The organism is Lysinibacillus fusiformis (genome assembly GCF_016925635.1).
GTDB lineage: Bacteria > Bacillota > Bacilli > Bacillales_A > Planococcaceae > Lysinibacillus > Lysinibacillus fusiformis_F.
Window position 1 is genome coordinate 57,672 of record NZ_CP070490.1, and the last position, 57,671, is coordinate 115,342.

Annotated in this window: 56 protein-coding genes and 1 riboswitch (2 of these 57 cut by a window edge); of the genes, 10 read left to right on the top strand and 46 right to left on the bottom strand. The window is 38.2% G+C overall.

Going from position 1 to position 57,671, the window contains the following annotated elements; translation table 11 throughout:
• Positions 1-565: the 3' portion of a 4-hydroxy-3-methylbut-2-enyl diphosphate reductase gene (locus JTI58_RS00260; RefSeq protein ID WP_004227216.1), read on the top strand. 404 nt of this gene lie to the left of the window's left edge; the window shows 565 of its 969 coding nt (coding positions 405-969); the start codon falls outside the window, past its left edge; its stop codon occupies positions 563-565.
• A gap of 46 nt (positions 566-611) precedes the next feature.
• On the opposite strand, the gene JTI58_RS00265 is transcribed toward JTI58_RS00260, so the two are convergent.
• Positions 612-1,313, bottom strand: a complete 702-nt coding sequence (locus JTI58_RS00265) for a response regulator (protein ID WP_205444423.1) — start codon at positions 1,311-1,313, stop codon at positions 612-614.
• 18 nt (positions 1,314-1,331) lie between these two features.
• A complete protein-coding gene (locus JTI58_RS00270) occupies positions 1,332-2,933 on the bottom strand; it encodes an ATP-binding protein (RefSeq protein WP_205444424.1) in 1,602 nt (533 codons plus the stop codon).
• A 90-nt stretch (positions 2,934-3,023) separates the two neighbouring features.
• Between JTI58_RS00270 and JTI58_RS00275 the strand changes: the two genes are divergently transcribed.
• The 3 genes from JTI58_RS00275 to JTI58_RS00285 all read left to right on the top strand — a co-directional run bounded on the left by JTI58_RS00275 (position 3,024) and on the right by JTI58_RS00285 (position 6,286).
• The gene (locus tag JTI58_RS00275; RefSeq protein WP_205444426.1) at positions 3,024-4,073 is read left to right on the top strand and encodes a TRAP transporter substrate-binding protein; all 1,050 of its coding nucleotides are present in this window, start codon (positions 3,024-3,026) and stop codon (positions 4,071-4,073) included.
• Positions 4,074-4,336: 263 nt separating this feature from the next.
• The gene (locus JTI58_RS00280; protein WP_205444427.1) at positions 4,337-5,596 is read left to right on the top strand and encodes a dicarboxylate/amino acid:cation symporter; all 1,260 of its coding nucleotides are present in this window, start codon (positions 4,337-4,339) and stop codon (positions 5,594-5,596) included.
• 153 nt (positions 5,597-5,749) lie between these two features.
• On the top strand, positions 5,750-6,286 hold the full coding sequence (locus JTI58_RS00285) for a tubby C-terminal domain-like protein (protein WP_205444429.1): 537 nt from the start codon (positions 5,750-5,752) through the stop codon (positions 6,284-6,286).
• A gap of 75 nt (positions 6,287-6,361) precedes the next feature.
• On the opposite strand, the gene JTI58_RS00290 is transcribed toward JTI58_RS00285, so the two are convergent.
• Complete coding sequence (locus JTI58_RS00290; protein WP_205444431.1) at positions 6,362-6,988, bottom strand: hypothetical protein; 627 nt, start codon at positions 6,986-6,988, stop codon at positions 6,362-6,364.
• A 297-nt stretch (positions 6,989-7,285) separates the two neighbouring features.
• Here JTI58_RS00290 and JTI58_RS00295 point away from each other — a divergent pair, with 297 nt between their 5' ends.
• The gene (locus JTI58_RS00295) at positions 7,286-7,465 is read left to right on the top strand and encodes a hypothetical protein (protein ID WP_205444432.1); all 180 of its coding nucleotides are present in this window, start codon (positions 7,286-7,288) and stop codon (positions 7,463-7,465) included.
• A gap of 66 nt (positions 7,466-7,531) precedes the next feature.
• On the opposite strand, the gene JTI58_RS00300 is transcribed toward JTI58_RS00295, so the two are convergent.
• The 11 genes from JTI58_RS00300 to JTI58_RS00350 all read right to left on the bottom strand — a co-directional run bounded on the left by JTI58_RS00300 (position 7,532) and on the right by JTI58_RS00350 (position 17,166).
• Positions 7,532-8,071 (bottom strand): NADPH-dependent FMN reductase, encoded by a 540-nt coding sequence (locus JTI58_RS00300; protein WP_205444434.1) that lies wholly within the window; start codon positions 8,069-8,071, stop codon positions 7,532-7,534.
• 214 nt (positions 8,072-8,285) lie between these two features.
• A complete protein-coding gene (locus JTI58_RS00305; RefSeq protein WP_205444435.1) occupies positions 8,286-8,534 on the bottom strand; it encodes a DUF2164 domain-containing protein in 249 nt (82 codons plus the stop codon).
• 113 nt (positions 8,535-8,647) lie between these two features.
• On the bottom strand, positions 8,648-8,872 hold the full coding sequence (locus JTI58_RS00310) for a hypothetical protein (protein WP_205444437.1): 225 nt from the start codon (positions 8,870-8,872) through the stop codon (positions 8,648-8,650).
• 14 nt (positions 8,873-8,886) lie between these two features.
• Positions 8,887-10,008: a Nif3-like dinuclear metal center hexameric protein gene (locus JTI58_RS00315; protein ID WP_205444439.1), complete on the bottom strand. Its 1,122-nt coding sequence runs from the start codon at positions 10,006-10,008 to the stop codon at positions 8,887-8,889.
• Entirely contained in the window at positions 10,009-10,701 is a 693-nt protein-coding gene (locus JTI58_RS00320; RefSeq protein ID WP_205444441.1) for a tRNA (adenine(22)-N(1))-methyltransferase, read from the bottom strand.
• Between the two features lie 165 nt (positions 10,702-10,866).
• The gene (cccA, locus tag JTI58_RS00325; RefSeq protein ID WP_205444443.1) at positions 10,867-11,229 is read right to left on the bottom strand and encodes a cytochrome c550; all 363 of its coding nucleotides are present in this window, start codon (positions 11,227-11,229) and stop codon (positions 10,867-10,869) included.
• A 464-nt stretch (positions 11,230-11,693) separates the two neighbouring features.
• Positions 11,694-12,260 carry a hypothetical protein gene (locus JTI58_RS00330; protein WP_205444445.1) on the bottom strand — a complete coding sequence of 189 codons (567 nt, stop codon included), beginning with the start codon at positions 12,258-12,260 and terminating at the stop codon, positions 11,694-11,696.
• A 245-nt stretch (positions 12,261-12,505) separates the two neighbouring features.
• Complete coding sequence (gene rpoD, locus JTI58_RS00335; protein WP_004227165.1) at positions 12,506-13,633, bottom strand: RNA polymerase sigma factor RpoD; 1,128 nt, start codon at positions 13,631-13,633, stop codon at positions 12,506-12,508.
• Between the two features lie 32 nt (positions 13,634-13,665).
• Complete coding sequence (gene dnaG / locus JTI58_RS00340) at positions 13,666-15,498, bottom strand: DNA primase (RefSeq protein WP_205446999.1); 1,833 nt, start codon at positions 15,496-15,498, stop codon at positions 13,666-13,668.
• Positions 15,499-15,704: 206 nt separating this feature from the next.
• The gene (locus JTI58_RS00345) at positions 15,705-16,517 is read right to left on the bottom strand and encodes a pyruvate, water dikinase regulatory protein (RefSeq protein ID WP_205444447.1); all 813 of its coding nucleotides are present in this window, start codon (positions 16,515-16,517) and stop codon (positions 15,705-15,707) included.
• A 16-nt stretch (positions 16,518-16,533) separates the two neighbouring features.
• On the bottom strand, positions 16,534-17,166 hold the full coding sequence (locus JTI58_RS00350) for a transcriptional regulator CcpN (RefSeq protein ID WP_205444449.1): 633 nt from the start codon (positions 17,164-17,166) through the stop codon (positions 16,534-16,536).
• 427 nt (positions 17,167-17,593) lie between these two features.
• On the opposite strand from JTI58_RS00350, the gene JTI58_RS00355 reads away from it, so the two are divergent.
• A complete protein-coding gene (locus JTI58_RS00355; RefSeq protein ID WP_205444451.1) occupies positions 17,594-18,979 on the top strand; it encodes a glycine--tRNA ligase in 1,386 nt (461 codons plus the stop codon).
• A gap of 39 nt (positions 18,980-19,018) precedes the next feature.
• On the opposite strand, the gene JTI58_RS00360 is transcribed toward JTI58_RS00355, so the two are convergent.
• Entirely contained in the window at positions 19,019-20,737 is a 1,719-nt protein-coding gene (locus JTI58_RS00360; RefSeq protein WP_205444452.1) for an HD-GYP domain-containing protein, read from the bottom strand.
• Between the two features lie 838 nt (positions 20,738-21,575).
• On the opposite strand from JTI58_RS00360, the gene JTI58_RS00365 reads away from it, so the two are divergent.
• Positions 21,576-22,976 carry an S-layer homology domain-containing protein gene (locus JTI58_RS00365; RefSeq protein WP_205444454.1) on the top strand — a complete coding sequence of 467 codons (1,401 nt, stop codon included), beginning with the start codon at positions 21,576-21,578 and terminating at the stop codon, positions 22,974-22,976.
• 250 nt (positions 22,977-23,226) lie between these two features.
• Here the strand turns inward: JTI58_RS00365 and JTI58_RS00370 are convergent, their stop codons facing one another.
• The 14 genes from JTI58_RS00370 to rpsU form a co-directional block, all read right to left on the bottom strand.
• Positions 23,227-23,499: a hypothetical protein gene (locus JTI58_RS00370; protein ID WP_205444456.1), complete on the bottom strand. Its 273-nt coding sequence runs from the start codon at positions 23,497-23,499 to the stop codon at positions 23,227-23,229.
• Entirely contained in the window at positions 23,499-24,284 is a 786-nt protein-coding gene (recO, locus tag JTI58_RS00375) for a DNA repair protein RecO (RefSeq protein WP_205444457.1), read from the bottom strand. The genes JTI58_RS00370 and recO overlap by 1 nt, the downstream gene beginning before the upstream one ends.
• A gap of 267 nt (positions 24,285-24,551) precedes the next feature.
• On the bottom strand, positions 24,552-25,469 hold the full coding sequence (gene era / locus JTI58_RS00380) for a GTPase Era (RefSeq protein WP_205444459.1): 918 nt from the start codon (positions 25,467-25,469) through the stop codon (positions 24,552-24,554).
• Entirely contained in the window at positions 25,456-25,869 is a 414-nt protein-coding gene (locus tag JTI58_RS00385) for a cytidine deaminase (RefSeq protein ID WP_205444461.1), read from the bottom strand. The genes era and JTI58_RS00385 overlap by 14 nt, the downstream gene beginning before the upstream one ends.
• A gap of 59 nt (positions 25,870-25,928) precedes the next feature.
• The gene (locus JTI58_RS00390) at positions 25,929-26,279 is read right to left on the bottom strand and encodes a diacylglycerol kinase family protein (protein ID WP_205444462.1); all 351 of its coding nucleotides are present in this window, start codon (positions 26,277-26,279) and stop codon (positions 25,929-25,931) included.
• Positions 26,280-26,753 (bottom strand): rRNA maturation RNase YbeY, encoded by a 474-nt coding sequence (ybeY, locus tag JTI58_RS00395; protein ID WP_205444463.1) that lies wholly within the window; start codon positions 26,751-26,753, stop codon positions 26,280-26,282.
• Between the two features lie 8 nt (positions 26,754-26,761).
• Positions 26,762-28,882, bottom strand: coding sequence for an HD family phosphohydrolase (locus JTI58_RS00400; protein WP_205444465.1), 2,121 nt, complete (start codon positions 28,880-28,882; stop codon positions 26,762-26,764).
• 613 nt (positions 28,883-29,495) lie between these two features.
• Positions 29,496-30,452, bottom strand: coding sequence for a PhoH family protein (locus tag JTI58_RS00405; RefSeq protein WP_205444466.1), 957 nt, complete (start codon positions 30,450-30,452; stop codon positions 29,496-29,498).
• 2 nt (positions 30,453-30,454) lie between these two features.
• Entirely contained in the window at positions 30,455-31,567 is a 1,113-nt protein-coding gene (locus JTI58_RS00410) for a sporulation protein YqfD (protein ID WP_205444467.1), read from the bottom strand.
• 1 nt (position 31,568) lies between these two features.
• The gene (locus tag JTI58_RS00415; RefSeq protein WP_205444468.1) at positions 31,569-31,817 is read right to left on the bottom strand and encodes a hypothetical protein; all 249 of its coding nucleotides are present in this window, start codon (positions 31,815-31,817) and stop codon (positions 31,569-31,571) included.
• A gap of 54 nt (positions 31,818-31,871) precedes the next feature.
• Positions 31,872-32,348, bottom strand: coding sequence for a YqfB family membrane protein (locus JTI58_RS00420; RefSeq protein WP_205444470.1), 477 nt, complete (start codon positions 32,346-32,348; stop codon positions 31,872-31,874).
• Positions 32,349-32,373: 25 nt separating this feature from the next.
• A complete protein-coding gene (gene floA / locus JTI58_RS00425; protein WP_205444471.1) occupies positions 32,374-33,378 on the bottom strand; it encodes a flotillin-like protein FloA in 1,005 nt (334 codons plus the stop codon).
• A 3-nt stretch (positions 33,379-33,381) separates the two neighbouring features.
• Entirely contained in the window at positions 33,382-34,710 is a 1,329-nt protein-coding gene (locus JTI58_RS00430; protein WP_205444473.1) for an NfeD family protein, read from the bottom strand.
• A 314-nt stretch (positions 34,711-35,024) separates the two neighbouring features.
• Positions 35,025-35,198, bottom strand: a complete 174-nt coding sequence (gene rpsU / locus JTI58_RS00435; protein WP_004227078.1) for a 30S ribosomal protein S21 — start codon at positions 35,196-35,198, stop codon at positions 35,025-35,027.
• Between the two features lie 252 nt (positions 35,199-35,450).
• A riboswitch (cyclic di-AMP (ydaO/yuaA leader) is annotated at positions 35,451-35,592 on the top strand.
• A gap of 115 nt (positions 35,593-35,707) precedes the next feature.
• Between rpsU and JTI58_RS00440 the strand changes: the two genes are divergently transcribed.
• Both JTI58_RS00440 and JTI58_RS00445 read left to right on the top strand, forming a co-directional pair.
• Entirely contained in the window at positions 35,708-37,045 is a 1,338-nt protein-coding gene (locus tag JTI58_RS00440; RefSeq protein ID WP_205444475.1) for a TrkH family potassium uptake protein, read from the top strand.
• A 26-nt stretch (positions 37,046-37,071) separates the two neighbouring features.
• A complete protein-coding gene (locus tag JTI58_RS00445; RefSeq protein ID WP_205444477.1) occupies positions 37,072-37,728 on the top strand; it encodes a potassium channel family protein in 657 nt (218 codons plus the stop codon).
• A 48-nt stretch (positions 37,729-37,776) separates the two neighbouring features.
• Here the strand turns inward: JTI58_RS00445 and JTI58_RS00450 are convergent, their stop codons facing one another.
• From JTI58_RS00450 to JTI58_RS00530, 17 genes are all read right to left on the bottom strand, one after another.
• Positions 37,777-38,346 carry a manganese catalase family protein gene (locus JTI58_RS00450; RefSeq protein WP_004227065.1) on the bottom strand — a complete coding sequence of 190 codons (570 nt, stop codon included), beginning with the start codon at positions 38,344-38,346 and terminating at the stop codon, positions 37,777-37,779.
• A 24-nt stretch (positions 38,347-38,370) separates the two neighbouring features.
• On the bottom strand, positions 38,371-38,634 hold the full coding sequence (locus JTI58_RS00455) for a spore coat protein CotJB (RefSeq protein WP_016994107.1): 264 nt from the start codon (positions 38,632-38,634) through the stop codon (positions 38,371-38,373).
• Positions 38,631-38,855, bottom strand: coding sequence for a spore coat associated protein CotJA (locus JTI58_RS00460; RefSeq protein WP_205444478.1), 225 nt, complete (start codon positions 38,853-38,855; stop codon positions 38,631-38,633). The genes JTI58_RS00455 and JTI58_RS00460 overlap by 4 nt, the downstream gene beginning before the upstream one ends.
• A 137-nt stretch (positions 38,856-38,992) precedes the next feature.
• On the bottom strand, positions 38,993-39,664 hold the full coding sequence (gene deoC / locus JTI58_RS00465) for a deoxyribose-phosphate aldolase (RefSeq protein ID WP_205444479.1): 672 nt from the start codon (positions 39,662-39,664) through the stop codon (positions 38,993-38,995).
• 198 nt (positions 39,665-39,862) lie between these two features.
• Positions 39,863-41,197 carry a tRNA (N(6)-L-threonylcarbamoyladenosine(37)-C(2))-methylthiotransferase MtaB gene (mtaB, locus tag JTI58_RS00470; RefSeq protein WP_205444481.1) on the bottom strand — a complete coding sequence of 445 codons (1,335 nt, stop codon included), beginning with the start codon at positions 41,195-41,197 and terminating at the stop codon, positions 39,863-39,865.
• A 15-nt stretch (positions 41,198-41,212) separates the two neighbouring features.
• Positions 41,213-41,950, bottom strand: a complete 738-nt coding sequence (locus JTI58_RS00475) for a 16S rRNA (uracil(1498)-N(3))-methyltransferase (protein WP_205444482.1) — start codon at positions 41,948-41,950, stop codon at positions 41,213-41,215.
• 81 nt (positions 41,951-42,031) lie between these two features.
• The gene (gene prmA, locus JTI58_RS00480) at positions 42,032-42,973 is read right to left on the bottom strand and encodes a 50S ribosomal protein L11 methyltransferase (protein ID WP_205444483.1); all 942 of its coding nucleotides are present in this window, start codon (positions 42,971-42,973) and stop codon (positions 42,032-42,034) included.
• Between the two features lie 21 nt (positions 42,974-42,994).
• On the bottom strand, positions 42,995-44,113 hold the full coding sequence (dnaJ, locus tag JTI58_RS00485) for a molecular chaperone DnaJ (protein WP_205444485.1): 1,119 nt from the start codon (positions 44,111-44,113) through the stop codon (positions 42,995-42,997).
• 236 nt (positions 44,114-44,349) lie between these two features.
• Positions 44,350-46,191, bottom strand: a complete 1,842-nt coding sequence (gene dnaK / locus JTI58_RS00490; RefSeq protein ID WP_205444486.1) for a molecular chaperone DnaK — start codon at positions 46,189-46,191, stop codon at positions 44,350-44,352.
• Between the two features lie 75 nt (positions 46,192-46,266).
• On the bottom strand, positions 46,267-46,839 hold the full coding sequence (grpE, locus tag JTI58_RS00495; protein ID WP_205444487.1) for a nucleotide exchange factor GrpE: 573 nt from the start codon (positions 46,837-46,839) through the stop codon (positions 46,267-46,269).
• A 17-nt stretch (positions 46,840-46,856) separates the two neighbouring features.
• Complete coding sequence (gene hrcA, locus JTI58_RS00500) at positions 46,857-47,885, bottom strand: heat-inducible transcriptional repressor HrcA (protein ID WP_205444489.1); 1,029 nt, start codon at positions 47,883-47,885, stop codon at positions 46,857-46,859.
• 89 nt (positions 47,886-47,974) lie between these two features.
• On the bottom strand, positions 47,975-49,120 hold the full coding sequence (gene hemW / locus JTI58_RS00505; protein WP_205444490.1) for a radical SAM family heme chaperone HemW: 1,146 nt from the start codon (positions 49,118-49,120) through the stop codon (positions 47,975-47,977).
• A 203-nt stretch (positions 49,121-49,323) separates the two neighbouring features.
• On the bottom strand, positions 49,324-49,884 hold the full coding sequence (locus tag JTI58_RS00510; protein WP_205444491.1) for a TetR/AcrR family transcriptional regulator: 561 nt from the start codon (positions 49,882-49,884) through the stop codon (positions 49,324-49,326).
• A gap of 181 nt (positions 49,885-50,065) precedes the next feature.
• A complete protein-coding gene (locus tag JTI58_RS00515; RefSeq protein ID WP_205447006.1) occupies positions 50,066-53,257 on the bottom strand; it encodes a bifunctional cytochrome P450/NADPH--P450 reductase in 3,192 nt (1,063 codons plus the stop codon).
• Positions 53,258-53,482: 225 nt separating this feature from the next.
• Positions 53,483-54,679 carry a chromate efflux transporter gene (gene chrA / locus JTI58_RS00520; RefSeq protein WP_205444492.1) on the bottom strand — a complete coding sequence of 399 codons (1,197 nt, stop codon included), beginning with the start codon at positions 54,677-54,679 and terminating at the stop codon, positions 53,483-53,485.
• 55 nt (positions 54,680-54,734) lie between these two features.
• A complete protein-coding gene (locus JTI58_RS00525) occupies positions 54,735-55,580 on the bottom strand; it encodes a DUF4179 domain-containing protein (RefSeq protein WP_205444494.1) in 846 nt (281 codons plus the stop codon).
• Between the two features lie 112 nt (positions 55,581-55,692).
• Positions 55,693-56,892, bottom strand: a complete 1,200-nt coding sequence (locus JTI58_RS00530; protein ID WP_205444495.1) for a DHH family phosphoesterase — start codon at positions 56,890-56,892, stop codon at positions 55,693-55,695.
• A gap of 141 nt (positions 56,893-57,033) precedes the next feature.
• Between JTI58_RS00530 and JTI58_RS00535 the strand changes: the two genes are divergently transcribed.
• Positions 57,034-57,671, top strand: the 5' portion of a protein-coding gene (locus JTI58_RS00535) for a polysaccharide deacetylase family protein (RefSeq protein ID WP_205444497.1). Its footprint extends 67 nt past the window's final position; 638 of the gene's 705 nt are visible here — the first part of the coding sequence; its start codon is at positions 57,034-57,036; the stop codon falls past the right edge of the window.

Genomic DNA, 57,671 nt, shown 5'->3' on the forward strand with positions numbered 1-57,671 from the left:
GGGTGCTATTGGCGTTGCCCCGGATCATGTCCACTTAGTTCAGTCTTCTAACGATATTGATGCTTTACAATTAACGAATGATAAATTACTTGTCACAAATCAAACGACAATGAGCCAATGGGATGTCGCCCATTTAATGGATAGTTTAAAAGAAAAATTCCCACATATTGAGGTACACAAAGAAATTTGCTTAGCTACACAAGTCCGTCAAGAGGCTGTTGCTCAGCAAGCAGGTGAAGCAGATTTACTTATTGTTGTTGGTGATCCTAAATCCAATAACTCGAACCGCTTAACACAAGTTTCTGTAGAAATTGCAGGAACACCATCCTATCGCATTGCAGATGTTTCAGAGCTAAAAGTAGAATGGTTAAAAGGTATCAACATCGTTGCTGTAACAGCAGGTGCTTCTACGCCAACGCCAATTGTAAAAGAGGTTATTAACTTCCTTGATCAATTTGATGAAAATGATCCATCTACACACGAGATTAAGCGTACAGTGACACTAGATAAAATTCTGCCAAAGATTAAGACAGCAACACCTGTTGATAAAATCATGCCTTATTAATTACTCGCAAAAAATCCTGATTGCATAATGACAATCAGGATTTTCTTTATTTACTAAAGTAATAGTTTATAGGACGCCCAATGCCACCATAATGGACATCCATTGTAATTTCCTCTTGTTTTTCAAGATAATCTAAATATCTTCTAGCTGTTACGCGGGCAATGCCAATTCCACTGGCTACTTCTTCTGCTGAAGCACCATCCACCGATTGTAAAAAGTGCACAACCTTTTCAAGTGTTGTACGATTAAAACCTTTTGGGAGATTTTTCTCGGATTTCAATGTAACAGATTGATCCAATATGGTTTGTCCATCACGATAATGAAATAACTGATCTAATTCTCCCTGTGTGAGCTCACGTTCTGTTTGAGTTTGCTTGTTAAAGCGTAAATAATTGTCAAGTGTCCCTTTAACACGTTCAAAAGAAAAGGGTTTCATAATATAATCAAAAACACCTAGATGTAGTATCTGTTTCACTGTCTCCATATCATTTGCAGCCGTCACGGTAATAACATCTACTGGTAGATCGAGCTCACGTATTTTGCGTAAGCTTGTAATACCATCTTGCTCTGGCATAAAAATATCCATAAAAACTAAATCAGGCTCAAGATGACGAATTTGTGTAATGCCTTCTAAGCCATTAGGTGCCTGTCCAATCACTTGAAAATGTTCTACTTTTTCAATAAATTGACGATTTACCTCTCGTACCATTGGATCATCCTCAATTAATAATACCTTGATCTGTACCACTGCTAGCCCTCCATCCCATTATGCATAATAAAAGGTGATTAAAAAACTTGTGCCTTTGTTTGGCTCACTGATGACTTCAATATCACCCTGTCCTTTTTCGACGATTTCTTTTATTAAAAATAACCCTATTCCACGGTAGTTTTTCTCTTTTGTAGAATAACCATTGTCAAAAATGTGCAACTTGACCTCTTCCGTCATGCCAACACCGTTATCGGTTACTAAAATAGCTAGTACATCATCATCTTCATCCACAGAAACATGAATCACTTTCTCCTCGACCTGTACATCCTTTAATGCATCAAACGCGTTTTCTATTAAATTACCAAAGAGAATGACGAAATCATGATGATCCAAATTAGGTGGAAAGGATGTTAGTCGGCTTTCACGATCAATTTCCAGCCGAATTCCTTGTTCTTTCGCATAGGAAATTTTACTGAGCAGTAGTCCAGATATATTTTCATTTTTTATTCGTTCATTTAAAAAGTTAGTGATTTCATCATGCTCTTCCTTCACCTGTGTTAAGTAAGAAAGTGCCTGGTCATGATGACCTAGCTGTAAAAGACCTGCTATTGTATGCAGTTTATTTTTATGCTCATGTGTTTGCACGCGAAGTGCTTGGACAAATGCCCTCACTCCTGTTAATTCTTCGGCAAGTTTTTTCACTTCCGTACGGTCCTTAAACATGGCCACTGCCCCAACAGTTTCGCCATTAACCTGTATCGGAATTCGATTACTCATAATACTATGATTATTAATATACAGCTCACGATTAAATAACGGCTGATCCAGCTCTAAAATTTCAGGAAGTCGTGTATCTGGCAGGACATGAAAGATTTTCTGTCCTATCAATGTAGAGGGGTTTTCATTGACCCCTAAGATATCACAGGCTTTTTCATTAAAAATCGTAATGGTCAAATCATTATTGATAGCAATGATACCTTCATGCATGGCATTAAACGTTTCTGTACGTTCTACATACATTTTGGCAATTTCATGCGGCTCTAACCCAAACATTTGCTTTTTCATATGCAGCCCCAATGTTCGTGCTCCCCATGCACTAAAAATCAACGATAATAGAATAGTAATCATTAGTTCGGTTTGCATTGATTGCAGTAACTCCACTACTGTAAGAACACTGTACCCCACTACTGTGACACCTATTTGTCGTCCTTCATGGTTCATAATTGGGACAAACGCACGAACCATATTACCATGTTCCCCACGTGCAATCGAGGTATAGTAATGCTCTGAAAAAGCAGCGTTTAAATCTCCAGAATGTGATATTCGACCAAGTTCCTGACTGTTAGGATGAGAATATTTCCGTCGTTGCATATCAAGAACAACAATATATTTTGCCCCATTGATATCACGGATTTCTTCTACGACAGGGTTAATATGCTGTATAGCCTCAGCGCGATTTTCACTCGCAATATATGTTTTGATTTCAGGGAGCTGTGAGACGGTTTTTGCTACAAGAAATGCCTGATCACTTAGTTTGGTCTTTTGCTCATTCATGACAAAACCTAACAAAAAAGTACCACCAATACTAAAGGAAAGCATCAGAATAAAAAAAGTCAGAGACATAATTTTTCTCTGCATGGATAACTTGTGAAATTTCATATGACCGCCTCCCTCCTACTATATTTTAGCTTACTCCATATGTTAGAATAACAAAAACATCAGAAAATACGAATAAATTGGGTGTATTCAATGAAAAAATTTATTATTGGAACGATTATAACTGTGTTTGTATTAATCGTCTCTATCAGTGTTCAGCAAGGATTACTATTCGCCAAGCCATTACCCTATGATGATGAACAAAAGGGCTTAGACACACAGATAACGATTCATTTAAGTCATGTCGTCGCTGAAAATACGCCTAAAGGACAAGCTGCCAATAAATTTGCTGAGCTAGTAGAAGAAAAAACAAACGGGAAAGTCAAAGTACATGTCTACTCCAACTCCTCTTTATTTAATGATGAAAATGAATTTCAGGCATTGCAAAAGGGTGACGTAGAAATGATCATCCCTACTTTTTCGAAGATGACAGCCTATGTTCCTAATTGGCAGGTGCTTGATTTACCCTATCTATTTAATACCAATGAGGAAGTAAAGGAAGTCCTAACGGGTTCTATTGGTGAACAATTAGTCAATGAGCTAGAGCAAATCCATATTAAAGGACTTGGCTTTTGGTACAATGGGTTTAAGCATCTAACCTCTGTCGATCACCCTATTCATACATTTGAAGATTTACAGGGCTTACGCGTGCGTACGATGCCAAGCAAAACATTAGAAAAGCAATTTGAAGTGGTCAAAGCAACACCTATACCCATTTCTTTTAGTGAGGTTTTTTCAGATTTAGAGAAACATGCGATAGATGCACAAGAAAATACCGCTTCTAATATCTATTCAAAGGGTTTTTACAAAGTACAAAAACATATGTCGATCACCCAACATGGTATTTTGGGCTATGCTGTGTTAATGAATGAAACCTTTTGGAATTCTCTACCTGTCAAAATTCAGCATCAGTTGTTGGATGCTATGAAGGAAACAACCGATTGGCAATTTGAGCAGGCTACGCTGATGAATGAACAAGATATGGTAAAACTGAAACAGCTAGATGATTTTGATGTGTATACAATGAGTCCACAAGAGAGACAGCGCTTTAAGGAACAACTCGCCTCTGTCTATGATTTTTATCGAGCGCATATTCAAAACGATCAAATCTTAGTAGAGATTGAAAAAATCGTTGCTCCCTAATACTTTTGTTCATTAATGAAAGATCCTTACAAAACGTAAGGATTTTTTCTTTTGTATTATAATAGATTCAATAAATTCAAATCTACTATAAAACAGCTCAAAATCCTTGATATTACTAGCTTCAACTCCCCCCACCATGAAAATGACCAAAATGAACAATACAACCATTACGGTCATAAGCACTATTGTCGGAAAATTTCAGCTATGATAACCACATGAAAGCGTTCACACAATATTCAAAGATGTTGTAGGGGGAGAACTATATGCGGATAAATTTAAAAAACTTAACAGTACAAGTATTGATCGCCATTGTACTAGGGATTATCGTCGGAGCAACATTCCCAGAATTCGGGGCAAAGCTCAAAATCTTGGCAGATATATTTATTAAACTAATTAAAATGTTGATAGCACCAATTATCTTCTTAACAGTCGTAATCGGCATTGGTAGTATGGGGGATGTTAAAAAGGTTGGGAAAATTGGTGGCAAGGCTTTAATTTATTTTGAAATTGTTTCGACCTTTGCTCTTGCAATTGGTTTAATCGTTGTCAATATTGTACAACCAGGTAAAGGTTTTAATACAGATGCGGCAAGTGGTGCTGATGTTTCACAATATACAGAAGCTGCTGCTGCAGAACATGGTTTAGGTGCATTTATTATGCAAATAATTCCTGAAAATGTAGTAGGTGCTTTAGCAAACGGTGAATTATTACCAGTCTTATTCTCGGCTGTTTTATTTGGATTAGCCGCTGCAGCAATCGGAGAACCAGCTAAACCTGTTATTAAATTTTTCGAGCAAGTAGCAGATATTTTCTTTAAAATCGTTAACATGGTGATGAAACTATCTCCTATTGGTGCATTCGGTGCCATGAGTTATACAATTGGAAACTTTGGACTTAAATCACTTGGAAACTTAGGATTTTTAATGTTATCTGTTTATCTTACAATGTTTATTTTTATTGTTGTGATTATTGGATTGATTACCCATTACTTCGGCTTTAGTATTTTTAAATTTATTAAGTACATTAAAGATGAGATTTTTATCGTTATCGGAACATCTTCATCCGAATCTGCACTACCTTCCATGATGCGTAAGCTTGAAAACTATGGCTGTTCGAAGCAAGTGGTAGGACTAGTTATTCCAACAGGCTATTCATTTAACTTAGATGGAACATCCATTTACTTATCAATGGCGGCTATCTTTATTGCACAAGCCTATGGTGTGGATTTAGATATTTGGCATCAAATTACGCTATTAGCCATCTTAATGCTTACTTCTAAAGGAGCAGCTGGTGTAACAGGCTCTGGTTTTATTACACTTGCAGCAACATTAGCAGCATTCCCGATGATTCCTGTAGAGGGGATTGCCCTTTTAATCGGCGTAGACCGCTTTATGTCAGAAGCACGTGCTGTCACAAATCTAATTGGGAATGGTGTGGCAACAGTGGTCGTGTCAAAAATGGAAAAAGAATTTGATACAGAGCAGGAAAAACGTGCTCTGTCAGGGCATACCCAGATGCCATAAAATGAAAAAGGCTGCTGAAAGAGAAATAATTCGCTATTTCAGCAGCCTATTCATTTATAGTAGATAGGCATGTTGATAAAAAAGATCGTAGAGCTCATTTCTTGAAACCTCCTCGACTGCTTACTCGTATAGATAATGACTGGAGGTTTCTTTATGGCAACATTTACACTTACCTATCCGAAAGGCTTTAAAAGCTTTACCGATATTCCGATCGTGAATGAACACAACGAAACAGTATGTGTGCTTCAAAAAATGGAACGATCCTCTACTGGTAAAGTACTGAATGCTGTCTTGCTGGTAGCGGCACAGCAAACATTGCCTTATCGTTATGAAACACGCACTACATTAGGTGCACCACTTTTTCAAGTACAATCGACCCTGTTAACAAAAGGAGTCAGCCATCAAATTGTCATGCCTAATGGTAGCTTGATACCGATTCAACGGAAAACAGTGCAATTATTAGAATCCTCTTATTCATTCAAGATGGACGATTTAGAATTTCGTTTTGAAAAGGATTTTACCTCTATTGCTTATTTATATTGCAATGATGAAAAGATTGCTAGTGCAAGCTCTATGGAAACTGAACTAGTACTTACAGGTATACAGTTTAAGCTTTTCCATACGGACGATATGCACTTTGTTGCACTCCTCGCAACCCTTTATCAAGCACTCTTTGCAATAACTACATAGTCTAGATATAAACATGACAAAGGCATCGAGCGTCTAATTCTCGATGCCTTTATCATGGGTCATCTTTCTACAAGGCTAATTTATTTTTTCTCGCTGTACATTTAATATGTTAATGACATAGGAATCATTTTGTGATGCTTTTGCTTGTACAATCTTCTTGATGGCTTCTTCCATCCTCAATGCTAACTCAAGTGCCTCATGAGTGGCACCCTTTATCGTTGTTTGAATTGTAATGGTCGTTCGATTTTCAATGACTAAATATTCGTATACATCAAAAGCTTCTAAACCTGCGATTAAATCTTCCATCAATAGGTTTATATCATCCCCCATCATCTTGTTGTTATCGAGCAAGGAGGTAAACTCCCACCTTTCAAAGACTATGGGATAGTCCTTTAATGGAGACGTTTGAATAGCCTTTTTTGCAATGGATTCCATATCTTTTTTGACTGATTGAAAATAGTCTTCCCCGCCTACAACTTGAATCACTAATTCCTTTTCTTCAGTCGTTTTGACGTCAATGCCGACATACTTTTCAAGGAGCTTATCCTTCAACCGAGATAGACTCAACTCTTCATTTGTAATAAGCGAGTGAGCCTTTTTATTTGCTTCTGACCTTTTCTCTCCTACTAATTTATCAACTAGGATTAACATAGATATAATGACTACTAACAGTCCGATCACAAGCCCAAACCGTTTAACCATTGAATCTCCCTCCTGATAGGAAGGTATGTCCCCTTTTACTACAATATTCGCTTTTCTAGCTTGAAACAGCAGATACTTTTCGTACTAAAAAACGCAGTGTCAAATACAGTACTACTCTCCTTCATAAGGGAAATCAGCAAATGTTCAAACTGGTCTATCAGATCTTGTATCGCTTACTTTTTCCCACATATTCCGGGACGCGAAATAAATTTGCTTTGTTTTGTCCTTTCTGTGTCATGCTTCTCAAAAAGGAGTACACTTAAGAGGTAGTAATTCTATCATTTTGGAGGGTTTTATATGGAGTCAAAAGCAGCGGATATTAAAAATATGCTGACATTAAATCTGCTCATACAAATCTTAGAGGAACGTGGCATTATGACAGATAAAGAATTAAAAGAGCGCCTCACAAATACAGTAAAACTATCTTCTATGGCGAATGATTTAAAAGAAAAAGTCATTGAAGAAATCAAACATTAATGGATTTTATCTCATCAAAAAAACGACCGCTTTCTGAAAGCGGCCGTCTGAATCATATTCTTGAGGTTATGATCGAATTGTTTTCAAAGCCGTTGACCATGGTACAAGCTGATCTAACATTTGATGAACAGAATCTGCTTGCACCTCTTTTGGTTTAAAGACAGAACCGTTTTCAAAATCAGTAAATAATGATAATGCTGGATGCACTCGAACATCGGCAACTAGTAATTCTCCAAGAATTCCCCGTAGATGCTCTGCTGCACGTGCACCTCCAACAGAACCGTAAGAGACGATACCAGCAGCTTTATTGTTCCATTCCACTCGTAAATAATCTAATGCATTTTTTAATGCACCTGTAATGGAGTGATTGTACTCTGCAACAATAAAGACAAAGCCGTCACATGCTGCTACTTTTTCTGACCATGCAGCTACACCAGAAGTATCTCCTCCTGGCTCCCCTAAAAACGGTAATTTAAAATCAGCGATATCAATTATTTCATATTCCGCATCACGACGTTTTTCCGCAACTTCCTTTACCCAAGTTCCAACTTGTGGGCTTACACGACCTTCTCGCGTACTTCCTAAAATAATACCGATTTTTAACATATGACGCCTCCTCTTATCATCCATTCTTGTGACTCGATCACGGTTCATAGTACGTGCTCGCCACTCGTAACCATTTTGGTCAGGAAAATATCCCTTTATTCATCACCAGTTAATTAGCTCCGAATAGTTAGAATTAAATTATCTTTAATTCAAGATTAAGGTACCATCAATCTTTATTTCCTGTCAAATATTTAAACTAGAGGGATAAAGAGGATTATTTCATTTGAATGGGCTGCTCCAATGCCTCTAATTCTTCATCAATAGAGGCGTATTGTCTTTCCACTACATACTTAGCATCAGACAAGGCAGCATTATAAATATAGGGAGCAATATGCTCCTTAATAAAATCTAATACACGCTCCGCTTCAAACTCACTAATGTCTTCATCACGCTGATTATAGAAAAATCGTTGAATATCAGCAAGAATCATTTCTTGCTGATCTTTGGATAAACGGATAAACAAAATAACTCTCTCCATTTCTGCTAATAAATTTTATCTTCATCTTATCACTATCCATAGATTCCTTGCATACAAAAAGGCTGAAACACTAGTTCTACTAGCGTTCAGCCTCCATTTCATTTTTTACATTCAAATGAATAGCTCGTGGATAAAAATTTTTTTTCCTTTGATACTATCGCTTGTCTCCCATCATCTTCACATTGCTGTGTCATTGCATCGATTTTCTTATCATTGACCATATTTGTCATTACCGTCATACCAATACCAAAAACAACGATGAATAAACCAATCATGATCCATAGCTTGCCGGCCTTATTGCCAGCTCGTCTTTCATTAGCCATATTTGTTCCCTCACTTATACAAATAAAAATGGTTCTGTATGGATGGTTGATTGGACGAATTCAACCAGATATTTTTTATTCTCACATAGTTCAGCCATTTTTTTTGCTACTCCCGCAATCATCACCTTTTCTACATGATGACCAGGATCTACTATTTGCAAGTCAATCGCTTGTGCGTCCTGTGCTGTATGGAAGTACATATCACCTGTTAAGAAAACATCTGCTCCTGCACGTTTTGCCGCATAAATATATTTATTGCCGTCTCCCCCTACAAGCGCCACTTTGCTGACCGTGGATTGTAAATCCCCAACTACACGAACTGCCGGGACATCTAGTTGTTGCTTTACGAATTCAGCAAATTGTTGCAACGTCATTTCTTGCGTTAAGTAACCAACACGCCCTAATCCCATCACATTTATTTGCTGCTCAAGACGTATTACATCATAGGCAGGCTCCTCATAAGGATGACTAGTCAACATGGCCTTTAACACGCGACTTTTAATGGATTCAGGAAATACGACTTCTACCTTCACTTCTTCCTCCACATGTAATTCGCCAACAGAGCCAACAAACGGATTTGCTCCTGCTAATGCACGAAATCGTCCTTCTCCAGTCGTTGTATAACTACATGCTTCATAGTCCCCAATACGACCTGCCCCAGCCTTTGCCAGCGCCTCACGTAATGCTTCTGCATTGGCAGTTGGTATAAAGACTGCTAGCTTCAACAGATTTTCAGCATACGTTTCTTCTAATATTGAACGATTTTTTAGCTGTAGGGCATCTGCTAGTAAATCATTGACTCCACCTTCAGCTACATCTAAGTTTGTATGAGCAGCATATACAGCAATATCATGTTTAATGAGCTTTTCATATAAACGCCCTGCTGGATGATCTGTGCGGATATTCGCTAGGCGTCTAAAGATTGGTGGATGATGAGCGATAATCAGCTCACAGCCCTTTTCTATGGCCTCATTTGCAACGGCTTCATTGACATCTAACGTCACCAATACTTTGTTTACAGGTTTGTTTAGGGTCCCTATGGCTAGTCCAATTGGATCATTGTCCATACAAGCTAGTTTTTTGGGTGACCATGATTCGAACACTTGAATAACTTCTTGGCCATTTACCGTTTTCATCTACAAAACTCCTTCTACTAAGTGTATCAGAGCCATTAACTCTGCACGTTTTTCTTCAATTTCAGGTGTCTGTTCTGCTCCTTCAATGGATTGTAGTACACGTTGCCAGTTGTCTTTTTCGCGCAACCATTTTTTCGTAAATACCGGTGATTTACGCAGGCTTAGTTTAGGCCCAAACAAAATCTCTGCTGTAGAGAGCTCCATTTGCCCTCTTTGTAACACAAGGATTTCATAGATTTTATCATCTTCCTCTAAAATCTCTTCATCAAGAATCGCCCACTGATGTGCTAAAGCCCACTCACGAATGACTTTAGCATGAATATTTGGTTGTAAAATAAGACGTGTGACACCTTGAAGCTTCTCTGGGTGTTTCTCTAGAATGGAAACAATCAATGGTCCACCCATCCCAGCTATCGTGATTGTATCCACATGGTCAGCTTCTTCAATTGCTGCTAATCCATCTGCAAGGCGGACTGTCATTTTTTCAGTTAAGTTTTCCTTCTGTACTTGTCCTACAGCTGATTCATAAGGCCCTTTTACAACTTCCCCTGCTATGGCATAAGAGGCTGTTCCATTATGAATTAAATAGCATGGTAAATAGGCATGGTCACTACCAATATCCGCCATGATCGCTCCTGTGGGAACAAATTTTGCTACTGCTTCTAATCGCTTTGAAAGTTTTTGTGCGTTCATTTTTATACCGCCTATCTTCAATAGAGTCCATTAATAGTATGGATGATGTCGTGAAAAAAAACAAATGGAGTTGTCTCACATTTCTATGTGGACAACCCCATCTTCATGATTCTTTAAACCTAAAAAGTAGCTGTACGATTTCAGTACAGCTACTTGTCAGTTTTACTATTCTAAAGTAGAAATGTATTCAGCGATTGCTTTTGCTTCCGCTTCAGTTTTCATGTTTGGTTGCATTGGAGTACCTTCGATACCCTTAGTTAAAACTTCTACGATATGAGCTTCATCTAAGCCATGTAGGTTTGGACCCATACCACCAGTTAAGTCACCACCGTGACAACCAATACAAGCTTGTACTAGTGCTGAACCATCAGCATCTGCGTCTGTTGTTTCTGTAGTAGTTTCGCCACCACCCTCATGTTCAGCAGCAATTTCTTTCTTGTTATCTGCACCTTGTAAAGACATGAAGAAAATAAGACCAATACCAAATGCCAGAATTAAGATGTAAGGAACGACTGGATTGTTTTTCATAAGTTTCCCCTCCTCATTTTAAGTCTACTTCTATTATAATATAGAATCAGTCAACATCTAATATTGTACTTCATTAACAAAGAAACGAAAAGCCCTATTCGCTAAGTTTTCCTTTGTTTGTAACAAATTCGACATTTCTGTATCTATTGGATAAAATATGTCTTGCCAACATCCAAAATTGGTCAAATTTATCCTTTTATACAATTTCTTTTTCATTATATTCATGCTGTTATCATACCCTTTTCACGCATTCATATACCCAAAAAGTAAAAATCTGCACGCTTAAAATCAGCGTACAGATTTTGAATCTTCTTAGGTTAAAACTTTAACATGATGATGTTCTTATTATAGATAAATTGTCACAAATTATGATATTTATAAAAACACTAAAGTTCGATTAAGTTTTCTTCTCTAATATAGTAAATGGAGTCCTCTGTACATCGATACAAAAAACATTCGCTAAATCAAGATAAATTTATGATATAGTACCCAATCAGTGCTATTAATCCTAAAGCACCTGAGACTGTGAAATATAGAAGTTTCATTTTGATACCTGACCAAAGCCATATGACACAATTCATTGCAATCAAGCAAAATAAAACCATATTATTTCCACTAAAATATGTAGTACAAATGCGGATCGACATACTAAATAACAGAATAGCCGCTAGTACATGAAAAATAGGGGCTAGTAGATGTTTTTTTTGTGCCATTTGCCACGCAGCAATAAATAAGATGCAAGCGCCTACTCCCACGATTACTGTAAAAATCAATGTTAAAGATTGCATTGTAAAATAGAGTACCAAAACAGCCATTATGGCGATACATAGACCTACTACTAACAGGATCATTTTTCTTTTTTCTGATGGCAAGACCGCTTGTTTAGGATGTTGCACTGGTTCTAACTCCTCTATATCAGCCCCCTCTGTATAAAGAGCTGCTAAAAAGTCACAATAGTGCTCAGGTAAAAGTTTATTTTGCTTCCAAAACAAAATTTCATTAAGGATTATTTTTTTACGAGGATTTGTCATAGTGTTAGCTCCAAACATTGCTTAATAATGGTTGTATTACAATTTTATCTCACACTATTTGAAAACACATCTGTATAAAGTCGCAAATCTAGCATTTCCCTCATTCTAATTATCTATCATTGCGTAACATCGATAGGTGAATAGCAGGGCTAATTTCTTTTTGTTCACTTTTCATTTCTATAAAAAAGGAGCTATACCAATTAGTCATTTTCTCACTACTTGGATAGCTCCAGCTATTTTTAATCTTATTCTAAGAAATCTTTTAAACGTTTACTGCGAGAAGGATGGCGTAATTTTCTTAGTGCTTTCGCCTCGATTTGACGAATACGTTCACGTGTTACGCCAAAGACCTTGCCTACCTCTTCTAATGTACGTGTGCGACCATCGTCTAAACCAAAACGTAAACGAAGTACGTTTTCTTCACGGTCTGTTAACGTATCTAGTACATCCTCTAATTGTTCTTTTAACAGTTCATAGGCTGCATGGTCGGATGGAGATTGTGCTTCTGAGTCCTCGATAAAGTCTCCTAAATGGGAATCATCTTCTTCTCCAATTGGTGTTTCAAGAGATACTGGTTCTTGTGCAATTTTTAAAATTTCACGCACTTTTTCAGGTGTTAAATCCATTTCTTCTCCAATTTCTTCTGGAGAAGGCTCACGACCTAAATCTTGTAAAAGTTGACGTTGTACACGTATTAATTTATTAATGGTTTCGACCATGTGAACAGGAATACGAATCGTACGCGCTTGGTCAGCAATCGCACGTGTTATCGCTTGACGAATCCACCATGTAGCGTAAGTCGAGAATTTAAATCCTTTACGGTAATCGAATTTTTCAACAGCCTTAATAAGACCCATATTTCCTTCTTGAATTAAATCAAGGAATAACATTCCACGACCAACATAACGTTTTGCAATCGATACAACTAGACGTAAGTTTGCTTCTGCAAGACGTTTACGTGCTTCCTCGTCTCCTTGCTCTATACGTTCTGCAAGCGCAATTTCCTGCTCAGCAGATAATAAATCTACTCGGCCAATTTCTTTTAAATACATACGTACAGGGTCATTGATTTTAACACCTGGTGGCACACTCAAATCATTTAAGTCGAAAGTTTCTTCGTTCGCTTCTTCTTTCATTAGACTCTCTTCTTCAAATTCTTCTTTTCCAATGATTTGAATATCTTTATGCTTTTCAAGATCCTCAGCGAAATGGAAAATTTCTTCGTTTTCCAATTCATAAGGTGTTAGTTTCTCTGAAATTTCTTTCATTGAAATTTCACCTTCTGTTTTCGCTTTTTCTTGTAGGAATTTTTTTGCATCATCTAATGTAATTTCTACTTCTATCTCTTTTGAACGTTCTGACTTGTCCGCCATAAACCTTCCTCCTTCTAAACAACCGAATCGGGTTAAATCGCCGATAACGATTTTCTTAAATGAATAATCTGTTGGGCGATTTCAAGTGCACGTGCATACTCATGCATCTTCTCCGCTTCCTTTGACTCATGCATCTTTTGATAAATTTCTTGCTCAATTCTATATTTTTGAAGCTGACGGATGGAGTCCATAACCTCTGCCTCTGCTTGATCAGGATCTCGCTCGACTAAAGCTGCTTCCATGACAATTTTCCGTAATTCAGCGTCATCCAAAATTTCCACAAAACGCTGATAATCAGGATGACCATACTCCTCATAAAACCCTACTAAGCGAACAAAAACAGCCATATAAGTATCTCTTACAAATGGCTCTTTTTGCTCACTACGTAATACCCTGTCCACTACATCTATATTATGAAGCATATGAGCCAGTAATAAACGTTCGGCACGTTCGGCTGCGTCCATAGGCTTTTGTTGTTGCGTGACTGGCATTGAAGGTATCTGTGTAGGCATCTCTGCTTTTGCAGAACGTACCTGATTAGCCTCCAGTTTTCGGAATTGGGCATAAATGGCTTCTTCCGAGATATTTGTTTCATTTGATAGCTGCCGTATATACAAATCTCGTTCAACTGGTGAGGATCTACCCACTAGCTGTTCAAGGACTTCTTGAATATATTGAAGCGTATCATTTTCAAATTGAAAGTTCTTATTGCGTCTAGCATGCATCATCATAAAAGCAATATACGCATGAGGGTTTTCCAAAATTTGTTCCTTAAATGCTTGTCCACCTAAAGTGCGAATGTATTCATCAGGATCTAATTTTTCTGGCAACACGGCAATATTGACTTTCATGCGCTCTGTATGCAGTAGTTGCGCTGCTCGCTTCGCTGCATCAAATCCAGCATTATCACCATCATAGCAAATCGTAATTTGCTCTACTAAGCGCTTTAGCTTTGTGATATGCTGATTTGTTAGCGAAGTACCCATTGTCGCAACAACATTCATTACACCTACAGAATTGGCTGCTAAAACATCCACAAAACCTTCCATCAATACTACTTGACGATTTTTTCTGATAGAAGTTCGTGCTTTATCTAGGTTATAAAGCACTTCACTTTTTTGAAAAATTGGTGATTCTGGACTATTTAAATATTTTGCTTCCTCACCATTGGATGAAAGGATACGTCCTGAGAAGGCAATAATTTTACCATTCTCATCTCGAATAGGAAACATGATACGTCCTCTAAAACGATCAAAATAACGTTCTTCTCCCTCTCTTTTGATGATTAAGCCACTTTCGGCAATTTCTTGTAAGTTATAACCTTTTCTTTCAAGCAATATTGTTAATGCATCAAAGCTTGGGAGAGACCAACCAATGTTATTAGATTCTATAAGTTCCCTTGTAAATCCTCTTTCTAGCAAATAATTTAAAGGTTCTTCACCATCCTCTGTGTTCAACAGTAAATGATGAAAAAAATCTGCTGCAAAAGCGTGTGCTTCTTTCATCCTTTCTTCTGCTTTAGATATCTTTTTCGTTCCTCCGGGAAAACTTGGCTCAACATCTAAGTGTATGCCAACACGTTCCCCAAGTTTCACCACTGCATCAGGAAAAGAAATGCCTTCAATATCCATTACAAAAGTAATGGCATTGCCCCCTGCACCACAACCAAAGCAATGAAAAATTTGCTTGTCTGTAGATACAGAAAAAGACGGTGTTTGCTCTCCATGAAATGGACAGAGACCAAACCAATTTCGCCCACGCTTAGTAAGCTGCATGTATTCACTAATAACATCAACAATATCCGATTGTGTGCGAATCTGTTCAATTACTTCTTCTGGAATCTTCCCTGCCAAATCCATCACCATCTTTAATATTTGCGTTCTAGAAACACAATTCGCTATTCGTTTTAAAATTCCTTTATTTCTCGACAAAAAATTAGGATTTTTCTCTTATAAATATTTTTACCACAATTTTATTATTATAAAACAAAAATTAGTTTTTATCTATACCATTTTCAAAATCCACTCAAAAAAACCGCCTCTGCTAACCGAGGTGGTTTAAAATACTATCCTTATTTACAGGTCAAAATATGTTCAATAATCGTATTTGCTGTCTCTTCAACAGCTTTATTTGTCACATCAATAACTTGACAACCTATTTTACCGACAATTTTTTCAAAATGCTGTATTTCATCTAGAATTCTTTCATGCTGCGCATAGATGGCATCATCATTTAAGCCGAGAGACATTAATCTTTCTTTCCTTATAAAGTTTAACTTTTCAGGTGAGATGATTAAACCAAAGCATTTTTTAGGGTCTATCTGTAAAAGCTCTTCTGGTGGTTCTACCTCTGGCACTAATGGTACATTCGCCACCTTATATTTTTTATGAGCTAAATACTGTGATAGTGGCGTTTTAGATGTTCTAGATACCCCAACGAGTACGATATCAGCTTGTAATAATCCACGCGGATCTCTACCATCATCATACTTCACCGCGAATTCAATCGCTTCAATTTTTTTGAAATAATCATCATCCAGCATATGAACAATTCCTGGTGTTTCCAATGGGTTTTCTTCCATAAAAGCTGCCATTGATTGTAGAGCTGGACCTAAAATATCCACAGCCTGGATTTTTTCTTGTTCACATAAATCATGTAATAATTTGCGCATTTCTTGACGAACAAGTGTATAGACTATAAATGCTCGCTGCTGCGAAGCAAGAAAAACAATTTTACGGATAAGCTCCTCTGATTGAATATGTGGAAATCGACGAATTACAGTATTTTCAAGACCCGGTCGGAACTGGCTAATAACTGCTTTTGCAACTTGGTCACCAGTTTCACCGACAGAATCAGATACAACAAATACGCGTAGTCTTTTCATGCAGCTCTCCTTCAATTTAGACATTTTGTGCAAGAGATAAGAAAGCTCGTGTAATCGTTGTTTTTGTAAGACGACCAACAATCGTTAAACCACCCTCTTGCGGTTCAACTACTGGTAGTGAATCAACCTCTCGTTCAATAAGTTTGTTCGCTGCAACAATTAAAGAATCTGATCTTTCACAGTACGAAATATTTGGCATACGCGTCATAATAATATGTACTGGAATTTTATTTAAATCCTGCGTGCCAATACTTGTACGCAGTAAATCTTTGCGAGATAGTACGCCTGTCAAAAACTCATTCTTATCTACGACAAAGAGTGTACCAACATCTTCTGAAAACATAAAGCAAATTGCATCATAAACCGTCATTGTTTCAGGGACAACTACAGGGCCTGAATGAAAATCCTTCACTTTTAAATTGTGAATACTATCTATTAATGCAACAGATGCCTTCTTACCTGAATAAAAATAACCAACCCTTGGCCTTGCATCTAGAAATCCTGCCATTGTTAGGATGGCTAAATCTGGTCTTAAAGTGGCTCTTGTCAGATTGAGACGTTCGGCAATATGTTCTCCAGTAATAGGGCCGTTTTCTTTCACAATTTGTAATATGTCTTCCTGACGTTTATTGAGTTCGATTGGACTCACCGCCTCAAATCTAATAGTGTTATACTTATGCTCAATTATTATATACTATTTTAATAATTATTGCGAATTAAAGAACTACATGCTACAATATTCACACATACGCTTGCTCTATCAGTATTTTCGAGCAAATTGCGTTATACAGGCGATGATGGGAAAAAAGTATCTGTTCCATTCAAAAGCGAGTAGAAGATGGTGAAAGTCTACACAGTAACAGAGAAAAGGCACTCCCTGAGCTAACTTTTTGAAAAGAGGTTTTAAACTACTCGTTTAAAACAATCAGGGTGGAACCGCGGGTATTAGCACTCGTCCCTGGGCATACATTGTGCCCGGAGACGGGTGCTATTTTCATTTAGTTGCCACTGAATGAAAAAAACTTTGGCGTTTTACCGCTAAAAAACAATATGAAAACTTTGAAGGAGGCTATTTTATGGCTAACAAATCAATGGAAACCATCGTATCATTAGCAAAACATCGAGGCTTTGTCTTCCCTGGTTCTGAAATCTACGGAGGTTTAGCAAATACTTGGGATTATGGTCCACTAGGCGTTGAATTAAAAAACAATATTAAAAAAGCTTGGTGGCAAAAATTCGTCCAAGAATCAGAACACAATGTAGGTATTGACGCTGCGATCTTAATGAACCCAAAAGCTTGGGTTGCTTCAGGTCACGTTGGTAACTTTAATGACCCAATGATCGACTGTAAATCATGTAAAGCTCGCCACCGTGCAGATAAAATTATCGAAGACGCTGCATTGGCAAAGGGCGATGAAATCATTGTTGATGGTATGACATTCGATCAAATGAAAGAAACAATGATTAAATATGACGTCGTATGTCCTGATTGTGGAAAAACTGATTTCACAGATATTCGCCAATTCAACCTTATGTTTAAAACATTCCAGGGTGTAACGGAATCTTCTACAAACGAAATTTATTTACGTCCAGAAACGGCACAAGGTATTTTCGTGAACTTTAAAAATGTTCAACGTTCTATGCGTAAACGTACACCATTTGGTATCGCACAAATCGGTAAATCTTTCCGTAACGAAATTACACCGGGTAACTTCACATTCCGTACACGTGAATTCGAACAAATGGAGCTTGAATTCTTCTGTAAACCGGGCGAAGACCTTGAATGGCATGCATATTGGAAAGAATTCTGTAAAAATTGGTTACTAAACCTAGGCATGAAAGAAGATTCGATGCGTCTTCGTGACCATGAGGATGATGAACTCTCTCACTACTCTAACGCGACAACAGATATCGAATTCAAATTCCCATTTGGCTGGGGAGAGCTTTGGGGTGTAGCTGATCGTACAGATTTCGATTTAAAACAACATATGGAACACTCTGGTGAAGATTTCACTTATATCGATCCTGTATCAAACGAACGCTATGTTCCTTATTGTATTGAACCATCATTAGGAGCTGATCGTGTAACATTAGCCTTCCTATGTGATGCCTATGATGAAGAGGAGCTAGAAGGTGACGATAAGCGTACCGTTTTACGTTTCCACCCTGCTTTAGCACCATTCAAAGCTGCCGTGCTACCACTTTCTAAAAAATTATCTGATGAAGCGACAGATGTTTGGGCTGAACTGCGTAAAGCCTTCCCTGTTGATTTTGATGAATCACAATCAATTGGTAAACGTTACCGTCGTCAAGATGAAATTGGTACACCATTCTGTATCACATATGATTTTGATTCAAAAGAGGATGGCCAAGTAACAGTACGTCATCGTGACTCTATGACACAAGTTCGTATGCCTATTGCTGAAGTAAAAGCATATATTGAAAAACATTTACAATTCTAATAAAAAAGAGGGGGTAGCCAATTGGCAACTCCCTCTTTTTTATGCTTTATATGTTGAAAATAAGCGCTCTTGCATTTTTTCCTCGAATGAAAACTTTTTCATACTCATCCCTATTAAGCTCACTAATAGCTCCTCAATATCTGCTAGTGAGTAATAAAGGAATGTACCTTCTCGCATTGGACGAACCCGTTTGTCAAACGTTTGTTCATCTTCAATAAAATAAGCGACATTGACCTCACAATGTTCCATCAATTGTGTAATCCGTTGATCATCACCTGGATTTATGAAGAATGGTACAATTTTATCAATATACAAAATACTTTGCACAAGCTTAATGAAGAAATTTTCGCGTAACGATGTTTCCACAACTAAAATGGTTGTTTGTTCATGCTGATAATCCATATATAAAACGTTTAATTGCTCTTCTAGTAGTGTTTTTAAGATACCAATAGAATTTCGATATTTCGTCATATCCGTTTGGATTTCTCTTGTTAATAAACGTAATATACGAAAGGCTGGTAAGAAAATTTTTAAGACAATTTCTTTAGGATGTAAATGGTCAATTAATTTATTAAAATGAATTCTCAGATTATTTTCATCACAGCGGATTAATTGCTCTACAAATAAATTGAAAATCTCTTCAAAGCTATTAGCTCGATAGTCTATCATTTTCGTAATTCTCACACTATAGTTCAGAGGTAAGTTCATAGATTTCTGCTCATCCAGCAATCTCACTTTTGGTAATGTAGGAAATAAATCATAAACAAGTTCTACTTGTGCACTGCGATTATCTGATAACATAACAACAGAGTTAACTGGGTAAATCCCTAAACATTCTACAAATTTATGCATAAAGCTCTCATTATATAAATGACGATCTCTGTATAAAACAGCTAAAGCATCTGTAGCACCGTAGCCAACGTGATAGACCCGCTTGGATGTCATTGCTGAATATACATCAATAATTTGTAATAATTGTACACCATCACTCATATCATCCGCACAAAGTTGATTTGGGTAGCCCTTTCCCGCAAAACGTTCATGATGATCTCGTGCCAAATAGGCGATGTCTTCCTCTTTATGTTCGATAAGTAGCTCGTAGCCTTTTGTGGTGTGTGCCTTGACAATATCAAACTCATCTTCAGAGAGTTTACGTTTTAAATTTAATATTTCTTGAGGTATAAAAACCTTCCCGATATCATGGAACAAGTAGCCCCTAGCTAATGTTTCGATATCTGTTAAACCTAAGTATCTGGCAAAAATTGTACCTAAGACAAATACATCAAATGAATGGACAAATGAATACTCATCCCATTCCTTTAAACGCATAAGTAGCTCATAGCGATATTTTTTTTCCAAAATCTTTTCAAAAACACCTCTTACATAAGCCGTATCCTGCATGCTTTTAAGAATTTGTCCATAGCGTAATTCATGCACGACATTCTCCAGTGTTGTCATAAAAAGTTGACTAACTGTCTCTTTATAATCATCCACTGGATCTCTTTTTTCCATTAATGGGGCAAATAGATCTTCATATTCTCTTGTTCGTTGAGCACTTAAATCATGGACAACTCGAACTGAATCAGATGGCAAATAGACAGATAATTCATCTACTTTACGAAGTTTAAGTAAGGCAATAATTCGTTCCGTTAAAACTAAATCCTTTTTAGCTAATAAACGATACTCTGAAAAAATATCTTCTGCTAATATATCATTTGCTTCAACTTCATGAATACTTAAGGTTACTTTTCGTAGCATATATTTTGCCACATACGCAATGTACTAAGCACTATGTGACTCCCTCCTTCTTCCATAGGACTGCGCTATTCTGATAAACGTATAACAATACGTTTTGCTGATAGAGGCTTTTATATTTCATAGGCGTGTCTAAAGTGATCTAACGTACATCAGTTTCGATGGGGATTAAACGACTAAATTATATTTAAAAAATATAATTACCATTATCTATACCATTTACAATATCATAGGTTAAAATGCCTTTTCAACTAGTATATGGGACTCAAATGAACAGTTTCTACCACTTATATAATGAAAACTAAACGAAAATACAAATCCTTTTACCTATAAAATTATGTATACATATAGATAAAAAATAAATTATAAGTTAATTAGACTCTATATTTTTCAATTCATGATAAATAATTATTAGATAAAATTAATTTTTTCTAATAATTTTATTTTGTAAAAATTAAAATTTTATTGATTAACATTCCATCTAAAGTGAAGAATATAACACTACTATGGTCCTGGATATAGAAAGAGAGGTGGCAGATATAGTTGCTTCCACCTATAAACTTGTAAACTCAAAAAACTGAATGCTTTTGTGCTAAGACCTAATTGCTTACCAATTACGTCATGATGAGGATGAAATTTCCTCTATTCGGAGTTCCATCTTTTTGGTATAAATAAGGTATTATAGTTAGTATTAGCTGTTAAATAATGAATAATTAACAAGCTAAAGACACACCCCCTTTTAACATTCAATCGTCCGGAAGTTTGAACTGATACATAGGAAGGTCTGACCTGAAACATTCATACTATAAAATTTTCTATTGTACTATTTGGAGGAATTCAATTGCAGTCTCAACGTTTATTTCAACTAGCTATAGCAACTGCTTTAGCAACAAGTGCGATTATTGTCGCACCACCAGCACATGCAGCATCATTTTTTCCTGATATCAACCCATCCAACGAGGAAGGAAAAGCCATTATTCAGTTAGCAGATCGAGGCATCATATCTGGCTATATGGATGGGACATTTAAACCTGCAAACCCTATTACACGTACACAGGCTGCGAAGATTTTAGCAGGTATTTTAAAGCTCGATACAGTTCACGTAAAAAATCCTCAATTCAAGGACATCAAACCTGGCGATGAAAACTACGGCGCCATTGCCGCATTAGCGAATGCTGGTATTATTAATGGAGCAAATGGTTATTTCTACCCTACTCAAAATATTACACGCGAGCAAATGTCAAAAATGATTGCGAAAGGCTTTGGATTAACAAGTCCGAGTAACACACAATTACCATTTACAGATGTCAAAAAGGGGAATGAATTTGAACCTCATATTAAAGCATTGTTTGCAAATGGTATTACAAAAGGAACATCTGCAACGACTTTCGGTCCAAAAAGTAATGTGAAGCGCTCTCAACTGGCTGCTTTTGTTGTGCGTGCTGAAAAGATGCTTGGCAATGCCACCATCTATGCAAAACAATTTAAGCAAGATTATATCTTTGCATTTTATGGTGGTTTAGAGCCAGCAACGGATATTTTCGCTTGGGATGAAAATGAGGACATGACAGAATCTATCACCATTACCCCATTAAAAGAAGGAACGGGTAAATTGGTAATCACTGGATTCACAGATGATTCCGAGGACTTTACTGAAATCTTCTATTTAGTACATGTAAAAAATGTTAATGGGAAGCTAAAGACAACGCTTGAAGAAGTAAAGGAAGAAGATTATATAGAAAATTTATCATTTGATATAACGGAGAGCCATTTACCTTTTGTGCCAACAGAGTTGACGGTCCATAATACGAATGGACAGGCACTTGCTCCCAATTTATACAGCTTTAATCAACAAGATCAAACACTATCCATCTTGCAAAACGGACAATTCATTGTTACATTTTCAGATGGGACTCAACAACAAAAGATGGCTGCAGAAGTGTATTCCTATGATTTTGTTCGCAACATTGATTTATATCATTTAACAGATGAATTAATACTGACGACGCAAGAATTACCTTTTGAACCAGCATATGTAGCTCTCGAAAGTTTTGGTTTTGAGCCAGTGCCTGTAAAAGCGACGATTCTTAATGGGCAACTACATGTTACGCCAAAAGCTGAAGGTCTAGCGATTCTCCATTTAACAGGTAAAAACGAAGAAACGGCTTACCTTTATATTGAAAGTAAAAAAATTGCTGGACAATGGGCCTTTTTAGTGTCAGAGGATGAGGAAGAATTTTAACTAACGAAAAATGCCAGATGAACATTACGGTTCTTCTGGCATTTCGCAGTGTTGAAACCAAAACCATCAATAGAATTTTTGTAATAATGAATTTCCGTTACAGGCTACTTGCTTCCTTCTCTACCGCTCCGTTTAGAGGCTCGCCTGTCTCGCTATTCCATGGGAGTCAAGTAGCCTGCCACTCCAATCCACAAAAATGTAACCTTTTTAGCAAAGGTTTTCAAAGAAAGTGAAGATGTGTCACTACTCTTTATGGAGAGGTGTTGTCACGCATCGCTTCTCCACCTTTTTCACTACTGTTAGTATGAAAGAAAAGGAAAAGACGCTTTTGCAGAATGGTTGATTGGAGTGGAGCCAGCGTCACTCCTAGGGGATTAGCGTCACAGAGGAGACCCTGGAGCGAACGTAAGTGAGTGAAGCGGCTCATCGGACGCCCCCTGGAAAGGTCGCTGGCGGAACGGAAATCAACCCCTCGCCTTGCTAAAAGGTCTTTTTTCAACATCATAAAATGCCAGATGAACATTATGGTTCTTCTGGCATTTCGTCTTTCGAGCGTATTTGCAATTCAGGGGTACGTTCTAGTTGCTCAATAAATTTTCTCGTCTTAAACCGAATCCCCGTTTGTTCTTCATAGATGGTTGTAATAATTTTTTTTATGAAATATTTTGTTTCTTTTTTCAGCTCTATTTTTCCAATTTGGTCGATAGGAACAGTATAGAACATCCTGATCAGTTTCAGCTGTGTTGGCGTTAAGCGAATGATATAGGGGTCATGCTGATAACAGCGATGGCATAAAAATCCTCCTTGAGCAAAGGAAAAAGCAAATTCCCCATCTACAGCGCCACACGCAGCACAGGCATGTAAAATAGGTTGCACACCTGTATAGGGTAGCATTTTCCATTCAACAAACAGCGTAATGGCTTCAGGATCATAGCCATCCTCAATTGCTTGTAATGCTTGTAGTAAGACATCAAACGCAAATGGTTCTGGCTTCCCTTCTTCTACAACTCGCTCCACTAATTCCATAATATAGCTAGCATAAGCAGTAGCCATAATATCTTCACGAATATGGCGCATTGAATTCAAATGCTCTCCCTGTTGCAATGTCCCCATACCCGTATGATGTTGTACCATAAACATGCCATAGGTAAAGGGTTGCGTGACGGAAGCCAATCTACTAGAAGGTTTTTTTGCCCCTCGAGCCATCGTAGCCACTTTGCCAGCTTCTCGCGTTAGCAAAATAACTATCTTATTGGATTCACCATATGCGCGAACCTTTAATACAATACCCTCCCATTTATGAAGCATAATCCCCCTCCTTTCTTAAAAGAACTATCCATGAAAAGAGAGCTGCCCAAAATAATTTTGGACAGCTCAAAAATAAAACGATCAACTACTGCCAGATTTTGCGCTTACAAGAAGAAGTGAACCCAAACTGTCACGTCAAAATCTGGAGTCTATATCCTGATCCACCAGGCACTAAACACCTGCTGAAAAAACATATGTTCATCTCCCGAATAAGTGGGAGTCTTCTGTATCTGACGCTTCGCTTTCGATACAAATTAGGAAAAAAGCCTAGTATTCATCATCACGGAATCCGAAATCGCGTAAATGTGTAGATTTATTACGCCAATCCTTTTGAACCTTTACCCATAGCTCTAAATATACTTTAGACCCTAATAACATTTCGATATCCTTTCGGGCACGTGTCCCTACTTCTTTTAGCAAGGCTCCACGTTTTCCGATAACAATCCCTTTTTGTGAATCACGCTCCACAATAATTGTAGCCGCTACACGAATTTTATCATCATTTTCTTCATCACGACGAATTTTATCAATTACCACTGCGATCGAATGAGGAATTTCTTCACGTGTTAAATGCAGGACTTTTTCACGAATAAGTTCTGAAATAATAAATCGTTCTGGATGGTCTGTCACTTGATCTGCTGGGTAATACTGAGGTCCCTCTGGTAAATACTTCCCTAATGTCACTAATAAATTTTCTACATTATTGCCTTGTAGTGCTGAAATCGGTACAATCTCCGCAAAGTCATAGCGCTCTTTATAGCTCTCAATAATTCCTATTAGTTCATCTGGATGAATGGCATCAATTTTATTGATAACCAAAAAGACAGGCGTTGGATTTCCTGCTAGCATTTCTAGTATGAATTCATCGCCTTTACCGATTTTTTGCTCAGCATTGACCATAAACATAATAACGTCCACTTCACGCAATGTGTTTTTAGAAACCTTCAGCATGAAATCGCCTAGTTTATGTTTTGGCTTGTGGATACCTGGTGTATCTATAAAAATCATTTGGCTATCATCTGTTGTCAGTACGCCTTGTACTTTATTTCTTGTTGTTTGTGGCTTATCACTCATGATCGCAATTTTTTGGCCAATGACACGATTTAAAAATGTCGATTTGCCAACATTTGGACGACCAATGATGGAGATAAAGCCTGATTTATAGCCATTGTTAGTTTCCTGCATTCTCTAAATCCTCCGTCGTAAATGCAAACGGTAGTAATTCGCCCACTGACGTTACCGTCACATCACCTTTTAAATTCGTTAAATAAACAGGCATAGTTGGAGCACAAAACTCCATCATCACCTGACGACATGCTCCACATGGGGCACATGGCCCGTCCGTATCAGCTACAATGGCAATGGCTTCGAATTCGTAAGTCCCCTCTGACACTGCCTTAAAAAACGCTGTACGCTCAGCACAATTCGTCATACTATAGCCTGCATTTTCAATATTACAGCCGTGAATAACCTCTCCATCTTTCGTTAATAGAGCTGCCCCTACTTTAAATTTTGAATAAGGAACATAGGCTTTTTCACGCGCTTTTTTTGATTCCTCTAATAATGCTTGCATATCTATTGTCATCTATACTAATTCTCCCTCACATTTATGGTTTATTTTCATTTAGAAGACACTCATTTCCATTAAAACCATTTTGGCAGAAAGATGAGTAATCCGATTATAGCACTGAATAGCGCAAATACAAGCACTGCACCTGCCGCAATATCTTTTGCCTGCTTAGCAAGTGGGTGTATCTCTGGGGAAGCTAAATCGACAACCCGTTCGATCGCTGTATTCATCATTTCCAGCGCAAACATTAGTGCTATTAATAGTAGCACAATATACCATTCCATACGAGATAAACCTGTCCAATAACTAGCCAGTATAACAATGATTGCACTCAATATATGTGATTTTAAATTTTGTTCTTTACTTGCAGTTATGATGCCTTCAAACGCATAGCCAAAAGATCGCAAGTATTTGCGTAAATCCATCTAGTCTCGTCCTAAGCCAAAAGTTTGTAAAATCTCATCTTGCTTTGTAAACATCACTTTCTCTTCTTCTGGCTCCATATGGTCATAACCAAGTAAATGTAAAAAACCATGTACAGCTAAAAAGCCTAATTCTCGCTCAAAGGAATGATTATATTCCTCAGCCTGCTCTTTTGCACGGTCTGTCGAAATAATAATATCACCTAATACACGTGGCATCCCTTCAAAAGTTACTTCCATTTCCCCTTCCCCTAGCTCCTCTAGTGCAAAGGAAATGACATCAGTTGGCTGATCCTTACCACGATATTCACGATTAATATCTTGAATTGTCTCGTTCGTTACAAACGTCACTGAAACCTCTGTTTCTGGCTCAATGTTTTCTACACTTGCAGCATGCTGTAATAGCTTTTCAACAAGCTCCATATGTTGTGCTCCCACTTCATTTGTTTCATCCGTAAAATCAATTGTTAAAATCATAGATCCTCCTACTTATCTGCCTTTGGATATTCAATACGTGAATGGAAAATACCATTCAACGTTTCACAAAGTACTCTCTCTATACATTTTAACTCTTTTATTGAAATATCGCATTCATCAAACTGATTATCTTGTACGCGATCATCGATGATTGCTCGTACTAGCTTCTGAATTTTCTCTGCGTTTGGCTCTTTCATTGAACGTACCGCTGCCTCAACACTATCCGCAACACTTATAACAGCCGCTTCCTTTGTTTGTGGTTTAGGCCCTGGATATCGGAACTTTGCTTCATCAATGCTTTTTCCTTCTTCCTTCGCTTTAAATAAGAAGAATTTTAACAAACTTGTGCCATGATGTTGTAAAGCGATATCAATGATTTCCTGAGGCATTTTATAACGTTTTAACATGTTGGCACCATCTGTCGTATGAGCGATAATAATCTCTGCACTTGTTTCAGGTGGTAATGAATCATGCGGATTGATACCCGACATCTGATTTTCGATGAAAAAGGCTGGACGTTTAGTTTTACCAATATCATGATAATAACAGCCAACACGTGCTAATAAGCCATCCGCACCGATTTCTTCACAGGCAGCTTCTGCTAGATTCGCTACCATCACACTATGATGATATGTCCCTGGCGTTTCCATTAGTAATTTTTTTAATAATGGGTGATTGGGATTGGATAGCTCGATTAAACGTAAAGACGATAGTAAGCTAAATGCTGATTCAAAGAATGGTAAAAGCCCCATTGTCAATGCCCCTGAAAGCAAGGCAGACAACATCGCTGCTATTAAGTAAAATACTAATTCTGGTAAGCCATAGGATGATTGTGTCATTAATAAATAAAAGGCGATAAATGCCATGTTGACAAGAGAAATCACACCAACCGCATGTAAAATATGTGAGCGTTTTTCCACACTACGCAAAAAGAATAGGCTTGCAAACCCTCCGAATATGATATACAACGTAATTTCCATTTGCATAACAGATGAATAGCCTTCTTGGAAAATAACACCTGCTGAAGCAGCAGTCATGACTGTAACCAAAACAGCCGCTCGCTCATCTGCTAACAATCGTACAAGCATTGTAGCTAATGCCGTTGGGAATAGGAAGGCAATCGTCACATCAAAGCCACCAGAAACTAAACTAATAAATTCCATCAGCAGGATAGACAAACTATAAACAATCACTGTCACTAACAGTGCATTACGTTTTTTTCGTTCGTTAGCCTCCCAACGCTCAAATAAAATATACATAAACATCATTTGCAGTAGCGTTAAAATAATAAGCCCTGCAATAGGCTTTAAGGAGGCTTTATTACTAACCATCCCTAATAGCTCTAATTGTCTGAAAGCCTCATTGTCTATAATTTGGCCTTCCTGAACAATAATCTGGCCTTGTAAAATGCGTGTAGGCTCTACGCTTTCTTTGGCCTGCTGTTTTCGAATCTTCGTCTGTTCTTCGTTAATTGTTTCATTTTCAATAATGCTTGTACGTCCTATTAACACGACTGTATTGAATATTTTATCAGGGTACCCTCGTTGTCCACGAATCTTGGTCTCAAAATCATTTTGAGCAACAAAAACGTTCTCTGGTCGGATGGATTTTTGTAAATATTCCTCTACAAATTTGGATAATTGCGTACTTGTTCTTGTTAAATCTTCTTCACTTTGCACTAATAGACCTTCCAGCTGTGAATCTGTAAAAATTAACGGCATCTGGTCTTCGTCTATTGATTCAAATTTTTTGCGAAGCTGTGCAACTTGGTCGGCAATAGGAATAGGTTCCTTACTATTTGCAACATCCTTTTTCACTTCCAAAACATAATCAAATAATGATGTTACAATCGCTGCTCTTTGCTTGGCGACATCCTCCGAAAATTGATAGACCGAATCCACTGCATTGGCAGCTTTTTCTCTCTCTAGCTGTGTCTTATAAGTGTCTTCAATCGTTTTAGTAGATCGTACGGTTTCAGGCGCAAGCTGTAATGGTTTGAAATCATATGTAACTCCTTTAACATTGCCATACATAAATGCAAATTGTAGGCCGCCTGTTAAAATGAGAATGATGATAAGAAAGTAGCGAAAACCGATAAGCTCTGTAAATTTTCGAAGTTGTTTCTCCATCTGGCACCTCCTCTATCTACCTACTATCATACCAATTCAACATACATTTTTCTCGAAAAATGTATAAGAAAGCAAAAAACAGCTATGCATTTTCGCATAGCTGTCACATTTTTTTCCATATTTTGATTAATTTCGTAATTTAGATTTTTACTTGTTGTGCAGACTTCAAAACCTCGTTGCCCCTGTTGCTTCGCTTTCCGGGCAGACTTTAAACCCCGTTGCCCCTGCCGCTTCGCTTTCCAGGCAGATTTTAAAACCCTGTTGCCCCTGCCGCTTCACTTTCCGGGCAGATTTTAAAACCCTGTTGCCCCCTGCCGCTTCGCTTTCCGGGCAGACTTCAAAACCTCGTTGCCCCTGCCGCTTTGCTTTCCGGGCAGACTTTAAACCCCGTTTCCCCTGCTGCTTCGCTTTCCGGGCAGACTTTAAAACCTCGTTGCCCCTGTTGCTTCGCTTTCGGGGCAGACTTCAAAACCTCGTTGCCCCTGTTGCTTCGCTTTCCGGGCAGACTTCAAAACCCCGTTGCCCCTGCCGCTTCGCTTTCGGGGCAGACTTTAAAACCTCGTTGCCCCTGTCGCTTTGCTTTCGGGGCAGACTTTAGAATTGCTACGCAATTCTAAAGTTGCTGTTCTTCGTAGGCTTGGATGATTTTGGCAACGATTGGATGACGGACTACATCGCCTTGTTCTAATACTTGGAAATGGATAGATTTTACATACTTTAATGTACGTTCCGCTACAATCAAGCCAGATTCTGTATTTTTAGGTAAATCAATTTGCGTTTTATCCCCTGTAATGACCATTTTAGAACCAAAGCCTAGACGTGTTAGGAACATTTTCATTTGTTGATGGGTTGTATTTTGTGCTTCATCTAAAATAACGAAGGCATCATCTAATGTACGGCCACGCATATAGGCTAAAGGAGCGATTTCAATCGTTCCCCGTTCTATCAGCCGTTGTGTTTGTTCGGACCCATAGATGTCATTTAAAGCGTCGTAGAGAGGTCGTAGATATGGATCTACCTTTTCCTTCAAATCCCCTGGAAGGAAGCCTAGAGACTCTCCTGCTTCAACAGCAGGGCGAGTTAATATTATTCGCTTAACATGGCCATTTTTAAGTGCCTGTGTTGCCATGACTACCGCTAAATACGTTTTCCCAGTACCAGCTGGACCAATACCGAAAACAACGTCTTTATGACGGATTGCTTGTATGTATTCTCGTTGACCAATTGTTTTTGCACGAATCGGTTTGCCTTTCGTCGTGCGTGCTATTTCTTCATCATACAGTTCTGCAAAATATTCAATCGTTCCTTTTTGTGTCATTTCAATCGCAGTTGAGACATCACGTTGATCAATATTAATTCCTTTGCGAATGACCTTCAATAAAGCATGTAAAAGATAGGTTGCCTGTTCCTTAGCATTTTCTTCACCCGCCAGTTGAATTTGTTCACCACGCGTAATGATATGAACTTTGAGTGCTTCTTCAACTAATTTCATATTTGCATCGGAAATACCGAGTAGCATAACCGCTTCATTTGGATTATCCACCTGTAATACAGTTAACTGTTCTGACATAATCATTCTCCTTGTAGGCCTTGTATTGGACTTGCAATGTTTTCATTGACTAAAAATAGAACTTTCCCTTCAACTGTACCATTCCCCCACTTTGCCTGTAAAAGGTTTTCTTTCTTAATAATTGTTTTTGCAGGTAACGAACGCAATACTTTTTCATGCAATAAAGGAATCAACAATGACTCAATTTTCGATTCATCCAGCTCCACTTGCATGGTTTTCGTCTGTTGCTCCTCCACAATCGAAACATAGGGGGCTAGCCAATTCGGTAAATCCTTCTTTTGTACATAATCTACCTTTTCCTGATGTATACCCTTTACCAATACCCGCCATTGTTTTTGTTGCAACGTTTCCACCGTAATTTTTGTTGGAATTTTAAACGAACATTCAAGCCAATAATCTGCAAAAACCTCACCCTTTGCCCCAACAAAAACTTGATCTTTACCACTTTCTAATACACCACTAACGAGGACATCCCCCTCATAGGCTGTATCATTTACTGAAATTTTTCGCTCGCCATGTTGTATATTAAAGTGGGTAATGACACCACTTTTCGTGGCTACTATATGGGAGGCTAATTTGTCATTTGTTTGCTCTGTTTGTTTCGGTGATTCTTGTGGTCTCAGAATTACTCGTCCGCCGTGTTTATCAATATGCACCCATGATAACTCTCGGTGTTGCTCTAACAGCTTTTGTCGTATGACCGTATTTGAAGGTAATTTATTTTTAGATAGCGGGGTTTCTAGTTGAAAGGTATCTTGAAAGGTCTTGCCTAAACGCTGCTCCAGCTCTGGTGTCGCTGCTTCGATGTCCACTCGCCAAATGATTTGTGCACAGAGGATCGGAATAGCAATCATTAAGGCTAAGCCCAACAAAGTCCAAATTTGCGCTCGAAAAACTTGAAGCTCATCTGCATAAAAAACAGCCATTTTTAAACGAAAACGTCTTCGCACACGACGAATTTTTGGTAGATAATGCATCGTCGTTTCAAAGGAAACTTCTTGCTCACGAAAGACTACACGCTTTAATGGAACATGTTGAGCGTGCAATGCTTGAATAAAAGGATGAACATTTTCATGGCGCTTTATACGTATAATAATAGGCCGATTATTCCACATTTTAGCTCACACCCATATTCTTTGTCATTTTCATATGAAGTTCCTGTAGATTGTCAACAGATAGATGTAGCATCTCTTCTTTGAGCGCATTGATTGTCACTGAATCCGCATTGACAGTAATATGATAATCTGCATAGACAAACGAACAGGTCGTAGCATCTGCATGAATAAAACGGTAGGGTCCAATAATTTTTAATGATTCGTATTCTAACAACTCAAGTAGTGGCGTTAATTGAAATAATTTTTTCATAAAAAATGCCTCCTTCTTCGGCAATATATGCATCGAAAAAGGAGGACATGCTAGTTATTTTCTTTTTGATTTCGGTGGCCCTAATATTTCAGCCATCACGATTGCTTGCACAAGATCATTTTTAGATTGAGGTAGTTGTATAGTCGAATGAGTACCAACTGATTGCACTTCTTTTTTTCCAGCAGCTAAACGTCCTCGACTTTCTCGATTCGAAGTACGGCGAGGGACATCTGCTGGCGTGACTGCTGGGGCAATATAGCTCGGCATTTCCTTTTTCACTTGTTCTTCGACAAATTTTTTAGGCTCCTCGACTTTTTCATTTTCTGGAATCCAATCACCTATAAATTCTCGTGCAAAATCTTCAAAACTCTGTGCTTTCCCTGTACGATGTGGTGCTTTCTCCATAACTGGAGGCTCTGCCACTGTGTCTTTATTAAAAGGAGGCATCTGTTTCTGAGGCTTTTTATTTTTTGATTTTCCGAAAATAGAGCTGACTATGGCAATTATGGCAAAGAGTATTAACTGTTCCATATGTTAGTTCTGCTCCTTTCCGTTATTAAGCATTGGGTTCATTTTTTTCAGGCTTATCATTACTTACTTTTGAAATCGAGTCGCGCATTGCTGTATCCGCTTGGATATTACGATAGTTCATATAATCCATAATACCAAGATTACCAGAACGTAAGGCTTCAGCCATCGCTTGCGGTACTTCTGCCTCTGCTTCTACTACTTTCGCCTTCATCTCTTGAACACGTGCAATCATTTCTTGCTCATTTGCTACAGCCATGGCACGACGTTCCTCAGCTTTTGCTTGCGCAATGTTTTTATCCGCTTGTGCTTGTTCAATCTGTAATTCAGCACCGATATTTTTACCGATATCTACATCGGCAATATCAATGGACAAGATTTCAAAGGCTGTCCCTGAATCTAAACCTTTAGATAATACTGTTTGCGAAATCATATCTGGATTTTCTAAAACTTCTGTATGATGTGTCGCTGAACCGATAGTTGAAACAATCCCCTCACCAACACGAGCAATAACTGTTTCTTCACCAGCACCACCGACTAAACGCTCAATGTTGGCACGAACGGTAATACGAGCCTTTGCTTTTACTTCAATCCCATTCATTGCTACCCCTGAAATGAAAGGTGTTTCAATAACTTTTGGATTAACCGACATTTGAACAGCTTCTAATACATCACGCCCAGCTAAATCAATTGCTGCACAACGTTCAAACGACAGCTCAATATTGGCACGGTGAGCCGCAATTAAAGCATTCACTACACGGTCAACATTACCACCTGCTAAATAGTGACTCTCTAACTGATTAATCGTTACAGGTAAACCAGCTTTATGTGCTTTAATCAATGGATTAACAATTCGAGACGGGATTACACGACGTAAGCGCATCCCAATTAATGTGAAAATACTCACACGTACACCTGCTGCTAATGCAGAAATCCACAGTGCTACGGGTACAAAGGTAAAGAATACCGCAAGAACAATGAATAAAATAACTAGTCCGGCAATAGGACCAATCAAACCTAAATCAAGACCCATTTTCTATTCCTCCATCTCTTTATCTGTTTGTCTCACAACAATGCGTGAGCCTTCAACTTTAATAATTTCTACATGTTGGTTGGCATCGATATAGCCACCTTCCGATACAATATCAATGCGTTCACTACCCAGTACCATTGTTCCAGATGGACGTAATGGCGTAAGCGTTTTCCCTATTTTCCCTAACAGTTCTGTGCGATTCACATTAGATACATACCCTTCTTCTGTCGTGGTTGCATCCATTAACACAAGCCTGTTTAAGACATGCAGTTTTTTTCCGAAAAATTTCATCAGGATCACCATTCCTATCATCGCTATCACAAGCGCAATGAGAATTGCTACTATCATTTGCATCATATTTGCACCTGCCAGTATCAGACTTAGTACTATTAATACACCACCTAAAATACCAACAATACCACCAGGGACAAAAAACTCTGCAATTAAAAGGGCTAAACCAATAATAAATAACAACAATGTTTCATATCCCGCAAAGCCCGCAACCATATGTCCAAAGAAAAATAAACCAAGTGCTGATAAACCCATTATACCTGGAACGCCGAATCCTGGCGAATAAAGCTCCATTACAAGTCCTAAACTTGCGATAGACAATAAAATAGGTACAATGATGGGATTTGTAATAAAACGAGCCAATTTTTCAGAGAAGGTTGGTTCAATGGAAACTATATCACTACCATTTAGGTTAGTTACCTCTAAAAGCTCCTGAAAATTCTTAACCGTCCCCTCAGAGTACTTAACCTTTAATGCCTCTGAGGCTGATAAGGTTAACAAATTCTTACCGCCAGCACGGTATTCTGGTAGTTCATAGTTGGTATCTGCCATGGCTAATGCATACTTAGGGTCGCGACCTGACGTTTCTGCCGCTGCTTTCATTTGAGCAAGCCAAGCACTATTGGCCTTTAAGTCGGCTGCATTCCCTGCTGAATCGATAACTGCCGCTGCACCGATTGTTCCATTTGGAACCATGTAGATCTTTTCCGCATGTAAGGCTAAAAAAGCACCTGCTGAGTGTGCATCCTTATTAATATAAGCAATCGTTTTTAAGTCCGTTGCATCCATAAGCATGGCGATATCACTTGCCGCATTCACGAAACCGCCAGGCGTATTTATTTCTAAGATAATCGCCTCTGCCTTGTTTTCTTCAGCCTCTTTAAAAGCTCGTTCTAAAAATGCATGAAGTCCTCGCTCTACTTCATTATGAATCGGAACATGATAAACCTTATTACTGGCAAAAGCCGAAGTTAATGGAAACGCTAACAAAAAAGTCATCCATATCACTAGTAAATAGCCGAGGGTTCTCCGTTTTCGCATCTTTTTCCCTCCCTTCTAACATGCTTCTCCTCTGTATATACGGTCAATCATGCGAAAAGTTTCACAAATCTTAAAAATTTATTAATTTAATACATCATGATCTTGAATCAAAATTACCCACATCATGTGGGTTGTAAAAAAGCCGAATGAATCAATGTGATTTCATTCGGCTTTTTCATATGTACGTAAAGTTGAGCAATGTAAAATACCTGAAATTAATCAAAAATGAGATTAATTTCAGGTATAACTTTGTCTGCTCAGTGAATCATACAATTGCGTGTTATGAACGTAGGGATTTTTAATGGGAAATTAAATTACCACTTACGTTTACGTGCAGCTTCTGATTTCTTTTTACGTTTTACGCTAGGTTTTTCGTAGAACTCGCGCTTTCTAACTTCTTGAATTGTACCACTTTTTGATACAGTACGTTTGAAGCGGCGAAGAGCATCTTCAAGCGATTCGTTTTTGCGAACGACAGTTTTTGACATCTCTCTTTCCCTCCCTCCGAACACACGTCAATACACAATTAGGCAAATAACCTTCTGTTGTGTACTAAAAAATTATATCGTATTGTCTAATAATGGTCAATAGAAAGTATACGAAATTATCAAGTGAATTTTTGGTTTTATTTTTTCTCGCATTATTCATACACAATTCGCCCACAATAAAAATAATTACATTTTCTTAACAATTAGGGGGTTTACAAAAAATAGAATAAGGGCGTAGAATAATCACATTCTATTTCATATCGGCCAAATCTCAATTATTTGAGAACGGAGGAACCAATCTTTTGGGGTTAATTCTGCATTAGCAGAAGGGATGAGAAAGCTCTTTCGCCATCCTACCCGTCAGCTAACTTCGTCGGCTAAAGCGAAGGAGGTCGTTATTGACCACCATTATTAGCATGTTTTCTGCCCTTTTCATGCTTTTATCGTAGGTCTTTTTATTATGCCATTAAACAACTAGTTGTTTACTATACAGAATTGAGGAAAATGAAATGAACAATTTTAAAAGAGCATTAAACCCTCCCAAAGTTCTCGTATTGGGGTTTGCCCTCATTATTGCCATAGGGACGTTTTTTTTAACAATGCCATTTTCTACTGAGGATGGGAAGGGTTTGCCCTTTTTAGATGCCTTATTCACTGCTACTTCAGCTACTTGTGTCACAGGTTTAATTGTAGTTGATACAGGTGATACCTTCTCTATTTTTGGCGAAGTGGTTATTTTACTCTTGATCCAAATTGGCGGTTTAGGATTTATGACATTTGCCACATTATTATTTTTACTGCTTGGAAAGAAAATTTCATTAAAAGAGAGACTGCTGCTTAAAGAGGCCTTTAATAATATCTCTATTGCTGGACTTGTTCGATTAGTGAAAAGAATATTGCTCTTTACAGTATGTATTGAAATAATCGGCGGTCTTATTCTATCGATTCGTTTTTCTTTTAATATGCCAATTGGAAAGGCCCTTTATTTCGGATTTTTTCATGCCATCTCCAACTTCAACAACGCAGGCTTCGATTTAATGGGTGGTTTTAACGGGATGACTGCCTATGTTGATGATCCCTTTGTAGTTTTCACCATCTGTGCCCTTATTACAATCGGTGGATTAGGCTTTATTGTTATGAATGAATTATATGAATATCGTGTTACTAAAAGGCTTTCTGTCCATACAAAAATTGTCCTAGTAACTACTCTATTACTAACTATTAGTGGAACCATTTTGATATTTTTGTTTGAGTATGGCAACAAAAAAACACTTGGACCATTATCAGATTGGGGTAAAGTGTTAGGTTCCCTTTACCAAACGGTTACGCCAAGAACCGCGGGCTCCAATACACTGGCTATTGGAGACCTAACACATTCTACATTATTTTTAATGATACTTTTCATGTTTATTGGGGCAGGCTCTGGGTCGACTGCTGGAGGTATTAAAATAACAACTTTTGCTGTTTTAGTAGCCACTATGTGGTCACAAATTAGAGGAAAAGAAGATGTCGTTCTCTTTAAACGTAGAATTGTCACTGAAACTATTTTAAAGGCATTGACGGTTACAATGTCCGGTGGATTAATCGTTGTAGTCGTAACGATTATTCTTAGCATTACTGAACAACACCATAGTTTTATGATGTATTTATTTGAGGCTACTTCTGCATTTGGTACTGTTGGTCTTTCGATGGGTCTAACCCCTGAGCTAACACCTACTGGTCGTCTTCTTATTATTTTTACAATGTTCGCAGGAAGAGTTGGACCACTAACCATTGCTTTTGCCATTGCAAACCGAAGAAAAAAAGAGAGTTTCCACCACCCGAAAGGAAATATTATGATTGGATAACACAATGACAGGAGGTTCAAAAGGCTATGACCATTAAACAATACGCTGTTATTGGCTTAGGTAGATTCGGAACAAGCGTTGCGCGCAGATTGCATGAAGCTGGACAGGAAATTTTGGGAATTGACATAAATGAAGAAAGAGTAGAGGATGCGGAACCCTATGTGACTCACGCTGTAGTTGCAGATGCCACAGAAGAAAAAGCTTTAAAATCAATTGGCATTGGTAACTTCGATTGTGTCATCGTTGCGATTGGTAATGATATGCAGTCTAGTATTTTAACCGTCTCTTTATTAAAAGAGCTAGGGATCAAAAAAGTGATTGCAAAGGCACTAGGTAAAAGACATGGGCAAGTGTTAGATAAAGTGGGGGCCGATTGGATTATTTATCCAGAAAGAGATATGGGTGAACGTGTGGCTAATCAACTCCTATCCCCAAATATGTTGAATTATATCGAATTATCTAAGGAATACAGTATTGAAGAAATTATGATTCCTTCTAAAATGGCTGGACGAAACCTTCGTGATTTAGACTTGCGCGCAAGATATAACGTCAGTGTGATTGCGATTGTGCGAGAAGGAGAAATTATTATCTCTCCTTCTCCTGAGCAGATAATTGAAAAGGAAGATTTATTAGTAATGATTGGTCCTCGAAAAGATCTTACTTTATTCTCAAACATACAATAAACACAAAAAAGGCTGTGTCAAGTTCTAATTGATACAGCCTTTTTCGTCTTAAAAAACTTTCTTTTGATCTCGATCATCTTTTAAGATTTCAACAGCCTCTCTAAAACGCTGAGAGTGTACAATTTCTCGTTCACGTAAGAACTTCAAGCTATCATTTAAATCGGTGTCATCGGATAAATCAATAATCCATTGATATGTGGCGCGTGCTTTTTCTTCAGCTGCTATATCCTCATACAAATCTGCAATAGGATCACCCTTTGCCTGAATATAGGTTGCTGTAAACGGTACCCCTGAGGCATTTTGATAAAATAAAGCCCGATCATGATTCACATAATGATCACCTAAACCAGCCTCTTTAAGCATTTCTGGTGTCGCATCTTTTGTTAGCTTATAAATCATCGTGGCAATCATTTCTAAGTGTGAAAATTCTTCTGTTGCGATATCAGTTAATAATCCCACTACTTTATCGGGAATCGTATAGCGCTGATTCATGTAGCGAAGAGCTGCAGCCAGTTCCCCATCAGCCCCTCCATATTGCTCAATTAAAAACTTAGCAAGCATTGGATTACATGTACTAACTTTTACTGGATACTGGAGCTTCTTTTCATAATACCACAAAAATTCTTCCTCCTAATCTTTTGATTAGACTTGCCATGGCCATGGTGTATCAATCCAGTTAAAAGGATAATTCGAATAGCTTCTCCCAAAATTCATGAGTGGTCCATATTTTTGTTCAAAGTCAATTTTGAGCTTCATACTTTTCTCAGTATTTTCATTAAATTGCTGAATGGCGTCATAATCGTGTGGATGCGTGTCTAAATAGAGGTTTAATTCAACAATGACGAAATCGATTGCTTGTATTTCTTCTAACTGCTTATAAAATTCGGGCGGCATCTTTTTAGTCATTCTTCCTCCCTCCTTTTAGGGGGAAATGGGTATGGGCTAAATAACTGTGGCCATAGCGTACCTGCCATTAGCGCTTCTCTTGGGGTTTGGAATTGGGGTAGTCCAGGTGGTTGAAAACCCATATACAGTTGTGGGGGTGTGGCAAAATACTTTACTTCTATAGGCTTACAAGGGTCGAATGGGCTAATATAGGGCCTCCAAGACTTATACTGTGTAAACATGACATCCTCCTTTCAGTATTCACGTTCATCAGTGGAGTATATGTGAATAAAAAAATGATATGCTGATTAGACACAAAGAAGCCATAAGCTCCTACGAATAAACGTAAGAGCTTATGGCTTCTATAAAAAAGAAAAAATTAGTAGTTAGAATCAGCTATTAAGCCATTCATAATGGCTACACCAGAGCTTGCCCCAATACGAGTTGCACCAGCTTCCACCATTTTTTTCATGTCCTCTAAGCTACGAACGCCACCTGAAGCTTTTACACCAAGCTCAGGACCTACTGTTTTACGCATAAGCGCAATATCCTCTGCTGTTGCTCCACCAGTAGAAAAACCAGTAGATGTTTTCACATAGTCAGCACCTGCTGCTACAGCTAACTCACAAGCTTTCACTTTTTCTTCGTCTGTTAGTAAGCATGCTTCAATAATAACTTTTACAAGTGCGCTACCTTTAGCCGCTTCTACAACTGCTGCGATATCCGCTTGTACTAGTTCATCGTTTTTATCTTTTAACGCACCGATATTAATGACCATATCCACTTCTTTTGCACCGTTAGCGATAGCATCTTTTGCTTCAAATGCTTTGACTGCTGGTGTATTAGCACCAAGCGGGAAGCCAATAACCGTACAAACTACAACTTCTGTACCTTGTAATAATTCACTGCTGCGTTTAACCCAAGTTGGATTTACACAAACAGAAGCAAAGTTAAATTGTTTAGCTTCTGCACATAATTTTTCAATTTGTTCCTTTGTTGCCTCAGCCTTTAATAATGTATGATCAATCATACGTGCAAAATTTTGTTCCATTGTTGAACGCTCCTTCATTAAGCAAGATGTACGTACCTCTTCGAATCATACCACTTTTTCATGTTGCCGTCTAATATCTTTCTATATTATTGATTTGGTTGATTTTAATTCGCACTATGACATCGATATTAGAATTTATTTTAGCATTTTCCAAGAACAAAAAAGGATTGCCTACAGATGCTGGCAATCCTTTTCATATTAATTAACTGTTTCTAAAACGCGAACAAATTGTCCTTGTGAGTGTGGATAGCCTGCTTGTGTAATTTTTACTTTTACAAGCTGTCCAATGAGACTTTCTGGCCCTTCAAACACTATTTTTAAGTAATTGTCTGTATAGCCAGTTAGAAGTCCTTCTTCTTCAGTGCCATCATGGACAAATTCTTCAGGAATCACTTCTAATACTTGCTCTTCAAAACGAGATGCATATTCTTTTGCCAATTGATCATTTAAAGAAATAAGGCGATGTACACGCTCATTTTTAATATCTTCATCAATTTGATCCTCCATACGTGCAGCTGGCGTGCCTGTACGTGGAGAGAACGGGAAGACGTGTAGTTCAGAGAACTTATGATCACGAATAAAGTTGTACGTTTCCATAAACTCTTCCTCTGTCTCACCTGGGAAACCAACAATGACATCTGATGTGACAGCTAAATCAGGTAATGCTTCATGTAATTTCGTTAAACGTTCACCGAAAAATTCCATTGTATATTTACGACGCATACGTTTTAAAACCGTATCAGAACCTGATTGAATTGGAATGTGTAAATGGTTAACAACAATCTTTGATTCACGAAGAACTTCAATGACTTCATCTGTTAATTGACTAGCCTCAATAGATGAAATACGAAGGCGCTTTAAGCCTTTTACATTGGCTTCTAGATCACGCAGTAACTGTGCTAGATTATAATCTTTTAAGTCTTGTCCATAGCCACCCGTATGAATACCCGTTAAAACGATTTCTAGATAGCCAGCGTCAACTAGTTGCTGTGCTTGATGTAAAACTTCTTGAGGGTCACGAGAACGCATTAAGCCACGTGCCCATGGGATGATACAAAATGTACAGAAGTTGTTACAGCCTTCCTGTATTTTTAATGAAGCACGTGTACGGTCCGTAAATGCTGGTACATCTAGTTCCTCGTATACACGATTCTTCATAATATTACGTACGGCATTAATCGGTTGACGTTCTGCACGATATTGGTCAATATAGCCCAATAATTTCGTACGATCCTGTGTTCCTACAACAATATCAACGCCAGGAATCGCCATGATTTCTGCTGGGGATGTCTGCGCATAGCATCCCGTTACACAAATAACGGCATCAGGATTTTGTCGCACTGCACGACGAATCACCTGACGAGATTTCTTATCTCCAGTATTGGTAACTGTACAAGTATTAATGACATATACGTCTGCTTGATGATCAAATTCTGTACGATCATAGCCTTCTTCCTTGAACAGTTGCCAGATTGCTTCTGTTTCGTAATGATTTACTTTACAGCCAAGTGTGTGAAAAGCCACTTTTGACAAGGCTGAACACCTCTTTCATTCAAATTCATAGGATATGGCAGACAGTGCGTATAATGGCGCTGTTTCTGCTCGTAAAATTCTCGGTCCTAATGACATCGTTTGAGCACCTGCTTGTAATAGCGCTTCCGACTCTTGACGAGAAATGCCCCCCTCAGGACCAAATATTATAAGCATTGATTTCGACTTCTTATCATACACGTTTTTTAGCTTCTCCGCAAACCTTGTGCGTTTTTCTGCCTTTGCATCCTCTTCATCCGCAATAAAAACGGCGTCGAAATGATCTATTTGTTGTAACAGCTGTTTAAATGATATGGGTTCAAAAACTGTTGGAATATGCGTGCGATGGGCTTGTTCCGCAGCTTCCTTGGCAATTTTCTGTAATCTTTCTTGCTTTTTTGCCCCTTTTTTCTTGTCCCATTTTACAATGGAGCGTTCAGCTTCAAAGGGTAATAAAGCAAACATCCCAAGCTCTGTGGCTTTTTGGGTAATGAGCTCTAGCTTATCACCTTTTGGCAAACCACAAGCTACTGTTACTTGAATAGGTAGCTCTGATGAAGGGATTATTTGACCAGTCGCTTCAATGACGACCTCATCTCCTTCAAATCCTTCAATTGTGCATATATGCGCAATGTTTTGTGCTACAACTACAATTTTGTCGCCTTGTTTCATACGCATCACTCGCTCAATATGCCGAGCATCTTCGCCACTAATACGTGCATTCTCTATTGCTGTTTCAATAAAATAACGTTGCATGCCACACAGTCCTTTCTAGCAAGAAACGAAAACGCCAAATCACAAGCACACGGCTCACGATTTGGCGCTTCCTTAGTCAAGTTATAGTGGACGACGGGCAATAATGGCTACCCAATCTTCCATTAATAATACTTCTTCGATCACAAAGCCTGAAGCTTCTAGTGCTACTTTAACATCATCACGTTTTGCACCGATGATGCCCGAAGTGACATATAATCCACCTGGTTTTACAATTGTATACGCGTCGTCAGTGAAGGACATGATGATTTCAGCCAAAATATTAGCGACTACTACATCTGCTGGCTCTTTTACTGTATCCAATAAGTTGCCATGGAACACTGCTACCTTATCTTCCACTTTATTCAATTCAACATTTTCTCGTGCTGAACGTACCGCTACCTCATCTAAATCGAGCGCATGCACACTTTTGGCACCAAGTAATGCTGCACCAATAGACAATACGCCTGATCCTGTACCGATATCAACAACCGTATCCCCTTCTTTAATGACTTTTTCAAGTCCTTGTAAACACATCACCGTCGTTGGATGTGTGCCTGTACCAAAGGCCATACCAGGGTCTAATTCAATAATTAGTTCATCTGTTGAAACGGGTTTGTATTCCTCCCATGTTGGTACGATAGTAAAGCGTTCAGAAATCTTAACAGGATGGTAGTATTGCTTCCAGGCAGTTGCCCAATCTTCTTCATTAACTTCCACAATGGATACCACATTTTCACCAATATCAATGTTAAAGTTCGTTAAATTTGTGATAGCTGCTTTTATTTCTTCGACTGTTTCATTTAAAAAACTAGACTCGGATAAATAAGCTTTGACAATTACGCCATCTTTCGGAAAATCATCTTCATTTAGTGCATAAATTTCACCGTATTGATCTTCACGTGGCTTCGCAAACTCTGCAGAATCTTCGATGACAACACCACTTGCACCTGCTTCATGCAAAATATTCGAAATTGCTTCTACCGCATCATTTTTTGTATGAATGGATAATTCTGACCACTTCACGTAGCTCTTCAGCTCCTCTAATTATTCACCTTGGAATTTTTTCTTGATTTTATCGAATAGTGAACTCCCTTGTTCTTCAGGGATATCGCCACTAATTTCTGCAAATTCTCGTAGTAATTGTTTTTGTCTTTCCGTTAATTTTTCTGGTGTCATAACTTTTACTGTTACATACTGATTACCCATACCATAACCATGAACATTTTTTACACCTTTATCTTTTAGGCGGAATTGAGCACCCGACTGTGTTCCAGCTGGAATACGTAATTTTACTTTACCATGAACTGTTGGTACTTCAATTTCATCCCCAAGAGCTGCTTGAGGGAATGTTAATTTCAGCTCAAAGTAAATATCGTCTCCATCTCGTTCGAAATCCTTATGACCTTGAATGCGGAACATAATATATAAATCCCCTGCAGGTCCACCGTTTATACCTGGTTCACCTTGACCAGATACACGAATTTGTTGTCCATCATCCACACCAGCTGGAATCGTCACTTTAATTTTCTTACGTTTTTGGACTTTTCCTTCTCCACGACATGTCGAACATTTTTCTTTAATGATTTTACCTGTCCCATGACATGTTGAACATGTACGACGGTTCATCATACGACCAAATGGTGTATCTACTGCTTGATTGATTTGTCCAGCACCTTTACATGTTGAACATGTTTCAGGCTGCGTGCCTGGCTTTGCTCCTGAACCGTGACATGTTTCACACGTTTCATCTTTTGGGATTTCTATTTCTGTTTCTTTGCCAAAAATAGCTTCCTCAAATTGGATGTTCATACGATATTGCAGATCATCCCCTTTGCGTGGCGCATTTGGATCTTGACGGCGACCCCCACCGCCAAAGAATGAACTGAAAATATCCTCGAAGCCGCCAAAGCCGCTGCCTCCAAAGCCACCACCAAAACCAGCATTCGGGTCTTCATGACCAAATTGGTCGTAGCGTGCTTTTTTCTGGTCGTCACTTAAAACTTCATATGCTTCAGCGATTTCTTTGAATTTTTCATCTGCACCCGGCTCTTTATTAAGGTCAGGGTGATATTGTTTTGATAATTTACGGTATGCTTTTTTAATCTCATCTTTTGTAGCCGATTTTGTTAAACCAAGCACCTCGTAATAATCGCGTTTCTCCATGATTCACACTCCGCTCTGTTTGCATAAAATCTATTGTAACATGCAGTTAAAAAAACTGCCTCATTTTTTCGATTAAACATTCTATATGTTCCATAATAATGAAGATTCTCACTTCCTAGCAGCTAACGTATGCAATTACCCCATAAATGGTGCCATTTACGTGAAGTGACGTCACATCATGACAAAAGCCAAAGCCGCAAGCGGTCTTTGGCTTTTTCACTTAACTGTGTTACTTCTTATTTATCGTCTTTTACTTCTTCGAATTCAGCGTCTACAACACCATCATCTTTTTTACCAGCGCCAGTGTCTGCACCTGCATCGCCACCTTGAGCTGCTTGAGCAGCTGCTGCCGCTTGTTCGTAAACTTTCATCACTAGTGGCTGTAATACGCCTTCTAATTTTTCTTTAGCTGCTTTAATGCCTTCTAGCTCACCAGCTTCAAGTGTTTTTTTCAATTCATCACGAGCATCTTCAACAGATTTTTTCTCGTCTTCTGTAATTTGCTCACCTAGGTCAGCAATTGTTTTGTCCACTTGGAATACTAATTGGTCAGCTTCGTTACGAAGATCTGCTTCTTCTTTACGTTTAGCGTCTGCTTCAGCATTAGATTCTGCGTCTTTTACCATGCGTTCAATTTCTGCCTCTGATAAACCAGAATCAGATTGAATCACAATTGTTTGCTCTTTGTTTGTACCAAGATCTTTTGCTTTTACAGATACGATACCGTTTTTATCAATATCGAATGTTACTTCGATTTGAGGTACACCACGTGGTGCTGGTGGAATATCTGCTAATTGGAAGCGACCTAATGTTTTATTGTCAGCTGCCATTGAACGCTCACCTTGTAGAACATGAATATCTACTGCTGGTTGGTTATCAGCTGCTGTAGAGAATACTTGTGATTTTGAAGTAGGGATTGTCGTATTACGGTCAATTAATTTCGTGAACACGCCACCCATTGTTTCAATACCAAGTGAAAGCGGTGTTACGTCCAGTAATACAACGTCTTTTACATCACCTGTTAATACGCCACCTTGTACTGCAGCACCCATTGCAACAACTTCGTCAGGGTTTACACCACGGTGAGGCTCTTTACTTGTTTCTTTACGTACTGCTTCTTGTACTGCTGGAATACGTGTAGAACCACCAACTAAAATAACTTGGTCAATTTCAGAAGTAGAAAGACCCGCATCAGATAATGCTTGACGTACTGGACCTACTGTACGATTTACTAATGGTAAAGTAATTTCGTCAAATTTCGCACGAGTTAAAGAAATTTCTAAGTGTAATGGACCTGCTTCGCCAGCTGTAATGAATGGTAAAGAGATTTGTGTTGATGTTACACCAGATAAATCCTTTTTCGCTTTTTCAGCTGCATCTTTTAAACGTTGCATCGCCATTTTATCTTTTGATAAGTCAATGCCGTTTTCTTTTTTGAATTCAGCTACTAGATACTCGATAATTGCGTCATCGAAATCATCCCCACCTAGTTTGTTATCACCAGCTGTAGCTAATACTTCAAAGACACCGTCACCTAACTCAAGGATGGACACGTCAAACGTACCGCCACCAAGGTCAAATACTAATACTTTTTGATCTTGATCTTGTTTATCTAAACCATAAGCAAGTGCAGCAGCTGTTGGTTCGTTGATGATACGCTCTACTTCTAGACCTGCGATTTTACCAGCATCTTTTGTCGCTTGACGTTGTGCATCATTAAAGTAAGCAGGAACTGTAATAACTGCTTTTGTCACTTTTTCCCCTAAGTAGTCTTCTGCATAGCCTTTTAAGTATTGAAGAATCATAGCAGATACTTCTTGTGGTGTGTAGTCTTTATCTTCTACTGTTACTTTTTCAGCTGTACCCATTTTTGATTTAATAGAAATGATTGTGTTAGGATTTGTTACTGATTGACGTTTCGCTACTTCACCAACTTGGCGTTCTCCATTTTTAAATGCAACAACAGATGGTGTCGTACGGTTTCCTTCTGGATTTGGGATTACTTTTGGTTCTCCACCTTCAAGTACAGAAACGCAAGAGTTTGTTGTTCCTAAGTCAATACCAATAATTTTGCTCATTAAAATTTCCTCCTATTATGTCAACGCAAGGGATGCGTTTTCTAACTAATTTTAATTGACTAAATAGCGCAAAGACTATTCGTTCACAGATACCATTGTTGGGCGTAATACACGATCCTTTAGGATATACCCTTTTTGTAGCTCGCGTAAGACAACACCCGTCTCTTTTTCACTATCCTGTTCTTGCATAACAGCTTGGTGAATCGTTGGATCAAATTGCTCACCTTCAGCTTTAATCACTTGCAAACCTTCTTTTTCTGTCGCTTCAATTAAAGAGCGATATACCATTTCAATTCCTTTAATGATCGATACTGTCTCTTCAGAAGTTGTCTCAACTTGGAGCGCACGTTCAAAATTATCAAGGACTGGTAATAGATCAGTTAGTAAGCTTTGCGCGCGATACTTTTCAGCAGCCTCGCGATCTAACTGATTACGACGACGCATATTATCGAAGTCAGCACGTAAGCGTAGGTGACGATTTTCCTCGTCAGCCAGCTTTGCTTGTAGTTCAGCCAGCTTAGCCTCATACTGTTCTTCAATTGATAATTCTACTTCTTCCTGAACGTCTGTTTGCTCTACTGCCTCTGTTGTCGTTTCAGCTTGTACATCTTCTTGTACTAAACCTTTGTTTTCCGTTGTTTCCGTCACTTGAATCCTCCTCATTATCATTCACTACGATTCTTCGTAAACGCCTGTGTTAAATCCAAGCGCATTACGTCTAATAAAGCCACGACACGCTTATAGTCCATACGTGTTGGGCCGATAATAGCAATGGCTCCCTGTTGATCATCACCAATGGAATAGGTAGTGGTAATGACACTGCAATTTTCCATTTCTAGTTGTTTGTTTTCTGAGCCTATCCGAATATGAATACCTGATTCGTTCGGATGGAAAAGTGACTGCACTTGGCTAGTCGTCTCCATTAAGTCCAAAATCATGCGGACTTTATTTAAGTCATGGAATTCTGGTTGGTTGAACATATTCGTTTTCCCACCATAGAAAATTTTACTTTCCGAATTATGCATTGTTGCTGATACAAGTGCGCGAATAAAATCATCCGCTGATCGAACTTGTTGCTGTAACACGGCTAGCACTTCAGCTTCAAGGCTTTTATGGAGATCTTCTAATGACACACCCATGAGGCGGTCATTTAAGATATTCACCATTTTCTCTAAATCAGAAGCGGTAAAATCAGGCGGTAAATTAAACATGCGATTTTCTACATGCCCATTATTCGTCACGATAATTGCTACTGCTGTGTCGCTAGAAAGAGGTACAATCGAAAATCGTTTAACACGATGCCTTTGGACATCAGGTCCTAAAAGTATGGAAGTATACGATGTCAGCTCTGATAGAATGTTGGCTGACTTTCGGATAATATGCTCTACTTCTACTAGTCGATCATTAAAAATTGATTGAATTTGTTGGATGTCCTTGGAATTAATACCTTGAGGACTCAACAAATGATCTACATAAAATCTGTAACCCTTTTCCGAAGGCACTCGACCAGAGGAGGTATGCGTTTTTTCTAAAAAGCCTAATTCCTCTAAATCCGCCATTTCGTTTCGAATAGTGGCTGGACTAAATGTAATCCCTTGTTTTTTGGAGATTTGGCGAGAACCTACCGGCTGCGCAGACACAATAAAGTCGTCTACAATGACTTGCAATATCTGTAACTGCCGATTTGTTAGCATGATTATCACCTCTGTTAGCACTCGACTAAGAGGAGTGCTAATACTATTATTAAGTTATCAAATCCCACATTTTATGTCAACGATATCGCTCAATCTTCTAGCAAAAATTGTTGAAATACTTCATTGCCCACAAAACGTCCTTTTCTAGTCAAGCGCACACCCGCCTCATCTTGTTCTAAAAGACCTGTTGACACTAATTCTTTTATTACAGCATCATAATGGGCAGACATTGGTGCTTTAAATTTCTCTTCATATATAGTGTGCATAACACCCTCTGTTTTTCGTAGCCCTAAAAACATTTGTTCTTCTCTCTTCTCCGCTTGTGATACTTCATGTGCATGGACAATAGGTAACTCACTCGCAAAAACAGCTTCCATATATTTTTTTAATGGACCATGATTGGAATAGCGTATACCTGCTAGATACCCATGGGCCCCTGCACCAAACCCAGCATACTCATCATTATCCCAATAAATCTTGTTATGCTCTGAATGAAACCCAGGCTTTGCAAAATTGCTAATTTCGTATTGTTGAAGCCCATGTGTGGCCATTTGCTGCATCAGCACCTCATACATATCTGCTTCTAGATCTTCTGTCGGTAAATACAGTTTCCCTTTTGCGTATTGATTATAAAAAATCGTTTTGGGCTCTACAATAAGAGAATAAGCAGAGAAATGTGGCAAATCAAGAGCAAAAGCTTTGTCTAATGAATCCTTCCATTGAGCCATTGTTTGTCCAGGCAAACCATACATTAAATCAATGCTAATATTTTGGAAGCCAATTTTTCTAGCCAAAGCGATTGTTTCATAGACATGTTCATTACTATGAGTGCGTCCAATCTTCTGTAGCAGCCCTTGGTCAAAGGATTGAACACCCATGCTTAAACGATTGACGCCCCCCTCAAACAGCACCTGCAATTTGGCCGCGGACAATTCATCTGGATTTGCCTCTGATGTAAATTCTGTCACACTATTCATTGGAATATACGTTTGTATATACGTTAGTAGCTTGTCCAATTGCTCAGGTGATAAAGCAGTCGGTGTCCCGCCACCAAGAAAAATTGTCTCGATGTTACGGAAATTTTCAGGATATTTTTCTGTTGCCAGAGCCATTTCTTTTCCAAGCGCTTCTATATATTCATCCACTGGTTGATTTTTAAAATAAAATTTATTGAAATCACAATAATTACAAATTTGATGACAGAAAGGAATATGAATGTAAACACCTCGTGCCATAGCAATCCCTTCTTTCGCGTTAAGTCTTTTCCATTTCTACATTATAACGAATCAATAGAAGGAACGCTATGAAACCATTCAAGTGAGCTTACACATTTTTTTCCCACTTGTTTTTCTACAAACAACAAACTAGTATGCCAAAGAAATTTCTCTAGCCTACTAGTTAACAAGTGTTTTTTATAAAGATATTATCGAAATATATCTTATGCTTTTATCCCATTGAATAACGTCTCTATAATGAGCGTTGCTGCCGATTTTTTTGCAATAGTTCCTTCTTGAACTTGCTGCCACGTTGTAAACAGTAAAGAATAAAGTACATTTAGCATCCATTCACCATCCATATCCTGTCGCAAATAGCCTTTAGACTGCAATGATTTTATTGTGCGTCGAACAGGCTCTTTCAACTGATCCTCAGCCGCCAATAATTCTGCATTATAATTTAAAGAGCATTCATGCGCCAAAAAATAGATTTTATCTCCTAAAGGAATCAAAGCTTCAACAAGTTCAGGAATATATGCTTCATCCGTTTCTTCCGCAGCTATTTCACTCATTGTTTCGCCTACAACCTGGACAGCCCTAAAACTGAGTTGAAGCATTAATTGCTCTCTATTGTCAATATAACGGTGTAGAGTGGCAATACCTACACCAGCATAACTAGCAATATCATTTAAAGAGGCAGTTGGATTTTCCACAAGGAGTTCTGTCGCTGCATCTAAAATAGCGTTAAGTCTTGCTTCTTTGGTTGCTGATCTAGAATTCTTCATCAACTATCACTTCTTTCTAATCCTAAAATGAACTAGATAGTTTTTACTATCATTTGCTACAATTGTAGTCTACAGAGGGTACGATTTCAACTTTCCATAAATTTTCATTAGAGATAGAAATAAGCTACTCTTTCTTAGAATTTGCCTATTAAAAGAGTAGCTATTGATGTATTAAACTATTTTATTGTTCATTTTGGACCCATACATCCTTCACATATCTTCCTTTTTGTTGAAGTTGATTGATCCATACCTTTGCATCTTCTTCCCTTACCCCTTTTACTCTAATGTAGGCAAACAGTAACGCACTTTCAACATCTGGCGCCATTTTACTACCATCTCCACAAAGGAAAATTTGTCCTTCACCTTCCATCATTTGAATAATAGTAGCGGAATGTTGGGTCATTAAATGCTGGACATACGTTTTGGGTGTCCCTTCTTTACGTGAAAAAGCAGTATGGAGCGTTACAATCCCTTCTTTTTCATATTGTTCAAGCTCCTTGCGATAGATAAAATCAGTATTATCTCTACAACCAGAATATAGATGTGCCTCACCCAATACTACTCCTTGTTGTTTCAGTACCGAGCGGGCTTGTAAAAATCCTCTAAACGGAGCGATCCCAGTCCCTGGTCCCACCATTATTAACGGGGTAATAGGATCTTCGGGAAGATGAAAACCAGAATCATTGGCACGGATAAACATGACAATTTCATCGCCAGTATGACTTTGAGCTAAATAATTTGAGGCCACCCCACGATACTCTCCTTGCCCACTCCAGGCAGGTTCATGTAAAACACCAACAGTGATACTCAGCTGTTCAGAATTCACTTGGGGTGAACTGGATATAGAATAATATCTAGGTTTTAAGGCTGGAAGTAATGCTAAAAATCTTTCGAATGGGAAAGCACAAGCTTGATACTTTTCAAGTAAATCTAGCATGGAAATCCGTTTCTTTAATATCTCATTCTTATACACTTCTTCCTCTAATAAAGCCTCTAGTTCACGTTTATGTGGAGGACATTCTGTAAATGCTGCCAGTTGGCGGATTTGCAGTCGGGTTGCAGGGTTCTGAATGTCAACACTGTGCGAAAGTACCTCATACAATCTTACTGGGTGACCTAATGGAAGATGAGTGTGTTCACTTATAGCAGTGATGATCACTTGATCATTGTCATTGAGTCCAAAACGCCGTAGCACACGCTGCACTTTGGCTCTACTATTCCTGGGTAATACGCCCAAATGATCACCCTCTTGATATGTTATACCTTTAGGTAAAGCTATCTCGATATGGCGTGTACTACGTCTACTTTCCATACTTTGCAGTTCTTCATTTTTTACTACAGTTGCCAATGCAGCACCGTGCATGAAAGCTAAAGAAGTTGTCACTTCATCGCGAATTATTTGAATTGAAATATTCTCTTGTTTTGGAAGCACATTTTCATGAATTGTTAAGGAGTAAATCATTTTTAGATCCAACCATAATTGAGCCCGCCAATCTTCCCACGTCTTCTCAAAATCTCCACTTGCATCAGCCTCACCACGTTTGGAAATTCTTGTGGCTCCTTTTAAAGAGAACTGTTCATCAAGGAGTCTTGGAATTTTTTGATACGTCGTATTCCAATTTCGATCCCCATAACCAAAAACTGCAAAGTTAATGCCTTGAAGAGCCGTTGAATCAAGTTGATCTAACCATGCGAGAAACTTACGTGCATTTCTTGGAGGCTGCCCATTATAAGAAGAACTAATAATTAATACCGCTCCTTCTTTCGGTAAATTACCACAATAATCATCAAGGGCAGCTACTTCTCCTTGAATACCATACAAACTAGCTTCATCTGCTAATTGTTGTGCAGCACCCTTTGCTGTTCCTAAATCGGAGCCATACAACACTAATAATGGATACTTAGATTTTATTTCTGGATTGATCCCTAAATAATTCGACTTCTTTTCTTTGTAAGAAACAGTATGATCGTAATTTTGCTGTTGGCCACTAGATAGCTTTATTTGGCGGTGACGTGGTTTCACTTGTATTTTAAAATCATCTGGTTTTATCGTTAATGTTTGCTGTATTTTTAATTGATAATTAGTAAAATCGATTAGGTCGAAATGTTGAAGGATCATGCCTAAGACTAATGTGGCTTCGTGTAAAGCAAATTGCATTCCAATGCATGCACGCTGACCATTACCAAATGGTTTAAAGGCATGTAACGGTACTTTGCTCGAATCTTCAAAACGTTCAGGTCGAAATAAATTTGCATCTTCTCCCCAAGCATCTTTATCTCGATGGAGCTGCGGTAAAAGAATGTCTACATTTTCCCCTTTTCTGATTGGATACTGTCCGCCAATTACTGTGTCTTCTTTAGCATAGAGTGTAAACCCTGGAGCAGTTGGCCATAAACGCAATGACTCATTTAAAATCATACGAATATAAGTTAACTTTAATACTTCCTCATATTTCGGCACATCACCCGTAATGACCTGATCCACTTCTTCATAGGCCCTTTTTAATACGTCTGGATGCTTCAACAAAAAATAAAGCGCAAAGGATAGTAGGCCACTTGTCGTTTCGTGACCAGCTATGAGGAAGGTAATGATCTGATAACGAATATTTTCATCATCCAGCGTCTCCCCTGTTTCAGGATCTCGTTGATGCAGCATGCGGGCAAGTAAATCGACCTCATCTTGCTTTCCACTTGCTTTACGTTCTTTAATAATGGCATCTACTAATGAAAACATTGTTTGAATATCTTCTTGAAACTGCCGTCTTTTTCCAATCATTAAAAACTCTTGGATTTTTAAGCGCGAGCTTTTCATCATCGCTTCATTTAATGCACGAACCATACTCATAATAAAAGGACTAAGTGTTTCTTTATAAAAGCTATTAAAACGATAATTAAATCCGCTTAGCCCTATGGTGTCTAACGTAAGGCGTGTCATATCATCTGGAACATCGATCTCTTCTTGAGGATTTAATCTGGCCCATTTTTGTATAAGCTGCGTAGCAATATCGGTCATCATATCATGATAGCCTTTCATCGCTTGCTTACTAAAAGTCGGAAGCAATATATTGTGCGCCTTCCGCCAGTTCGGTTCAGTCGTTCTACTAGTAAATAAGCCGTCACCACCGAAAGCACGGACATTTTCAAGCTCATTATAAATTTGTTTATCAAAACGCGTGACATCACAAACTTCAGCTACTAATTCGTGTCCTGAAATCACTAAACCTGAATAACCCGGTATCTCTAAACGGTAAATAGGTCCATACGTTTCAGCTAACTTACAAAGTGAGAGTGTAGGTTGTTCTTTATCAATTAAAGGTAAATTTCCGAGTGGACCAAACATTTTTGGGCGTGGAACATATCCTGTGATTATCATCATAAACCCCTTCTTTCCCCATTTATCAGATTGATAGATTTCACTATCAATTGATAAAATATTATATCATCCACTTAATGTATTCAACATTTTATGGAATATGAAAAGGATAAAATGGATTTTTTTATGAACAAAATGTGAATAGAGTTGAAAAAGAGAAAGACAAAAAAACCCGATTTTCCCCAAATAGTTAAGGGTAAAATCGAGCACTTGAAATAAGGTAATTCATGTATAACAAATGATTCCTACTACTATACCTAAAAGCACCAATAAGTAAGGCTGTATTTCCCATCGAATTAAACACCATAAAAAGACAGCGACTATGAAAATATCTAACGTGCTGAGGATGGTTTGTGTCACAATGGGATGAATAAAAGCTGCAGCTAGTATACCAACGACCGCCGCATTGGCGCCTGCCATCGCACCTCTAAGTCGAGCAATACGACTTAGGCTAATCCAAAATGGTAGCGCCCCGATCACTAGCAAAAATGCTGGTAGAAATATCGCGAAAGTAGCAATAATCGCCCCTGGGACGCCAGCAATGACCATACCGATATACGCAGCAAATGTAAATAAAGGTCCCGGAACTGCCTGTGTCATACCGTAGCCAGCTAGAAAATCGGAGGTACTTATTTGACCACTCTGAACAAATTGTGTTTCTAGTAAAGGTAAAACAACGTGACCGCCACCAAATACTAAGGCACCTGCAAGATAAAACTTCTCCATCATGGCGATCCATTCATGTTGCCATAAAGCGCTTATTATAGGTAAACCTAGGAGTAACATGAAAAAAAGCGCTAGTAAAACAATGCCGGTGGTTTTTGAAATAGGTATATAAACCAATGTTGACGTATTACCCTCGTCGTCATTTTTTAGCAGTTGAAAACCTAAAAACGCAGCTATCAATATTGCTGCGATTTGTGCAAATGGATGTATCCATGTTAACACTGTTATCAATGTCAATAAAGCAATCGACCAATGCCATTTTGTCGAGAGTATTTTTTTGCTCATATCAAAAATAGCATGGGCAACAATCGCCACTGCTACTAACTTCAAACCATGAATCCAATCCATCTTAAGCTCTGTATATATGGAGAAATAGGCAAAAAGGATAAGTATCAACACAGAGGGTAAAGTAAAACCAAGAAATGATAGAAAGCTTCCTAATACTCCGCCTCTAAGTAAACCAACCCCCATCCCCACCTGACTGGATGCAGGACCAGGCAAAAATTGACTTAACATAACGAGTTGACCATAATCATGTGTGGAAAGCCATTTGCGCTTCTGTACATATTCCTGTTGAAAATAACCGAGATGAGCTGTTGGCCCCCCGAACGAGGTGCAGCCCAATTTTAAAGCAACGAAAAAAATCTCCCATAGCGTTCGCAAACTCTCCACTACTTTCCATATCTTTTCTTTCATCTTACACGGAAAGGAGATTTTTTCAGATTAAGAGTTTGTAAAATTTACTTACCCATTAATCTTTCTTTATTTTTATCGCCGAACCCACTTTCTTGCCCTCTTTATTGATTGGAATTAATGTATAATTTCTTTCTGTTAGATACAGTGCATCTACACGGCTCCCCCACCTTGTACCCTCTTTATTTAATGGATAGGGTGTTGCAAAGGTCCATGATTGTCCTGCTTTTGATTGGATTTTAAAGTGTAATGCCTCATTGACAACACTTTGTTCAGCATGAAAATAAATGGTTGTCGAAATGGGTGTGGAGACTATTTTGTCAATCGTTATTTCCTGCTGATCGACATGCTTCACTTTTTTATCAATGGAAAAGATTTCACGATCCTCTTGTAATTGCTCTTGAGAAGCATCTACCTGAAATTCCCACGGCTTATCAATTGGTGTTTCCACATTCCAATCTTTATAACGAATAACTAATTCTAAATGCTCATCTGTCGGAAAATCATCCATTTTAATGCTATTGTATATCGTATAGACGTTGGCAGACTTTGCAATGGACTGGCCTCCATTACGAACCATATAATCTTGACCATTGACGAGTATTTGTGGAAAGAAAAATACTTGATAATCTGGCGAAAATTCTTTTACAGGTTCGTATGTTGCATTCAGTAAAATTTGATTGTCATCTATTATCACTTCATTTAATGTTAACCGCCCTAAGCTATTGTTAGCTGTTTCCCCTACCACTGTTTTATAGGCTTCAAAATCCACATCCTGATCCCACCATAAATACAGTACCAATCCACTAGCAACCATTAATAAAAGGATCACAACAATAAGCCATTTCTTACTTCTCCGATTTTCCTTATCCAAATCCACAACTCGAAGTATATCATTGGACAACAGTACACCTCATTTTTATAAAAATCGTTATGATTCATTGTAGTGCTCAATAAAGCATTATATAACCTTGATTACAAGCTAGGCCGAAGATTCATTATGTATAAAAGGAATATTACATCCCTTTATGTAGATGACGAACTTTATTGACTTCCTGCATTAAATGGTCCACAAAGAGATCATCCCTTACTAGCCACGCTTGATTGTTTCGTTTTAAATACCACTCCGCTTCATTATAGCTTGCAAAGGTTTGTGGCAGTGGCGTGTTATTTTTTTCAATTATCCAGTCAACCTCATCGTTTGAATAGAGCCTAAACATTTCATCTTGCTGATTTTTATAGTAAGTTCCAAATGTAGATCCCTTTACGTTATAACGATTTCTTTTTGCATCCTCTGGAATAGGCTCTATATGGAATGTGTCCACCACAAACTGCTTGTAAGCTTCCACCGTTAATGAGCAGCCAGCAGCCTTTTGATGCCCACCTCCGCCATATGTGGCAGCAATAGCTGACACATCGATATGATCATGGACTGTTCGAAAGGATATTTTTTTACTGCCCATATTGATCATCGCAATATAATCAAGATGCGTATTTTCCTTTCCCAATTCATTGCCAAGCTCAGAAAGATAGGATTCTGCATAGACAACCCCAGCATAGAAATCGCCCAAATTGGTTTGAATAAGTTCACGTTTCTTACGCCGAATGTAACGCTCTGTTTTTTCTTCTTCCATGCTTAAAATTTTCTTTTCAAATTCATCAAAGTCAAAATGATCACTTATTTTTAAACGTTCAAGCATTTTCTCTTCAAACTCTTCAATAGACACTAGAAAAAACAGTGCATTTAATCTTTGCGCTTGAAAATTCCCGTTCTTTTCCCATTCCCATGTATCGTATTGTCTTACTAACTCTACAAATTCTGAAATGGCTTCTGTTTTTTCTAATAGTCCATGGGTCACCAGGTATTGATAAAATAAAGATGTAGCTGACGTTAAAAAGCCTTGCTCATCCTCAACTACTACCTTTCCCCATTCATATTGATTTAAATGGAGTGCTGTCTTATGATGATCCAGCAATTGCACATTACCAGTCGCCTGATAATAATCATGAATCCTTTTTTCATTCGCTTCATTTGGAGAAAGATCTGTAATAAACAAAAATGTTTTCTGTTGGTCGTTCTCCAAAAAGAATTCGATTTCGCGATCAAGTGCTGTAATGGAGTTGTAGCGTATCTTTACCTTATCGTTAAAAGCAAGCTTGGCTAAAATTCCACACCCTACTCCGTCTAAATCATTATGTGTTAATAATTTATACATGTTTTCACCTCCACTGTAGTATGGTTATTTTTTTGGTGTTCAAACAGCTAATGACGATCAAGAAGTAACAACATTGATATTGTATTCGAGATAACATACATTAAAACCATATATCCTTTATGGTGAGAGAGGAGACAGTGAATGAAAAGGAAACTAGCTTATATCAGCATCGGACTTATCTTAATCTTTACTTTAGCATTTTCAGCCTATAAATTAATGAATGCTCGTGACTTTCAATTGTTTGGTCCTATTACGTCTCGGGTGGATACTCAGGAAAAGGTCGTTGCATTGACATTTGATGACGGACCAACTGACAATACTGGCGCTATTTTATCGTTACTAGACGACTACCAAGTAAAAGCCACTTTTTTTCTAATTGGACAGGACATTGAGCAACATCCAGAAGAAGCTAAAAAAATAGTGGAGGCAGGACATCAACTAGGTAATCATACGTATTCGCATAAACGTATGGTCTTAAAAAGCCCTTCCTTTATTAAAAATGAAATAGAAAAAACGGATGCCCTTATTGCCAATACCGGCTATCAAGAAACACCCGTTGTAAGACCACCATATGGTAAAAAGTTGATTGGCTTTCCCTATTACTTAAATAAACATCAACGCGAGACCATTACATGGAACCTAGAGCCTGATACCTTCTTTACAAAGGCAGCGGATAAAATAAATTATGTAAAAGAAACTATTCAACCAGGCTCCATCATTTTAATGCACCCTATGTATGATCAAACTGACAATGAACTACAGGCAATAGAAGGAATTCT

Excerpts from the sequence above, each read along its gene's own strand:
- JTI58_RS00270 (WP_205444424.1), bottom strand. The coding sequence starts at position 2,933 with ATGAAATTTCACAAGTTATCCATGCAGAGAAAAATTATGTCTCTGACT.
- JTI58_RS00275 (WP_205444426.1), top strand. The coding sequence starts at position 3,024 with ATGAAAAAATTTATTATTGGAACGATTATAACTGTGTTTGTATTAATC.
- JTI58_RS00280 (WP_205444427.1), top strand. The coding sequence starts at position 4,337 with ATGCGGATAAATTTAAAAAACTTAACAGTACAAGTATTGATCGCCATT.
- JTI58_RS00285 (WP_205444429.1), top strand. The coding sequence starts at position 5,750 with ATGGCAACATTTACACTTACCTATCCGAAAGGCTTTAAAAGCTTTACC.
- JTI58_RS00290 (WP_205444431.1), bottom strand. The coding sequence starts at position 6,988 with ATGGTTAAACGGTTTGGGCTTGTGATCGGACTGTTAGTAGTCATTATA.
- JTI58_RS00295 (WP_205444432.1), top strand. The coding sequence starts at position 7,286 with ATGGAGTCAAAAGCAGCGGATATTAAAAATATGCTGACATTAAATCTG.
- JTI58_RS00300 (WP_205444434.1), bottom strand. The coding sequence starts at position 8,071 with ATGTTAAAAATCGGTATTATTTTAGGAAGTACGCGAGAAGGTCGTGTA.
- JTI58_RS00310 (WP_205444437.1), bottom strand. The coding sequence starts at position 8,872 with ATGGCTAATGAAAGACGAGCTGGCAATAAGGCCGGCAAGCTATGGATC.
- JTI58_RS00315 (WP_205444439.1), bottom strand. The coding sequence starts at position 10,008 with ATGAAAACGGTAAATGGCCAAGAAGTTATTCAAGTGTTCGAATCATGG.
- JTI58_RS00320 (WP_205444441.1), bottom strand. The coding sequence starts at position 10,701 with ATGAACGCACAAAAACTTTCAAAGCGATTAGAAGCAGTAGCAAAATTT.
- cccA (WP_205444443.1), bottom strand. The coding sequence starts at position 11,229 with ATGAAAAACAATCCAGTCGTTCCTTACATCTTAATTCTGGCATTTGGT.
- JTI58_RS00330 (WP_205444445.1), bottom strand. The coding sequence starts at position 12,260 with ATGACAAATCCTCGTAAAAAAATAATCCTTAATGAAATTTTGTTTTGG.
- rpoD (WP_004227165.1), bottom strand. The coding sequence starts at position 13,633 with ATGGCGGACAAGTCAGAACGTTCAAAAGAGATAGAAGTAGAAATTACA.
- dnaG (WP_205446999.1), bottom strand. The coding sequence starts at position 15,498 with ATGGTGATGGATTTGGCAGGGAAGATTCCAGAAGAAGTAATTGAACAG.
- JTI58_RS00345 (WP_205444447.1), bottom strand. The coding sequence starts at position 16,517 with ATGAAAAGACTACGCGTATTTGTTGTATCTGATTCTGTCGGTGAAACT.
- JTI58_RS00355 (WP_205444451.1), top strand. The coding sequence starts at position 17,594 with ATGGCTAACAAATCAATGGAAACCATCGTATCATTAGCAAAACATCGA.
- JTI58_RS00360 (WP_205444452.1), bottom strand. The coding sequence starts at position 20,737 with ATGCTACGAAAAGTAACCTTAAGTATTCATGAAGTTGAAGCAAATGAT.
- JTI58_RS00370 (WP_205444456.1), bottom strand. The coding sequence starts at position 23,499 with ATGTTCATCTGGCATTTTATGATGTTGAAAAAAGACCTTTTAGCAAGG.
- recO (WP_205444457.1), bottom strand. The coding sequence starts at position 24,284 with ATGCTTCATAAATGGGAGGGTATTGTATTAAAGGTTCGCGCATATGGT.
- era (WP_205444459.1), bottom strand. The coding sequence starts at position 25,469 with ATGCAGGAAACTAACAATGGCTATAAATCAGGCTTTATCTCCATCATT.
- JTI58_RS00385 (WP_205444461.1), bottom strand. The coding sequence starts at position 25,869 with ATGACAATAGATATGCAAGCATTATTAGAGGAATCAAAAAAAGCGCGT.
- JTI58_RS00390 (WP_205444462.1), bottom strand. The coding sequence starts at position 26,279 with ATGGATTTACGCAAATACTTGCGATCTTTTGGCTATGCGTTTGAAGGC.
- ybeY (WP_205444463.1), bottom strand. The coding sequence starts at position 26,753 with ATGATTTTAACAATTGATTTTACGGATGAAACAAATGAAGTGGGAGCA.
- JTI58_RS00400 (WP_205444465.1), bottom strand. The coding sequence starts at position 28,882 with ATGGAGAAACAACTTCGAAAATTTACAGAGCTTATCGGTTTTCGCTAC.
- JTI58_RS00405 (WP_205444466.1), bottom strand. The coding sequence starts at position 30,452 with ATGTCAGAACAGTTAACTGTATTACAGGTGGATAATCCAAATGAAGCG.
- JTI58_RS00410 (WP_205444467.1), bottom strand. The coding sequence starts at position 31,567 with ATGTGGAATAATCGGCCTATTATTATACGTATAAAGCGCCATGAAAAT.
- JTI58_RS00415 (WP_205444468.1), bottom strand. The coding sequence starts at position 31,817 with ATGAAAAAATTATTTCAATTAACGCCACTACTTGAGTTGTTAGAATAC.
- JTI58_RS00420 (WP_205444470.1), bottom strand. The coding sequence starts at position 32,348 with ATGGAACAGTTAATACTCTTTGCCATAATTGCCATAGTCAGCTCTATT.
- floA (WP_205444471.1), bottom strand. The coding sequence starts at position 33,378 with ATGGGTCTTGATTTAGGTTTGATTGGTCCTATTGCCGGACTAGTTATT.
- JTI58_RS00430 (WP_205444473.1), bottom strand. The coding sequence starts at position 34,710 with ATGCGAAAACGGAGAACCCTCGGCTATTTACTAGTGATATGGATGACT.
- rpsU (WP_004227078.1), bottom strand. The coding sequence starts at position 35,198 with ATGTCAAAAACTGTCGTTCGCAAAAACGAATCGCTTGAAGATGCTCTT.
- JTI58_RS00440 (WP_205444475.1), top strand. The coding sequence starts at position 35,708 with ATGAACAATTTTAAAAGAGCATTAAACCCTCCCAAAGTTCTCGTATTG.
- JTI58_RS00445 (WP_205444477.1), top strand. The coding sequence starts at position 37,072 with ATGACCATTAAACAATACGCTGTTATTGGCTTAGGTAGATTCGGAACA.
- JTI58_RS00455 (WP_016994107.1), bottom strand. The coding sequence starts at position 38,634 with ATGACTAAAAAGATGCCGCCCGAATTTTATAAGCAGTTAGAAGAAATA.
- JTI58_RS00460 (WP_205444478.1), bottom strand. The coding sequence starts at position 38,855 with ATGTTTACACAGTATAAGTCTTGGAGGCCCTATATTAGCCCATTCGAC.
- deoC (WP_205444479.1), bottom strand. The coding sequence starts at position 39,664 with ATGGAACAAAATTTTGCACGTATGATTGATCATACATTATTAAAGGCT.
- JTI58_RS00475 (WP_205444482.1), bottom strand. The coding sequence starts at position 41,950 with ATGCAACGTTATTTTATTGAAACAGCAATAGAGAATGCACGTATTAGT.
- dnaJ (WP_205444485.1), bottom strand. The coding sequence starts at position 44,113 with ATGGAGAAACGCGATTATTACGAGGTGCTTGGTTTAACAAAATCGGCT.
- dnaK (WP_205444486.1), bottom strand. The coding sequence starts at position 46,191 with ATGAGCAAAATTATTGGTATTGACTTAGGAACAACAAACTCTTGCGTT.
- hrcA (WP_205444489.1), bottom strand. The coding sequence starts at position 47,885 with ATGCTAACAAATCGGCAGTTACAGATATTGCAAGTCATTGTAGACGAC.
- hemW (WP_205444490.1), bottom strand. The coding sequence starts at position 49,120 with ATGGCACGAGGTGTTTACATTCATATTCCTTTCTGTCATCAAATTTGT.
- JTI58_RS00510 (WP_205444491.1), bottom strand. The coding sequence starts at position 49,884 with ATGAAGAATTCTAGATCAGCAACCAAAGAAGCAAGACTTAACGCTATT.
- JTI58_RS00515 (WP_205447006.1), bottom strand. The coding sequence starts at position 53,257 with ATGATAATCACAGGATATGTTCCACGCCCAAAAATGTTTGGTCCACTC.
- chrA (WP_205444492.1), bottom strand. The coding sequence starts at position 54,679 with ATGAAAGAAAAGATATGGAAAGTAGTGGAGAGTTTGCGAACGCTATGG.
- JTI58_RS00530 (WP_205444495.1), bottom strand. The coding sequence starts at position 56,892 with ATGTATAAATTATTAACACATAATGATTTAGACGGAGTAGGGTGTGGA.